This is a genomic window from Erysipelothrix sp. strain 2 (EsS2-6-Brazil) (genome assembly GCF_016617625.1).
GTDB lineage: Bacteria > Bacillota_I > Bacilli_A > Erysipelotrichales > Erysipelotrichaceae > Erysipelothrix > Erysipelothrix piscisicarius.
In genome coordinates, this window is sequence record NZ_SBAR01000005.1 from 1 (window position 1) to 57,671 (window position 57,671).

At 36.8% G+C, this 57,671-nt stretch carries 60 protein-coding genes (1 of these 60 running past the window's edge); 54 read left to right on the top strand and 6 right to left on the bottom strand.

Annotation, left to right across the window (positions count from 1 at the left end):
• The 3 genes from EPJ89_RS04300 to EPJ89_RS04310 form a co-directional block, all read left to right on the top strand.
• The coding region (locus EPJ89_RS04300) for an IS3 family transposase (protein ID WP_200542981.1) at nt 1-126 on the top strand (126 nt) is incomplete at its 5' end.
• A 241-nt stretch (nt 127-367) separates the two neighbouring features.
• Entirely contained in the window at nt 368-823 is a 456-nt protein-coding gene (locus tag EPJ89_RS04305) for a GNAT family N-acetyltransferase (RefSeq protein WP_200549073.1), read from the top strand.
• A gap of 230 nt (nt 824-1,053) precedes the next feature.
• The gene (locus EPJ89_RS04310) at nt 1,054-1,791 is read left to right on the top strand and encodes a TIGR02206 family membrane protein (protein ID WP_161636508.1); all 738 of its coding nucleotides are present in this window, start codon (nt 1,054-1,056) and stop codon (nt 1,789-1,791) included.
• Nucleotides 1,792-1,880: 89 nt separating this feature from the next.
• Here the strand turns inward: EPJ89_RS04310 and EPJ89_RS04315 are convergent, their stop codons facing one another.
• Nucleotides 1,881-3,014: an MFS transporter gene (locus EPJ89_RS04315; protein WP_161636507.1), complete on the bottom strand. Its 1,134-nt coding sequence runs from the start codon at nt 3,012-3,014 to the stop codon at nt 1,881-1,883.
• A 205-nt stretch (nt 3,015-3,219) separates the two neighbouring features.
• Here EPJ89_RS04315 and EPJ89_RS04320 point away from each other — a divergent pair, with 205 nt between their 5' ends.
• Complete coding sequence (locus EPJ89_RS04320) at nt 3,220-4,182, top strand: CobW family GTP-binding protein (RefSeq protein WP_161636506.1); 963 nt, start codon at nt 3,220-3,222, stop codon at nt 4,180-4,182.
• A 4-nt stretch (nt 4,183-4,186) separates the two neighbouring features.
• The gene (locus EPJ89_RS04325; protein ID WP_200549075.1) at nt 4,187-4,780 is read left to right on the top strand and encodes a hypothetical protein; all 594 of its coding nucleotides are present in this window, start codon (nt 4,187-4,189) and stop codon (nt 4,778-4,780) included.
• 68 nt (nt 4,781-4,848) lie between these two features.
• Here EPJ89_RS04325 and EPJ89_RS04330 read toward each other — a convergent pair whose 3' ends face one another.
• Nucleotides 4,849-5,112, bottom strand: coding sequence for a signal peptidase (locus tag EPJ89_RS04330; protein ID WP_125164559.1), 264 nt, complete (start codon nt 5,110-5,112; stop codon nt 4,849-4,851).
• 105 nt (nt 5,113-5,217) lie between these two features.
• Between EPJ89_RS04330 and EPJ89_RS04335 the strand changes: the two genes are divergently transcribed.
• Nucleotides 5,218-5,982 carry a lipoate--protein ligase family protein gene (locus EPJ89_RS04335; protein WP_161636504.1) on the top strand — a complete coding sequence of 255 codons (765 nt, stop codon included), beginning with the start codon at nt 5,218-5,220 and terminating at the stop codon, nt 5,980-5,982.
• 37 nt (nt 5,983-6,019) lie between these two features.
• The gene (locus EPJ89_RS04340; protein WP_161636503.1) at nt 6,020-6,853 is read left to right on the top strand and encodes a hypothetical protein; all 834 of its coding nucleotides are present in this window, start codon (nt 6,020-6,022) and stop codon (nt 6,851-6,853) included.
• A 58-nt stretch (nt 6,854-6,911) separates the two neighbouring features.
• Here the strand turns inward: EPJ89_RS04340 and EPJ89_RS04345 are convergent, their stop codons facing one another.
• A complete protein-coding gene (locus EPJ89_RS04345) occupies nt 6,912-7,811 on the bottom strand; it encodes an RluA family pseudouridine synthase (protein ID WP_161636502.1) in 900 nt (299 codons plus the stop codon).
• Nucleotides 7,812-8,043: 232 nt separating this feature from the next.
• Between EPJ89_RS04345 and EPJ89_RS04350 the strand changes: the two genes are divergently transcribed.
• From EPJ89_RS04350 to EPJ89_RS04440, 19 genes are all read left to right on the top strand, one after another.
• A complete protein-coding gene (locus EPJ89_RS04350; protein ID WP_200549077.1) occupies nt 8,044-8,478 on the top strand; it encodes a YbaN family protein in 435 nt (144 codons plus the stop codon).
• Nucleotides 8,447-10,138, top strand: coding sequence for an ABC transporter ATP-binding protein/permease (locus tag EPJ89_RS04355; RefSeq protein WP_161636501.1), 1,692 nt, complete (start codon nt 8,447-8,449; stop codon nt 10,136-10,138). Before EPJ89_RS04350 ends, EPJ89_RS04355 begins: the two co-directional genes overlap by 32 nt.
• A gap of 2 nt (nt 10,139-10,140) precedes the next feature.
• The gene (locus EPJ89_RS04360) at nt 10,141-11,781 is read left to right on the top strand and encodes an ABC transporter ATP-binding protein (protein WP_161636500.1); all 1,641 of its coding nucleotides are present in this window, start codon (nt 10,141-10,143) and stop codon (nt 11,779-11,781) included.
• Between the two features lie 18 nt (nt 11,782-11,799).
• Entirely contained in the window at nt 11,800-12,282 is a 483-nt protein-coding gene (locus EPJ89_RS04365) for a methylated-DNA--[protein]-cysteine S-methyltransferase (RefSeq protein ID WP_161636499.1), read from the top strand.
• Nucleotides 12,283-12,617: 335 nt separating this feature from the next.
• Entirely contained in the window at nt 12,618-13,838 is a 1,221-nt protein-coding gene (gene arcA / locus EPJ89_RS04370; RefSeq protein WP_125164553.1) for an arginine deiminase, read from the top strand.
• 31 nt (nt 13,839-13,869) lie between these two features.
• On the top strand, nt 13,870-14,862 hold the full coding sequence (argF, locus tag EPJ89_RS04375; RefSeq protein WP_125164552.1) for an ornithine carbamoyltransferase: 993 nt from the start codon (nt 13,870-13,872) through the stop codon (nt 14,860-14,862).
• A 9-nt stretch (nt 14,863-14,871) separates the two neighbouring features.
• Nucleotides 14,872-15,807 carry a carbamate kinase gene (gene arcC / locus EPJ89_RS04380; RefSeq protein WP_200542396.1) on the top strand — a complete coding sequence of 312 codons (936 nt, stop codon included), beginning with the start codon at nt 14,872-14,874 and terminating at the stop codon, nt 15,805-15,807.
• Nucleotides 15,808-15,842: 35 nt separating this feature from the next.
• Entirely contained in the window at nt 15,843-17,243 is a 1,401-nt protein-coding gene (locus tag EPJ89_RS04385; RefSeq protein WP_161636497.1) for a YfcC family protein, read from the top strand.
• Nucleotides 17,244-17,576: 333 nt separating this feature from the next.
• A complete protein-coding gene (locus EPJ89_RS04390; protein ID WP_125164549.1) occupies nt 17,577-18,869 on the top strand; it encodes an AraC family transcriptional regulator in 1,293 nt (430 codons plus the stop codon).
• A gap of 99 nt (nt 18,870-18,968) precedes the next feature.
• Complete coding sequence (locus EPJ89_RS04395) at nt 18,969-19,289, top strand: acriflavin resistance protein (protein WP_161636496.1); 321 nt, start codon at nt 18,969-18,971, stop codon at nt 19,287-19,289.
• Between the two features lie 88 nt (nt 19,290-19,377).
• Entirely contained in the window at nt 19,378-20,346 is a 969-nt protein-coding gene (locus EPJ89_RS04400) for a nucleoid-associated protein (protein WP_200542397.1), read from the top strand.
• Nucleotides 20,347-20,489: 143 nt separating this feature from the next.
• Nucleotides 20,490-21,344, top strand: coding sequence for a DegV family protein (locus EPJ89_RS04405; protein WP_125164547.1), 855 nt, complete (start codon nt 20,490-20,492; stop codon nt 21,342-21,344).
• A 119-nt stretch (nt 21,345-21,463) separates the two neighbouring features.
• Nucleotides 21,464-22,363: a diacylglycerol/lipid kinase family protein gene (locus tag EPJ89_RS04410; RefSeq protein WP_161636494.1), complete on the top strand. Its 900-nt coding sequence runs from the start codon at nt 21,464-21,466 to the stop codon at nt 22,361-22,363.
• Nucleotides 22,356-22,607: a penicillinase repressor gene (locus tag EPJ89_RS04415; RefSeq protein ID WP_161636493.1), complete on the top strand. Its 252-nt coding sequence runs from the start codon at nt 22,356-22,358 to the stop codon at nt 22,605-22,607. The genes EPJ89_RS04410 and EPJ89_RS04415 overlap by 8 nt, the downstream gene beginning before the upstream one ends.
• A 36-nt stretch (nt 22,608-22,643) precedes the next feature.
• The gene (locus EPJ89_RS04420; RefSeq protein WP_161636492.1) at nt 22,644-24,461 is read left to right on the top strand and encodes a GHKL domain-containing protein; all 1,818 of its coding nucleotides are present in this window, start codon (nt 22,644-22,646) and stop codon (nt 24,459-24,461) included.
• A gap of 1 nt (nt 24,462) precedes the next feature.
• A complete protein-coding gene (locus tag EPJ89_RS04425) occupies nt 24,463-25,191 on the top strand; it encodes a LytR/AlgR family response regulator transcription factor (RefSeq protein WP_161636491.1) in 729 nt (242 codons plus the stop codon).
• Between the two features lie 107 nt (nt 25,192-25,298).
• Nucleotides 25,299-25,994 (top strand): ABC transporter ATP-binding protein, encoded by a 696-nt coding sequence (locus EPJ89_RS04430; protein WP_161636490.1) that lies wholly within the window; start codon nt 25,299-25,301, stop codon nt 25,992-25,994.
• Between the two features lies 1 nt (nt 25,995).
• Nucleotides 25,996-27,534, top strand: coding sequence for a putative ABC exporter domain-containing protein (locus EPJ89_RS04435; RefSeq protein ID WP_161636489.1), 1,539 nt, complete (start codon nt 25,996-25,998; stop codon nt 27,532-27,534).
• A 10-nt stretch (nt 27,535-27,544) separates the two neighbouring features.
• Nucleotides 27,545-27,703: a hypothetical protein gene (locus EPJ89_RS04440; protein ID WP_200549079.1), complete on the top strand. Its 159-nt coding sequence runs from the start codon at nt 27,545-27,547 to the stop codon at nt 27,701-27,703.
• Between the two features lie 48 nt (nt 27,704-27,751).
• Here the strand turns inward: EPJ89_RS04440 and EPJ89_RS04445 are convergent, their stop codons facing one another.
• Nucleotides 27,752-27,943 (bottom strand): helix-turn-helix transcriptional regulator, encoded by a 192-nt coding sequence (locus EPJ89_RS04445; RefSeq protein ID WP_125164542.1) that lies wholly within the window; start codon nt 27,941-27,943, stop codon nt 27,752-27,754.
• Between the two features lie 183 nt (nt 27,944-28,126).
• Between EPJ89_RS04445 and EPJ89_RS04450 the strand changes: the two genes are divergently transcribed.
• From EPJ89_RS04450 to EPJ89_RS04485, 8 genes are all read left to right on the top strand, one after another.
• Entirely contained in the window at nt 28,127-28,456 is a 330-nt protein-coding gene (locus tag EPJ89_RS04450) for a hypothetical protein (RefSeq protein WP_161636488.1), read from the top strand.
• 103 nt (nt 28,457-28,559) lie between these two features.
• On the top strand, nt 28,560-30,032 hold the full coding sequence (locus tag EPJ89_RS04455) for a DUF1538 domain-containing protein (RefSeq protein ID WP_200549080.1): 1,473 nt from the start codon (nt 28,560-28,562) through the stop codon (nt 30,030-30,032).
• 3 nt (nt 30,033-30,035) lie between these two features.
• Nucleotides 30,036-30,704, top strand: a complete 669-nt coding sequence (locus tag EPJ89_RS04460) for a P-II family nitrogen regulator (protein ID WP_161636486.1) — start codon at nt 30,036-30,038, stop codon at nt 30,702-30,704.
• Nucleotides 30,705-30,885: 181 nt separating this feature from the next.
• Nucleotides 30,886-32,208, top strand: coding sequence for a PTS sugar transporter subunit IIC (locus tag EPJ89_RS04465; protein WP_200542401.1), 1,323 nt, complete (start codon nt 30,886-30,888; stop codon nt 32,206-32,208).
• Nucleotides 32,209-32,268: 60 nt separating this feature from the next.
• Nucleotides 32,269-32,418, top strand: a complete 150-nt coding sequence (locus EPJ89_RS04470) for a hypothetical protein (protein WP_200542402.1) — start codon at nt 32,269-32,271, stop codon at nt 32,416-32,418.
• Nucleotides 32,418-32,867, top strand: coding sequence for a DUF3284 domain-containing protein (locus EPJ89_RS04475; RefSeq protein ID WP_161636484.1), 450 nt, complete (start codon nt 32,418-32,420; stop codon nt 32,865-32,867). Before EPJ89_RS04470 ends, EPJ89_RS04475 begins: the two co-directional genes overlap by 1 nt.
• 14 nt (nt 32,868-32,881) lie before the next feature.
• Complete coding sequence (locus EPJ89_RS04480) at nt 32,882-33,931, top strand: DUF871 domain-containing protein (protein WP_200549082.1); 1,050 nt, start codon at nt 32,882-32,884, stop codon at nt 33,929-33,931.
• A 54-nt stretch (nt 33,932-33,985) separates the two neighbouring features.
• Nucleotides 33,986-34,645 (top strand): GntR family transcriptional regulator, encoded by a 660-nt coding sequence (locus EPJ89_RS04485; RefSeq protein ID WP_161636482.1) that lies wholly within the window; start codon nt 33,986-33,988, stop codon nt 34,643-34,645.
• Nucleotides 34,646-34,674: 29 nt separating this feature from the next.
• On the opposite strand, the gene EPJ89_RS04490 is transcribed toward EPJ89_RS04485, so the two are convergent.
• Nucleotides 34,675-36,198 (bottom strand): ABC-F family ATP-binding cassette domain-containing protein, encoded by a 1,524-nt coding sequence (locus tag EPJ89_RS04490; protein WP_200549084.1) that lies wholly within the window; start codon nt 36,196-36,198, stop codon nt 34,675-34,677.
• Nucleotides 36,199-36,376: 178 nt separating this feature from the next.
• Here EPJ89_RS04490 and EPJ89_RS04495 point away from each other — a divergent pair, with 178 nt between their 5' ends.
• The 16 genes from EPJ89_RS04495 (at nt 36,377) to EPJ89_RS04570 (ending at nt 51,146) form a co-directional block, all read left to right on the top strand.
• Nucleotides 36,377-36,922 (top strand): G5 domain-containing protein, encoded by a 546-nt coding sequence (locus EPJ89_RS04495; protein ID WP_200549086.1) that lies wholly within the window; start codon nt 36,377-36,379, stop codon nt 36,920-36,922.
• A gap of 39 nt (nt 36,923-36,961) precedes the next feature.
• The gene (locus EPJ89_RS04500; RefSeq protein ID WP_200542404.1) at nt 36,962-38,017 is read left to right on the top strand and encodes a VanZ family protein; all 1,056 of its coding nucleotides are present in this window, start codon (nt 36,962-36,964) and stop codon (nt 38,015-38,017) included.
• 284 nt (nt 38,018-38,301) lie between these two features.
• A complete protein-coding gene (locus tag EPJ89_RS04505) occupies nt 38,302-40,704 on the top strand; it encodes a helix-turn-helix domain-containing protein (protein WP_200549088.1) in 2,403 nt (800 codons plus the stop codon).
• A 199-nt stretch (nt 40,705-40,903) separates the two neighbouring features.
• Nucleotides 40,904-41,599 carry a prepilin peptidase gene (locus tag EPJ89_RS04510; protein WP_161636477.1) on the top strand — a complete coding sequence of 232 codons (696 nt, stop codon included), beginning with the start codon at nt 40,904-40,906 and terminating at the stop codon, nt 41,597-41,599.
• 9 nt (nt 41,600-41,608) lie between these two features.
• A complete protein-coding gene (locus tag EPJ89_RS04515; RefSeq protein ID WP_200549090.1) occupies nt 41,609-41,782 on the top strand; it encodes a Flp family type IVb pilin in 174 nt (57 codons plus the stop codon).
• Between the two features lie 23 nt (nt 41,783-41,805).
• A complete protein-coding gene (locus EPJ89_RS04520; RefSeq protein WP_200549092.1) occupies nt 41,806-41,976 on the top strand; it encodes a Flp family type IVb pilin in 171 nt (56 codons plus the stop codon).
• A gap of 140 nt (nt 41,977-42,116) precedes the next feature.
• Nucleotides 42,117-42,656, top strand: a complete 540-nt coding sequence (locus tag EPJ89_RS04525; RefSeq protein ID WP_200542405.1) for a TadE/TadG family type IV pilus assembly protein — start codon at nt 42,117-42,119, stop codon at nt 42,654-42,656.
• The gene (locus EPJ89_RS04530; RefSeq protein ID WP_200549094.1) at nt 42,631-43,206 is read left to right on the top strand and encodes a TadE family protein; all 576 of its coding nucleotides are present in this window, start codon (nt 42,631-42,633) and stop codon (nt 43,204-43,206) included. The genes EPJ89_RS04525 and EPJ89_RS04530 overlap by 26 nt, the downstream gene beginning before the upstream one ends.
• Nucleotides 43,200-43,688, top strand: a complete 489-nt coding sequence (locus EPJ89_RS04535; RefSeq protein WP_003773572.1) for a TadE/TadG family type IV pilus assembly protein — start codon at nt 43,200-43,202, stop codon at nt 43,686-43,688. Before EPJ89_RS04530 ends, EPJ89_RS04535 begins: the two co-directional genes overlap by 7 nt.
• 21 nt (nt 43,689-43,709) lie before the next feature.
• On the top strand, nt 43,710-44,519 hold the full coding sequence (gene cpaB, locus EPJ89_RS04540) for a Flp pilus assembly protein CpaB (protein ID WP_125164526.1): 810 nt from the start codon (nt 43,710-43,712) through the stop codon (nt 44,517-44,519).
• Between the two features lie 14 nt (nt 44,520-44,533).
• The gene (locus tag EPJ89_RS04545) at nt 44,534-45,772 is read left to right on the top strand and encodes an AAA family ATPase (RefSeq protein ID WP_161636474.1); all 1,239 of its coding nucleotides are present in this window, start codon (nt 44,534-44,536) and stop codon (nt 45,770-45,772) included.
• A complete protein-coding gene (locus EPJ89_RS04550; RefSeq protein WP_161636473.1) occupies nt 45,772-47,136 on the top strand; it encodes a CpaF family protein in 1,365 nt (454 codons plus the stop codon). Before EPJ89_RS04545 ends, EPJ89_RS04550 begins: the two co-directional genes overlap by 1 nt.
• Nucleotides 47,137-47,147: 11 nt before the next feature.
• Nucleotides 47,148-48,071, top strand: a complete 924-nt coding sequence (locus EPJ89_RS04555; RefSeq protein ID WP_125164915.1) for a type II secretion system F family protein — start codon at nt 47,148-47,150, stop codon at nt 48,069-48,071.
• Nucleotides 48,072-48,080: 9 nt separating this feature from the next.
• Nucleotides 48,081-49,001 (top strand): type II secretion system F family protein, encoded by a 921-nt coding sequence (locus tag EPJ89_RS04560; protein ID WP_161636472.1) that lies wholly within the window; start codon nt 48,081-48,083, stop codon nt 48,999-49,001.
• Nucleotides 49,001-49,312, top strand: coding sequence for a DUF192 domain-containing protein (locus tag EPJ89_RS04565; protein ID WP_125164523.1), 312 nt, complete (start codon nt 49,001-49,003; stop codon nt 49,310-49,312). The genes EPJ89_RS04560 and EPJ89_RS04565 overlap by 1 nt, the downstream gene beginning before the upstream one ends.
• 1 nt (nt 49,313) lies before the next feature.
• Entirely contained in the window at nt 49,314-51,146 is a 1,833-nt protein-coding gene (locus tag EPJ89_RS04570) for a hypothetical protein (RefSeq protein WP_161636471.1), read from the top strand.
• Nucleotides 51,147-51,182: 36 nt separating this feature from the next.
• Here the strand turns inward: EPJ89_RS04570 and EPJ89_RS04575 are convergent, their stop codons facing one another.
• The gene (locus EPJ89_RS04575) at nt 51,183-53,255 is read right to left on the bottom strand and encodes a glutamine synthetase III (RefSeq protein WP_200549096.1); all 2,073 of its coding nucleotides are present in this window, start codon (nt 53,253-53,255) and stop codon (nt 51,183-51,185) included.
• Between the two features lie 279 nt (nt 53,256-53,534).
• On the opposite strand from EPJ89_RS04575, the gene EPJ89_RS04580 reads away from it, so the two are divergent.
• From EPJ89_RS04580 to EPJ89_RS04595, 4 genes are all read left to right on the top strand, one after another.
• Complete coding sequence (locus tag EPJ89_RS04580; protein WP_200549098.1) at nt 53,535-53,912, top strand: cytidine deaminase; 378 nt, start codon at nt 53,535-53,537, stop codon at nt 53,910-53,912.
• A 167-nt stretch (nt 53,913-54,079) separates the two neighbouring features.
• Nucleotides 54,080-54,667, top strand: a complete 588-nt coding sequence (locus EPJ89_RS04585; RefSeq protein ID WP_161636469.1) for a TetR/AcrR family transcriptional regulator — start codon at nt 54,080-54,082, stop codon at nt 54,665-54,667.
• A gap of 4 nt (nt 54,668-54,671) precedes the next feature.
• Complete coding sequence (locus tag EPJ89_RS04590; RefSeq protein ID WP_161636468.1) at nt 54,672-56,780, top strand: MMPL family transporter; 2,109 nt, start codon at nt 54,672-54,674, stop codon at nt 56,778-56,780.
• Nucleotides 56,770-57,671 carry the 5' portion of a hypothetical protein gene (locus EPJ89_RS04595; protein WP_200549100.1) on the top strand. 1,243 nt of this gene lie beyond the right edge of the window, so 902 of the gene's 2,145 nt are visible here — the first part of the coding sequence; its start codon is at nt 56,770-56,772; its stop codon lies beyond the right edge, outside the window. The genes EPJ89_RS04590 and EPJ89_RS04595 overlap by 11 nt, the downstream gene beginning before the upstream one ends.

Consider the following 57,671-nt stretch of genomic DNA (forward strand, 5'->3'; position numbering starts at 1 on the left):
TACTGGTCCGTAGATAACTTTGAAAATTTTATCGAAGAATATGTACATTATTTCAATTTTGAAAGACCTGCTTACTGTTTAAATTACAAAACCCCTATCCAATATAAAATGGATAAGGGTTTCTAGTCTTTTATTAATGTCTACTTTTGTTTGACAACTCCATGATTATGAGTTCTTTTTTTGATAGGGTCTGTTAATGATAATAAACATCGATTATGAAATGTATTCTATGTTATACTTTTTTAGAGAAAGGAGGGATTAATGATGAAAAAATATGATGAGATCCCTCTAAATTTATTTTTTTAAAATACCTTTGGATATTTTTAGAGCAGACACGATTATAAAGGTTCAAAAGGAAGGTAATTAAATGAAAAAAGTATGTATTGATGACTTAACCTATGCACTCTTTAAAGATGCATTTATGGCGTATTTTCATGAATTTGGTTATGAAATAAGCAATCATCATGAATTTTTTGAAGCAATGAATCGTGAAGAAAACAATGAAGTTTTAGCGTATGAAGAAGCGGGTCAGATCATTGCGTTTATCATGTATCGATATGATCATCTTAGCCATTGGTTTTTTACGGAGCATGTGATGTTTGTTCGTGAACTTTGGGTCAAGCCATCCCATCGAACACATGGGTTGGCTTCAAAATTACTGATGGAAGTCGAAAGCGAAGCGCAGACAAATCAAGTCTTTAAACTCATCCTAACCACCGATTCCGCGCAGCATCTTTACTTAAAAAATGGATATATCCTTGACCGAAGTTATCGCGCGAAAAGCAATCATCCTGTCTATATTAAATCCTTAACGATAGATTAATTCGTGAATCGATTTGATCGATCCAAACACCAAATTCTTTTTGGTGTTTTTTATTCACAATGATTTATTAGAAAAGCTAGAACCAAAAGCCCTTCTGTTTTAGATTTGGAGGAATGCATTCTTTGTAATTATTAACGTCATTTCATTTTGATTCAGCCAAAATCAGTGTGATTTTATTGTGAAATAGGGTATAATGAATGTTACTTTAAAAATAGAAAAATGGAGTTTTTATGAGTCAATTAAGTGAAAAGTTATACTTTAGTCAAAACCCTTTTACACTCTATACGCCGATTCATTTCTTAATGTTAATATTGGCGGGGATTTGTATCGGAATAGTGATTAAAAAACGTGATGAAATTGCAATGGGGAAATATGCTTGGTTACGATGGGTTTTCCTTGGCGTCTATTTGATTCAACAGGGGTTACTTTATAGTTGGTATGCGATGAATCATCAACTGACCTTACATGACGCGTTACCGCTTTATCCATGTCGTATTTTGCAGATTATGACAATTATTCTACTTGTATCGAAACAGGAACGTATCTATGAAGTTTTGGGATTGCTTGGAATTCCTGCAGCCGTAACTGCCTTGATTTTAGCAGATACCAGTGGGTTTAGCTTCCCGAATGCGATGTTTATACAATTTTTTGTAGGACATTCATTAATGATTTTAGTGCCACTCTATATGAAGTATCGTTATCATTTCTCCATGCAGGAAAGTGCAACATTAGGTGTCATCAAGATGGTGGGTGGTTATTTTATCATCGTAAGTTTTATTAACCATCTAATCCAAACAAATTATGGGTATGTTTCAACACCACCGGTAGCATTAAGTTTTCTAAATGGCGTTCCAAGCATCATTTATACATGTGGCTACTTCATGATCTATGTCGGTGTGGTATTAGCAGGAAGTAAGATCGCAACACATCAGGATGCTGATGAAATCGTATTTACGATAGAGTCGTAGCATACATTACGCGTTTAAACCAATTCATGAAGAATTGGTTTTTTTTAACAAAAAAAACCACTTTATTTCGAAAGTGGTTTGAATTATTTCTATAATTTACGATCAGAGATAAATGCGAAGAATACCATTGCAATTGCATTGATTGCAAGAACATTAATCGCGAAAACCATACTTGTACGGTCTGCAATTGATCCAATAATTTGAGGGGTAATGATTCCACCTAATGCAGCACATGTAAGCAATAAGGCTAAACGTTTTTGGTTCCCAATAACATATTTTGATGTATTCGCAATACTTGTTGGATAGATTCCTGCAAGACATAATCCAAGTCCTAAAATCGAAATTGTAATAATGACTGGATTCATTGTTGATACAAGACCAAAGAATGCGATTGCGGCTCCAACGGTATAAACCAACACCAGTTTGGATCCTTTAACTTTTTGAGAAATAAATGCAGTCATTAAACGTCCAATCATTATCATAATCCATGTCAAGGAAACTAAGGTTGCAGCAAATGCGTCGGACAAAATGTTCATACTCTTTAAGTAGGTCATAAACCAACCGTTAATCGTATTCTCCAAACCTAGATAGAAGAACATAACAAATGCAACTGCAAAGAAAGCGAAGTCTAATTTTTGCGTTTCCACAACATTTGTAGATTTTTGTTGTCCATTTAAATCGAGATCCATGGTGAGATAATTAATCCATGAAATGGTTGTAATTGCAGTTAAAAATAGAATGAGTTGATTAAAGTCAAATCCAATTTTTTTCAAACCAATAATTACAAAGGATGCAAGACCGGCACCAATCGCAAAAATTGTATGAAGCATATTCATGTCTCGTGACTTATTATCACTAAGATCATTAACGATGGCATTACTTAAAATACTTACGGCACCACGTCCAATTCCCATTAAGATAAATCCAAGCCATAATATTTTACGAATGGATTCTGTAAATACTACAATCGATAAGAAACTTAAGGGTACAAGTGCAGCGAGAATACCAATCGCAATTTTGTTTCCGAAGCGTTCAGATACAAAGGGACTGATAAAGTTAGAAAGTAGGTTACCTACCGCAAACATTGAGAGTAAGGTTCCTGCATCGCTATAAGAGAGATTCAGGTTTGTAATAAGGTCTGGCATAATTGCGCCAATACCTAGGATAAAGATCCCACTTAAGAAGAAACTAAAGTAGGTTCTTAAGATTGTTTTGTTTTTCATATTGTTATTCTTTCCTCCACAAATCATCACATATCGGTGACGACAACACTAACCATTCTAATTAAGTAAACCGGTTTTGTCAAACAAACCTCTCTACTTTGATTGAATTGGCATCAATGGATCTTTTTATTTTGAATTAAGACACTTTTTACTTGCGTGAATTCTGTCGTTCACGCATAATAGAATTATTAATAAGGAGGGCGCTATGATCCCAATTACAATTATTTCTGGGTTTTTAGGATCTGGAAAAACAACATTCATCAATCAAATTCTACGTGAGTCTCAAGACGATACAATTGGTTTAATTATCAATGAAATTGGATCTGTAAACCTGGATAAAGCATTTATTAAATATGATCAAGATCGTATTTTTGAAATTAACAGTGCGTGTTTATGTTGTGTCGATGATCGTGAATTTGAACGTGCGATTCTAGACTTAAAGCAACAGTTTGAGGCCCAAAAGATGCACTTGAAGTCAATCATCATTGAAACAAGCGGACTTGCGGAAGTAAATCCCTTAATTCAAACGATTTTAAAGTCACAACCAATCCAAAACCATTTCTTTTTAAACGAAATTATTACCCTTGTGGATGCACTCAATGGGGATCAAGCATTGGAACACTACCGTGAATCGTTGGAGCAAATCGCTTTTGCTGATCGGATTTACATCACGAAAGCCTTATCAACACCGTATTCCCTTTTAGGTAAGTTAAAAGCTATTAATCCATTAGCTCCAGTTTCTCTTTTAAAACAGGATCAAACTTATCTTCATCTTTTAAATGAAGACCGTTTTGATGCATCACATACCAAGTATGCCTCGTTAAATCAAACGGTTTTAAATCAATCGCATGAAACCAAACATCATCGTCATTCACACGTGGATACCTTGACACTTTACGCTGAAAATCCACTCTCTTTTTCTGATTTTAAAGAGTGGCTTGTGGAACTGGTAGAATCAATGGGACATGATCTTCTTCGTTATAAAGGGCTTTTGTCGGTAGAGGGAATCGATGCATCCATTGTCGTTCAGGGGGTTGCGAGCACCTTTATGATTGATTATGGTGATGAAAACCAAGAAACGCAAAGTCATTTCGTAGTTATCGGTCGAAATATAAATGTTGAGCAAATAACGTTATCGTTTAAAGCGCTGGAGCGTCGGAAGGAGTAAGACAATGTTTATTGTTAAAATAATGCAGTATGAGCGTCATCATACATTAGGGATCTTTGATACAGAAGCAAATGCGCTTAACTTTATCAAACAAATTCCTCATATTGAAATTGAACAGTACCAAATTGAAGGGGTCGAAGAACCGTTTACGGATTACTCGATCAATCGAGAAAACTTGCCTGATTATGAGGAAATTCACTACCGTGGTAAGCGTGTCCCAATCACAAAACACATGTTTGTTCCTAATGAACGAATTTCGGTCTTTGTGATTCCAGTAGTATACATGGATAGTTCAGAGACAGGGATGGTTGATGATGCAACCCAAGTGGATGCATATCTTGTCACCAATGAAGAAGTAGAGTCTTATATTGATAAACGTGAATTTCTTGCACGAAAAATAATGGAAGAAGCAGATGCTCGTGGTTTTAGAAATATCGAACGTGCGTATGCGGGATCTGAAGATGGAGAAGCAATTATCGCCATGGATTCAATGGGAAACAGTCGTTTTTTAACGCATCTCGATTCAAGTCTTGTTGACCAATTTGAATTTAATGATGATGAGACGTTAAAACGGATTTTGAAACATACATTTGAATAAGTTATGACCGCTTTTAAAGGGTATCAAAAAAAACGCTCGCAGGTTTTGTTGAGCGTTTTTTTTAGATTTTATTGAAATAATCGTTGCGCTTCTCGAATGCCACGTCGCGTGAGCTCAAAACCACCAACAACCCATAGTTTCGTATAACCCGCTTCTTGGAGTAACGTGATGCTCTCTTTAACCTGTTCTTCATCCAGGTCGAGGTTTGAAGCAATTTCTTGTATGAATGAACTGTTGAAATTAGAAACCGTTCGCGAACAATCTTTTCGATCACAACGGGTTTGGTACAAAAGATAAAGCTGTTGCAACACATCGTATTGTTGTTTTTCCATAAAATGCCTCCTTTGTCTCGATTATATCATGTGTTTGTGAAAGGTCATGGTTGTTGACTTGGAGGATTGATGAATCTAAGATTGAATTAGAAGGTAGGGGATTGTATGAAGGGAATTGTTATTGATGAAATTATGCAAACGGAGGATGCTTTTATATCGACTTCAATAGATGCATATTCGTTAAAAAATGTTGCAGAATATGAGTTGATTCTACATCTTTTTCAACATAAAGGCATCAATATGGGTGTTGATGATGTAAGAATGGATGATTTTGATAAAGGGCTTGCGTTCTACCAAAAACAAGGCCAACCGGTTATGATTCGTAACTCTGGGGGTCGTTCAATCGTGGCGGATGAAGGGGTTTTGAATATGTCACTTACATTTCATTCTTCTGCGTCGATGAACGATAACTACCTTATATATGGTGATTTTATTCGTGAAGCACTTCAACCCATTTCAAATAAAATTGAGATATATAAAGTAGCGGGTGCATATTGTCCTGGTGATACGGATATGAGTATACATGGGAAAAAGTTCTGTGGTACTGCGCAACGTCGTTCAGGGTCAAAAACATCAATGGTATGTTACATTAGTGTCTGCGGTGACCAAATAAAACGAGGTGAACTGGTGCGAGATTTTTATGCTCACTGCCGGGGCGATGTCGTCGATGTTAATCCCCATTCCATGGAATCATTGGACATGCTTACAGGGTATGAATTGACACCACGATACATCGGTGATCTTCTGATTCATGAACTATCTAAGCGTTGTGATTTTATTGAGTTTCGAAAACGGGATGATTTAGATCAAAATCAATTTCAAGAGGCAATGCAACGTACACAAGATCATAACCAAAGGCTGTTACCGTAATGATTCGAATCATGTATAATGGACTTTGAGGTGGATTATGAAAAAAATTGTTAATGGACTTTTGAGTTTGCTTGTAATTGTTGCTATGTTCGTATTGGTTGGCACATTGATGGTACAATCCCAATTGGGACAGATCTCTTCATTTATTGAACCAACATTTATGGATGTTGAAACACAGGTAGCGCACTACTTTGAGCCGATTCGCGCCATGATTCCAGAACCAAAGCAAAATGAGTTTGATGCATTGCAAAAAGAGGTCGTTCAAGATCCAAAATTTCAAGAAATTTCTGAAACACTGGTAACGAATGCTTTAAGTGATGTCGTGTCGGGTGACATCAGTATGAATGAGCTTGCATTAAAGGGAGAGGTTCAATCCTATATTGAATCCTATGCCCCTGAAATTGAGTCATTGAGCGAGGGCAATGTTTCGGTTGAAGAAGTCAGTGCAGTTGTGGAGGAGGCTTTAAATCATCCCGATGTGCAGCGTACGTATGAAACCATCATTACTCGTGTTCAACAAGAACTTTCTCCCAACCAACAACGCGTGTTAACTGGGGTTCATTGGTTTATGAACGAACGCAGTAAGATTATCATAGGGACCCTTGTCAGTATAGCACTCATTCTTTTAACGCTCATGCTTATGAATACGGGCTGGCATTGGACGAAACTTTTTGGGAAGCTTGCATTCATTACAGCCGCTTTAATGCTTGCACTCTATCTTATTTCGCCTGTAATCCTGGATGCTCTCCAACAGCGCTTCGGTACGGAAATTTCATTGAAACAGAATCCCTTTAGGACATGTCTATGGATGGCTTTGGGGAATTTTGGAATGAGTCTGTTTTTTAAAATTATGAGTCGATTGGAAGCATAAAAAAAACAAACATCGCTAAATACTTCAGTGATGTTTGTTTTTCTTTTGGGAAAAAGACTTACTTTGCATGTGTGATTGTTTTAATTTTCTCGATAAAATATTCAGGAAGTGGCACTTCAAATTGCATGAGTTTTAAACTTTTAGGGTGAATAAATTCAAGTTTTGAAGCACAAAGGTATTGGCCACTTTGATCTGCATCAAGCGGGTGCCCGTATTGGGGGTCACCATGAAGCGGAATCTTAGCGTAAAGCGCATGAACACGTATTTGATGTGTTCTTCCAGTTTCAAGTTTACAACGAATCAAACTTGAGTTTATATAAGTTTCAACTTTCTCGAAATGGGTTCGGGCTGGTTTGCTCCGTGCTTGATTCACAGTCATAATCTTGGTGTTTGATTTATCAGGGCCGATGGGCGCATCAACCAGAACATGGGCCTGTGGCAATACGCCGTGAACTAAGGCGTAATACGTTCGATTCATTGTTTTATCAAGCAACTGCTCAGCGAGAAATTGATGTGTTTTATCATCTTTGGCAACGACAAGAAGTCCAGATGTATTTCGGTCAATGCGATGAACAAGACCGGGGCGAATATAGTGATCTTTGTTGTGATTTAAATAATAGATCAATCCATGAAGTAACGTATCGGATTTAACACCATGACCCGGATGTACGACAAGGCCTCTGGGTTTATTCACGACAAGAAGGTATTCGTCTTCGTAAACGACATCAATGTTCATTTTAACAGGTTCTATATCCAATGTTTTTACTTGATAGGTTGAAGCGGTAATACAATCATTGAGTTTCGTTTTGTAATTTGCTTTCGTGGGCATATCGTTACATAAGATGGTTCCATCTTTGATCATACTCGCAATTTTACTTCGTGATAGGTCTAGGTGTTCATTTAAAAAATGGTCAATGCGTTGCCCAATTGTCTTCGACGTAATAATCCATGATTCCATATTCATACCTCTATTTTTTACTTGGAAATTATATCATGTGGTGAATCCAGATAAAAGCCTAAAAAGAGAAGAATAGCATCGTGCAAAACAATTGTTAATTTGAGGTGAAATTACACAAGTGCGTGCATTTCGGACACTATTTAGATTTCACTTCTTAAAAATATATGAATTCAAATGATTTCACATGATTAATGCGTTGTTTATCGTTTATAATTTCTTGACGAGGTGGATTATGAGACGAACAGTTATGATGATTTTAGCAATTCTATTTTTAGGATTAGCCCTGTTGGGTGTATTGCTCCCAGTGCTACCCACAACGCCCTTTTTGTTATGTGCATCCATATGTGGTGCAAAGAGTTCTGACCGATTTCATCACTGGTTAACGCATACGTCGGTATATCAAAATCATTTGGATGATTTTGTCACGAAACATACGATGAAGCGAAAAACTAAAAAGAAAATTTTATGCTTGGCTACGATCATGATGGCGTGTGCTTTTTATTTTTCAAAGAATTTTTATGCACGCATCATAATCGGTTTGCTTATTCTGTTTAAATATTATTATTTTATCTTTAAAATTGCAGATGAAGATGACGTAACGATGCTGGAGGATTCGATGCTGGAGGATTCAAAGTATGATCAATATTCAACTCATAAAGACTGTTGAGGAAGCAAAAAAACCAATTTTGGAAACAGTTTTTTATAAATGGGTCGCACTCATTACAAATATCGTATTAACGTATGTTTTTGTTAAGGTTTTAGGCGACCATTATATAGGCATGTCATTCCATGTTCCATTTTATTTTTGGATTGCCCTTGTTTTAAAGGGGATTGCAATTTTTAAAAGCTCGCGTGCAATGCAAAAGACAAGTTCATGTGTAAAAATTAAAATGCGATCGTTAATTTTTGGGAAGCTCTTTGAGCTTGGATCAGATTATCAATCGGTTTTAACGAGCAGTGAAATTACGCAAGTTTCGACAGAAGGGGTTGAACAACTCGAAAATTATTTTGCCCTTTATACACCCCAATTTATTTATAGTCTTCTTGCACCTTTAACACTCTTTGTGTTTTTGCTTCAGTATTCTTTTCGTGTAGCGTTTGTTCTTTTTATTTGTGTTCCGTTGATTCCTTTATCAATCATTGTAATTCAGAAGCTTGCCAAAAAATTATTAAATAAGTATTGGTCGAAATACACACGTTTAGGCGATCATTTTCTTGAGAACCTTCAAGGTCTGACAACCTTAAAAGTCTTTGATGCAGATCGTTTGCGTCAAGAACAAATGGATGAGGATGCCGAATCTTTTCGGAAAGTGACCATGCGGGTTTTGATTATGCAATTGAATTCTATATCCGTGATGGATTTGGTCGCCTATGGGGGAGCCATGTTGGCACTTGTCATTTCAGTTTTTGCTTATAAATCAGGGACTCTCTCCCTAACAGGAATGTTACTCTTTATTTTACTTTCATCGGAGTTTTTTATTCCAATGCGCCAGCTGGGTTCCTATTTCCATATCGCAATGAATGGAATGGCTGCAAGCGAGAAAATATTTAAATTACTTGCAACGGAGGCAGATTGTAAAAAGATCTTATCGGACTCATTCAGTGATCAAGGGTATGTTGTCGAAGACGTATCGTTTTCATATACAGATTCGCCCGTTTTATCAAAAATAAACTTTTATGCAGAGTCCCATGAATTTATTGGTATTGTTGGTGAAAGTGGCTCGGGGAAGAGCACGTTGGTCGCCTTGCTTATGGGACGCATTCTTCCGCAATCCGGACACCTCTATTTTGGTGGTCAAGAGATTAACTGCAGTCAACTTTATAAACATGTAACATATGTAAGTCATGACAGTATTATCTTTAAGGGGAGTGTCCGCGAAAATCTGATGATGGGCGGTTCTTATTCCGATGAGAGTCTTAAAGCATGTTTAAATCGTGTAAATCTTGAGTTATGTCTTGATCATGAAATTAAGGAACGCGGCTCTAATCTTTCTGGAGGACAAAAACAACGTTTGGCTCTTGCACGTGCTTTAGTTCACGATACCCCATTCTATATTTTTGATGAAGTAACGTCCAATATTGATGTTGAGAGTGAAATGATTATTCTTAATACCATTCAACAACTTCGTCATGACGGAAAAGGGATTATTATGATTTCTCACCGTTTGGCAAACTGTTTTGAATGTGATCGCATTTACGTACTTGATCAAGGTGAGATTGTTCAATGTGGTGATCACCATACCCTTATGGAAACGCCTGGGGTTTATCAAGAACTTGTTAAAGCACAACAAGATCTTGAAAACTATATTTTCTTGGAGGCATGTTAACGATGAAAAAGCGAACTGGATTAGGTATTATGAAAAGTCTTGTAGGGTTTGTAAAGCCACTCTATCTTCCGATGTTGGGCGCAATTACCCTTGGCGTACTAGGGCATTTCGCGGCCATCGGAATTCCTTATTTATCAGCACGTATTGTAGTCGAAATTATTGAAAGCAATTCATTTACTTTTTTACTCATCATTCTTATTTGCTGTGGCTTATTAAGAGGGGTGTTTCGATATGGTGAACAAGCTTTAAATCACTTTATAGCTTTTAAACTGTTAGCCCATATCCGTCATCAAGTTTTTGAGAAATTAAGAGCCCTGGCCCCCGCAAAATTAGAGACAAAAGATCGCGGAAATTTAATTGCAATGATTACCAATGATGTAGAGTTATTAGAAGTGTTCTATGCCCATACGATTTCGCCCATTATTATTGCAGTGATAATTTCCGTTACAGTGGTTCTCACAATTGCTTTCCGAGCTGGAACCATAGCATTGATTTCTTTAAGTGCACTGCTTCTTGTAGGTGTTGTGATCCCAATTATGAGCAGTAAATTAGGAAATGAACTGGGACTTGAGATACGAAATGACTTAGGAGATTTAAACACACGGGTTTTGGATTCAATTCGTGGTATTGAAGAACTGGAACAATATCAAAATTCACAACGAACCATGGATTTACTCAAACAACGAACATATGATCTTAATGAAAAGCAAAATTCACTCAATCGATATCAAAGTCTGATGCGCGTGGTAGTTGATTTCATCATCATGCTGTCAGGATTTGCGATTCTTTATTATGGAAGACATCTGGATTTCAAAATTCTATTACTGATATTTACGTTGCATATGAGTTCGTTTGGCCCAGTCATTGCATTGTCAAATTTGAGTGGTGATTTGTATCATACATTAGCGAGCGGACAACGAATTCTTGACTTATTGGATGAAAAGCCCCAGGTTGACGCGGTTTCAGTTGGTGAAAAAGAACCCTTTAACGAAGCATCCATGCGGGATGTAACCTTTAAATATGACCAAGAAGTGATTTTGGATGGGATTTCGATGAACATCGGTAAAAATAAAATTATTGCACTTACTGGTGAAAGCGGTGCGGGTAAATCCACCATTTTGAAACTGTTTATGCGTTTTTGGGATGTGAACGAGGGCAGTGTTCACATTAATGATCTTAATATTAAGGAAATTGAAACCCAACATCTAAGAAGTATTGAAAGTATGATGAGCCAAGATACGGATATCTTTAAAGATACAATTAAGAATAATATTGCTTTGGTTAGACCGAATGCAACCGAGGATGAAATTTATAAGGCAGCAAAACAAGCCTCAGTTCATGATTTTATCATGACCCTTCCTTCAGGGTATGATACGATGATGGAAGAACTGGGAAGTAACTTATCATCTGGAGAACGTCAACGTATTGGATTAGCACGCGTCTTTTTACATGGAGGCGATTTTATCCTTTTAGATGAACCCACAAGCAATTTAGATAGCCTTAATGAGGCTGTAATCTTAAAATCGATTGTAGCTTACAAACAAGACAAAACCATTCTCATTGTATCCCATCGAGCTTCAACTCTTAGAATTGCGGATGAGGTATGGAAACTTGAAAATGGAACATTAAGCCAGGTATCATAAACCGACGGAGGGATAACTATGATTGGTCGAATCTGTAATATTCAAGGACATGATTATCTTATTGTTGAACACCAAGACAACATCGTTTTTCTTAGTACTGCAGAGGATCTTGATTTTTTTAAACGAAAATTTAAAGTGGATTATTTAGAATTGGACATGCAGGCCTGTGAGGAAGTCGTAGAACAATTAAACGAATATCTATCAGGTGAGCGTACATGCTTTGATTTTCGCTACCAGTTGATTGGCACATCCTTCCAGTGTCAAGTGTGGGAAGGGCTTCAATCCATACCTTATGGATCCACGATCAGTTACGAGGCTCTGTCAGACATGTTGTTTACAACACGGAAGACGCGTGCTGTTGCTCGCGCGGTCTCTCAAAATCCACTACTTCTTTGTGTACCTTGTCATCGGGTTATTGGGAAAAATGGGGCACTAACAGGATTTCGAGGCGGACTCACTTTAAAACAGACCCTTCTAAAACTTGAAAAGGACATCGATTAAGAAATAATCGGAAATTTACGCCTTTGAATGTGTTCTTTGCATGATTATAAAAAAGGCGAGAAGATTTCATTTATGATAAAAACCCACTTTTAAGTGGGTTTTTATATGTTTAAATGGAACTAATCAAAAAAATCACATGAAATTCCGCAAATGCTAAGAATACAATTTGAAATGGGTTAATTGTCCTACACGCAATCAAAAAAGCGCTTACAATGTAAATGTAAACATAGAAGGTCGCACAACCCATGGGAATTAGACACTCTATGTTCGGTTGATGAAAGTGTTCCTGATCAGTTCACTTTCAAAACCTAGAAAAAAAGAAAAGAGGAAACGTAATGAGCGCAATTAGAGTTACAAGCGAAATTGGAACGCTTAAAAAAGTTTTATTACATAGACCTGGTAGGGAGCTTTTAAACCTTACTCCCGATACACTAGAACGTCTTCTATTCGATGACATTCCTTACCTCAAGGATGCACAAGATGAGCATGACAAGTTTGCTCAAGCACTTCGTGATAACGATATTGAAGTTGTTTACCTTGAAGATTTAATGGCAGAAGTAATTAAAGATTCAAATCTACGTAAACAATTCTTAGATCAATTCATTGAAGAAGGCGGCATCAAAACCAAACGTGAACACGACATGGTTTACAATTTCTTAGATTCAATTAAAGATGAAAAAGAACTTGTATTAAAAACAATGGAAGGTGTTCGCACACATGAACTTGATCATTCAGGTAAAAAGTCATTAGTTGAAATGGCTGGAGAGGTTCAAGATTTAATCTTAGATCCACTTCCAAACCTTTACTTTACACGTGACCCATTTGCATCAATTGGTGATGGTGTAAGCTTGAATCGTATGTATTCTGTAACACGTAATCGTGAAACAATCTATGCAGACTACATCTTCAAATATCATCCAGAATACAAAGGAAATGTTCCTTACTATTATGATCGTACAGCAGATTTCCACATTGAGGGTGGCGATATCCTAAACATCAACGCTAAAACATTAGCGATTGGGATTTCACAACGTACACAAGCTCAAGCAATTGAAGACATCGCACATAATATCTTCAATGTTGAGGGCACAGAAATTGAAACAATTCTTGCAATTGATATTCCAAGCAGTCGTGCATTTATGCACTTGGATACAGTGTTTACACAAGTTGACTATGATAAATTTACAATTCACCCAGGTATCCTTGGACCACTTCAAGTATTTGAGATTACTAAAGGTACAAATGGTGATGTGAATATTGTTAAGATTGATACCGATCTGGAATCCATCTTATCAAAACATGTTGGACGTCCTGTAACATTAATTAAATGTGGTGGGGAAGACATGATGGCTTCAGAACGTGAACAATGGAATGATGGTTCCAATACATTAACAATCGCACCAGGTGTTGTTGTTGTGTATGACCGTAACGAAATTAGTAACGAGTTATTAAAATCACATGGACTCAAATTAATCGAGTTGCGTGGTGCCGAACTTGTTCGTGGTCGTGGAGGCCCTCGTTGCATGAGTATGCCATTAGTTCGTGAAGATATTTAATAAAAAATAATATAAAGGAGATTAAGATCACATGGGAGTAAATTTAAGCGGAAGAAGCTTCTTAAAGCTTTTGGATTTCACATCAGAAGAAATTAGATATTTAGTAGACTTATCAAAAGAGTTTAAAAATTTAAAACTTACAGGAACACCACACCGTTACCTCGAAGGAAAAAACATCGTATTACTTTTTGAAAAAACGTCAACACGTACACGTTGTTCATTTGAAGTAGCAGGTATGGACTTGGGTATGGGTGTTACATACTTAGATCCAGGTAGTTCCCAAATGGGTAAAAAAGAAAGCATTCCTGATACAGCACGCGTACTTGGTCGCATGTATGATGGAATCGAATATCGTGGTTATGCACAAGAAATTGTTCAAGCATTAGCAGATGATGCAGGCGTTCCAGTATGGAATGGTTTAACTACAGAATTCCACCCAACGCAAATGATCGCAGACTTACTTACAATTGAAGAAAACTTCGGTTATCTCAAAGGTCTAAACTTTGTATTTATGGGGGATGCTCAAAATAACGTTGCAAACTCACTTATGGTAGCATGTGCAAAAATGGGTCTTAACTTTACAGCTTGTGGACCAAAAGCACAAATGCCACACGCAGAATTAGTTAAAGAATGCCGTGCAATCGCAAAAGAAAACGGATGTACTGTAACATTAACTGAAGATGTTAAAAAAGCAACAACAGGTGCTCATGTCATTTACACTGATATTTGGGTATCAATGGGTGAACCTGATAGTGTTTGGGAAGAACGTATTAAACTCTTAAGTCCATATCAAGTAAATAGTGATGTTATGGCAAATGCAGTTGATGATGCAATCTTCTTACACTGCTTACCTTCATTCCACGATCTTAAGACTACAATTGGACAAGAAATCCATGAAAAATATGGTTTAAAAGAAATGGAAGTAACAAACGAAGTATTTGAATCAAAACAATCAAAAGTCTTCAATGAAGCAGAAAACAGAATGCATACGATCAAAGCTGTGATGTATGCAACACTTAAGTAGGCGATTTCTATGGGAAAACGTATTGTAATCGCTCTTGGTGGTAATGCACTCGGTAATAATGCTGAAGAGCAAATCGAGCTCGTTAAACAAACAGCACAAACAATCGTTGATATGGCTGAAGAAGGCTATGAAGTGATCGTGGGTCACGGTAATGGTCCTCAAGTAGGTATGATTAATTTGGCAATGGAGTTCGCTGCAAATAATGGCGGTGGAACTCCAGCCATGCCTTTTCCAGAATGTGGGGCGATGAGTCAAGGCTACATTGGATATCATCTACAACAAGCTATTCAAAACGAATTGCGTAAACGTAAAATAGATAAACACTGTGCAAGTGTTGTGACTCAAATGATTGTGGACGAAAACGACCCAGCGTTTGAAAAACCAACGAAACCTGTAGGACTCTTCTATACTGAAGAAGAATCTGTGAAACTTGCAGCAGAAAAGGGATACAGTTTTATGGAGGATGCAGGACGTGGGTATCGTCGTGTCGTCGCTTCACCATTACCAAAAGAAATCGTTGAAATTGATCTTATTAAGCAATTAACAGGTCAAGGCGATATTGTCATTACAGTCGGTGGTGGCGGTATTCCTGTTATAGAAACAGCTGAAGGTTATAAAGGGGTTGCAGCTGTTATTGATAAAGATCGTTCTTGCTCAAAGCTTGCTCTTGACCTAAATGCCGATATGCTTATTATTTTAACGGCAGTGGATCGTGTTTGCATTCACTACAACACACCACAACAAGAAGAACTTGCAACGATGAATGTTGCAGAAGCAAAACAATACATCAAGGAAGGCCATTTTGCTCCTGGAAGTATGTTGCCTAAGATTGAAGCGTGTTTGGATTTTGTTGAACATGCATCAGAGGGTCAAGCTCTTGTTACATCACTTGTGAGAGCAAAAGATGCACTTGCAGGCGTTACCGGAACGATCATCGAAAAATAGTCAATCTATATAGATGACATACGGAGGAGAAAAATATGGCAAAAGAAAAGAAATCTAGAAAAATGCTTTCATCGTTTTCAATTCTTTTCATCATTCTGTTTGTTTTAGCTCTTGTAACAGTCTTAATTCCTGATGTAACAAGTGCTACATTATCAACAGTCATGATGGCTCCAGTTAAAGGTTTTGCAGATGCGATTGATGTCTGTGTGTTTGTTATGATTCTAGGGGGATTTTTGGGACTTGTAACAAAAACTGGTGCATTGGATGCGGGGATTGCTGCTTTAGTTAAAAAACTTAAAGGTAATGAACTTGTAATTATTCCAGTATTAATGACACTCTTCTCAATCTGTGGCTCTACCTACGGAATGCTTGAAGAAACTGTGCCATTCTATGCACTGCTTACTGCAACCATGGTTGCAGCAGGGTTTGACGCTGTTGTTGGTTCTGCAGTTGTCTTGCTTGGTGCGGGTGCTGGGGTACTTGGATCGACAATTAACCCATTTGCAGTTGGTGCAGCTCTGGATGCCATTCCTAAAGACATTCCAGTAAATAATGGACTTGTTATGTTAATTGGTCTTGTATTATGGATTTCCGCACTCTTAATCTCAATTTACTTTGTAATGAGTTATGCGAAAAAAGTTAAACAAGATAAAGGATCTACCATCCTTTCACTTCAAGAACAACAAGAAATTGATAAACATTATGGACATGCAGAAGGTGCAACCGCTGTTGAATTAACCGGAACACACAAAACAGTTCTTATTTTGTTTGGTATTACATTCTTAGTAATGATTCTTTCCTTTATTCCATGGGGATCCTTTGGAATTACATTCTTTGATAGCTGGACTGCTTGGTTAACAGGAATTCCATTTGGAGAATGGTATTTCCAAGAAGCAACAACATGGTTCCTGCTCATGGGTATCATTATTGGTATTGTTGGTAAACTTAACGAGAAAGAAATCGTCGATACATTCATGGATGGCGCTGCCGATATGATGAGTGTTGTTCTCGTTATTGCATTAGCACGTGGTGCTTCAGTTCTTATGACTGAAACAGGACTAGATGTTTACATCTTAACCAATGCTGCAAACGCACTAAAAGGGGTGTCTGGAATCATCTTTGCACCGCTTGCATACTTACTCTATCTCGTACTAACCTTCCTTATTCCTTCCTCATCAGGACTTGCAACTGTGTCGATGCCAATTATGGCTCCACTTGCATCTGAATTAGGCTTTAGTCCTGAAGTTATGGTAATGATCTTTGTAGCGGGTAGTGGTCTTGTCAACCTCTTTACTCCAACATGTGGAGCTATCATGGGTGGTCTTGCAATCGCCAAAGTTGAATACTCTACATGGATTAAATTCTCGAAGAAAATTATCCTAATAATTGCGATCGTAAGTGTTATTATCCTAACCGGAGCGATGCTTATAATTTAAACTATAATAAAAAAATGAATCAAGGAATGGATGTTGCCTTCCATTCCTTTTTCTTTTAGCAAGATATTAACAATCTTCCAGAACATGACAATGCTTATTTACGATTATCGATATGTATCTTGGTGAGATTGATTTCGATATATTGGTGTTTCAAGGGGTTTTAAGTTTATTTAACGTGTAAGATGCCAATCCTTGCACGTTTTATTTTCGTCGTAAAACATGATTAAGATTAAATAATTTATGCTGTAAGAGGGCAATCTAGGTACTGTAAAAAAGTGTTTTTTTAGTGTACAATAAGAGTGTAATCAAGAAGTGTGAAAGGGGGTATATTTCATGGACTTTGTAACTGAAATACAAGGTAAAAACTGCTCTCGATATGATAAGCGAAAGCTATGTAGTTTTGACATGGAATTTATTGACTTACCAACCTATCCGATCATTCATCAGGCGTCACGCTTTCTCTTTATCAAAAAAGGTGAGGGAACGATTTTGATTGACGGTATAAGTTATCCTATTAGAGAAAATTCTCTTATCGCAATTCTTCCTTGGGAAATTACAGAAATTGAGAGCGTGGCCAGGCCCCTCCAATTTGTGCGCATAATCTATAATATCGATTACATTTCTCAAGCGATGAAGTGTGGAGCGAATCCAAGTAATGATATGATTGCTGTGACAGGACCCTTAGAAAAAAATCACGTGATTCAATGTACTGCCAAAGAGGCAGACGTTATTTTAAAGGTTTTAGATGAAATTCGTGATGAAGTCGGCGTTGAATCAAACCTCGACATTCCTGAAGAACAAAGTTTATCGAAACTTTACGTCACTAATAAATTGATCGAACTTGTCATTCATTTCCAACGATTTGCGAATAAGAAGGAATGTAAGATGAAGTCAAATCAAGAAATTGAACTTGATCATCGTTATAAAATTTTCAAATATTTATACTCGCATTTGAGTGAAAAATTAACACTTTCGAAACTATCAGGCTTTTTCTATATGAGTGAGTCTGCCATCAGTAAGTACATTTATGATGTAACAGGGTTGTCTTTTACTGCGTTACTTAATGAGATGCGTATTGTGAAATCCTTAGACTTACTTATTTATACAGGGATGTCACTGAGTGAGATTGCGGAATTGACGGGATTTGCAGATGCATCACATTTATCAAAAGTATATAATGAACGTATTGGAACCACACCGAATGAATATCGTAAGATTTATCGAAATATTCATCAAGTGATTAATGATAAGGAATTAAGTCTTTCTTATCAAGTTTTAAATTACATGTATAACAACTACAAAGAAAACTTAAAAATTCAAGAAGTAGCGGATAAGTTCAACATACCACTTGTTGAGTTAAATTTGATTCTGCTTTTCCAAGTTGAAATGAACTTTGAAGACTTCTTGAATTATCTTAGGATCAATAAGTCGTGTGAGCTCCTCTTATCAACCGATTTGGCGATTGTCGACATCGGCATCGCTGTAGGTTATAACAACAGTAAAACATTTCATCGAAACTTTGTAAAACAAAAAAACATGACACCAGGCATCTTCCGTAAGTCGGTAACCATGCCAAGTGGTAATGTAGAAGATCCGGTAGAATTAATTCGTGCAACCATTTCCTAAAAAGACGATCCAAGAATCGTCTTTTTTTCTTTTCTGCAAATATCATTGAACAATGTGAACTTATTGTGATAAATTATAAGGGAAGAAATGAGGCATTGGATGTTTAAACCAACAATAATAGCAGTATCGTTATCCGTGTCAATTCTAGCTTTTGGTTCAATTCCCGCTAAAGAAGATGAAAAGCGGCCTCAAATTCGGGTGAATTCAATTGAACGTCCTGCAATCAATGTAGATGGGTCCCATCAAGATAAATATGTTGAATTGCTGCAAAGTTCTGAGCATAAGGCACCCATTTTGAGTGAGGAATTTATCCAAGCGCGCGTTGAACCTTGGACGTACATTGTTCTATATACAAGTGTTCTTGTGGTTGTGGCTATTGGATCAATTTGTTATATTAAGCAAAAACAAGAACGTATCTAAGTTAGGGATGACACATTATTTACTTAAAACAACATGATTTCCATGTTGTTTTTTGTTATATTAGTTAGGTATCATCGTGGAGGTAATTATGAATATTGATAAAGGTGTAATTCATTCATTAGATCGAGATTTACAATCAATGATTCTATCAGAAAAACCCTTAAATTTTAATACATCAAAAGATGTGGAGCCTTTTATTGCGAAACTCGCGAAAGCATTTCAAACAAGCCCAACAGCTTCAAAAGCAAAACTAAACCCAGGAAGTCCTTTTTTAAGTCTTATTGGTACGCCAATTAATTTTATGGAAGAAACTCAAAAACTTGCAAAACGTTGGTTTGACCATCATATTGCAGCGATGACGGTTGAGAGTACAAATCTCTTGTTTGCTATGGTTGATATGGGTGATTTTGTTTCACTTGCAATGTTTGAAGTGTTAAGCAAAAACGGTTATATCAAAATTACGCAAAATGAGCACGGATTAGAAAATGCTTTAGTGCATAATCAAGCGATTCTTCCGGAAACGTTTGCGAGTGTCAAAAATGCATTTATGGTTAACCTCACAACTGGGGAAACTTTGGTTAAATTTCAAGATATTCGTTATCGAGAACTTCTGGAATCACTTTTAGATTGTGAGATTATTGCGAATTCTAAGACGAGTTTTCAAGTTGTGGATACACTTGTAAGTACCATCTCAGAAGTTCGAGACGATTCTCATTTTGAAAATATCGTTAAAGCGAAGCAAGTGATTACCGATAATGTTGATTTTTTTGATGAAATAGAGCCTAAACAAATTTTAAAAGAAGTATTTGACACCTTTTCAGAGGAAGAGGAACGTTTAATCGATGAGACGTTTGAGCACGAACATGTTCACGATATGATCAATTTAAAAATGGTTAATCGTACACAGGCAGCAAAGAAACATCGTATTGTTACGGAGTCGGGGATTGAGATTATTTTACCCCTCGATATTTTAGATATCAGTGACATTGTTAATATCTCTACAGATATTAACGGGAAGGTGTCGATTGAGCTTAAAGATATTGGGAAAATTCTGTAGAACAATTTATCCTCTATAGCCTATTTTAAAAAGGTATTTGACGAGGGAATTGAGTGAAATTTCAGATAATTTCGTTTTCTCTTAAATATACTTTGACACGGTGCATGCACTTCGATATACTCTATCTATAACGGAGGGGCATTATGAAAAAAATAGCCATAATATGTGATTCATCAGTGTCATTTACGCAAGCTGAAATTGAAGCATTTGACGTATATATTGCACCATTGACCATTATCCATAATAACACTGTATACATTGATCAAGTTACTATCACGGAACAAGAAGTAAATGATTTATTACGAAATCATGAAGTCGTAAAAACGTCTCAACCCAACCTTGGGACGATTTATGAACTGTTTGAAAACGTAATGGGCAAAGATTATGATCATATTTTTGCTTTAAGCATTGGAACGGCTTTATCCGGGACCTATAGTTCGATGGAAATGGTGAAACAAGATTTAAAGATTACAAATATGACTGTTATCAATACGTATTCCATCACGGGTCCGGTTCAACAAGCGGTGCGTGCGATTCGTAAGATGAATGAAGAAAATTACACGGTTGAACAAATTGAAGTTTACCTGGATCATTTCTTCTCAAACCAAGTGTCCTACATCTATCCTCAGTCGCTTGATCAAGTGATTGCAAGCGGTCGGGTTTCCAAAACGGCTGCGAAAGTTGCGAGTTTACTCAAAATTAAGCCGGTTTTGTATTTGGAAAATAAAGGTCAATCCATTGAAAAACTGGGTGTTGCCCGCTCGGAACGTAGAATTTTTTCCTTATTGGTCAATGATTTGATTCACCATGAAGTGAAACCGGATACGCATGATATCTATCTGCTCCACAGTGAAGGGTTAGATACTTTAAAACGGTTCCAAGATTTCCTCACAGAATCACTAGGTCCGTTCACAGTTAGAATTGTGAATCTACCCGCCGCAGTCGCAACCCATGCGGGTATTGGTACTTTAGCGCTTCAATGGTGCTATAAAATATAACAAACAATCTAAAAACCATTCGCGAAAACGCCAATGGTTTTTTTATCCTAAGGATTGTAGTTTGAATATGCGAAGCGATGACATCCTGTGGTATAATATTTACAAATCGAGGTGATGGTATGTATTTGTTTATTTATAATCCAAAAGCGGGCGTCTCGCAACGTAATGAACTGAATGAGTTCATCCACTGTCTAAATCAAAGTAAAATTCGGTTTGATTTATTTCTGACGGATCTTAATTATGGTCCAGTAGAGATTATGGATGAAGTGGAGCACACGTATGAAGGTTATATTATTGCGGGTGGTGATGGAACGGTTAGTCAGATGGTTCAGGGATTATATAATCACAAGATCCAAAAACCTCTCATTATTTTACCTATTGGAACGGCAAATGAGATTTCCAAGAATTTAGGGAATGTTGCACATATTACAGATATACTCAGTAACCTTGAAAATTTAACGGAACGTCCAGTTGATTTGGGTGTGTTAAATGAAACGGATTGTTTTACGTTTGCCCTCACATTTGGGAATTTTACGGAGGTTACTTATAAAACACCTCAAAACCTTAAAAATTGGCTAGGTTACCGTGCATATTTGATTTATGGTTTTCTCACGTTTCGTCGCATTCATGCATATGGTTTAAAGGTTCGAATTGATGATACCTTGTTTTCGGGGAGTTTTGTTTTTGGCGGGATTACAAATTCCAAGTCGGTTGGCGGCATTTTCCACTATGATGAAAATGATATTGAACTTTCAGATGGTTTGTTTGAGGTAATGTTAATTCGTAAACCCAAAAATGTTTCGCAAATTCGACAAATACTTAAAGGCATGATGAGTCGTGAATACGATAATGAAATGTTCATTATTCGTCAGTGTCGTGAAGTTGAAATTGAATCGGATACCATGATGTCGATGAATATCGATGGTGAGTTCGCGGGTGATATGTCATCGTTTAAGGCAACCAACCATAAGGAAATCTTAACGTTAATGGATTATAAAGGGGTGAAATCTGATGATTAGTCAATTAGAACAATTTCGCTTGGATAAGCTTGCGGAAGCCATTGAAATTCAATCAGTTTTAAGTCCTAAACAAGCAAAGGTTTTGGCTTTAGAATTGTATCAAGAAATCGATTGGGATGATGTGCATGTCCGTTCCAAGAGTTTTCAACGCCTTGTAACACCGTTACTTCATGAACGAAATGTTATGCGCTCACAGCATGAGCGTACGTGTTCAATCAAGCGTGGTTTTAAATTTAAGCGCTAATCGCATATTCATTCAGATCACTTACCAGGAGGAATCATGACATATTTTTTAATGATTACAGTCATTGCGATTTTAATATCGTTTTTTTATGGAATTTCTTGGTTTTTTTTGAATCGTGAAATGATTGCACTACATCATCGTAAACAAACATTTTTCAAATTCATAACATTATTTATTCTAATCCAAGTACTTAATAATTACATTTTAGAATTTACACCGGGGTTGGTAGCCAATCTCTTGAATCGTAATCTCATGTATTTAGTTGAAGGTCCTGTTTTTGCCATTCAAGCCCTTGTTTTATCTATAATTCTAACTCGAGATGCCCATATCACATACCTCCATGCTTTGTCTTCCAGTTTATTCAGTTACTTTATTACGGGGAGTCTTTTTACGGTTGTGACTACGATGTTGTATCAAATTCTATCACCTTATCCTCAATTCATTTCGTGGACAATCTTGGGGGGATACATTCTCACTGCCTGTGTTGCATATTTAGTTTCAATACTTTTTCGAATTTCAAATTTTAGTGATTATTTTTCAAAACTGTTTACCTCACGGCGAAAGGCGCTTTTGGTGACATTTATCTTTTGGTGCATTAAAGATATTTTCCGGATCATTTATGTCTACGGTAGCAAGAGTTACAGTAATACGTCCTTTATTCTTGGAGTGATCGTGGTGTTTGAAGTCATCTTGATTATTTTGGTGATTTCAGTATTAGAACATCAACGATTGATTCTCCATACACAGCGGGTTCACTACCTCCAACAAGTTCAACAGGCACAATCTTTGGAACGATTAACTCAGGAAGTACGTATGTTGAGACATGATTTTAAAAATTTGTTTTCAAGTATTTATCTGGCTTTTGATGAAGGGGATGAATCGGTACAACGCATTCTTGATCAAACAGAACGTTACATGGACCATATTGATCATCCTGAACCCATTCAAATTACTCAGACGCCAAACGATACTGGTTTTGTTGAGGTAATTTTGAATACGTTGTATGAACTTCGTTATGGGTTTGGAATTTCAATGATTTTGGTGCTTGGTGGGATTGTCTTGCTTGAAGTGAATGGCAAAAACTTAGAAATTTATCAGTATCTTGAAAGTAATCGTGTTCATCTCATCTTAATCCTGTCTTGTCTTGCGATTGGAAGTGTGGTCTTTCTCTCGTTTGAATCTGTATCCAAGCGTATTGATGCGACCAATGCTTATATTGCGGAGCAAAATTACTATCTTCATTCACTTTTTAAGCTTCAAGAAGGGGTCCGACAGAGTCAAAAAATCTATCGTGATACCTTTAATCAACTTGCCCATCAAATTGAAGCCAGTGGGCTTAATGGAGGCCGTGAGTATTTAAGAACCAATACATTAGCCCTCGATCATCAGCTTGAGAAGGAAGTTAAACAAACGGCACAACTTGCCAACATCGAAATCATGGAAATAAAAAGTTTGCTTTTGGGTAAGTTTATTGAAATGCAAGCGAAGGGGATTGACTATGTGTTTGAATGCATGAATCCCATTAAAACCATTTCAATGCATTCCAACGATTTTATTCGTGCGCTTGGCATTCTCATCGATAATGCAATTGAGGCTGTAGAAGGGTATCCGACTGGATATATTAACGTGCTCCTCTACCAAGAAGATACTTACCTTAAAGTCATCATTGAAAATACGATTCATGAACCCATTGCAATTAATAAAATCTTTAATTCTGACTACAGTTCGAAAGGCAGCGGACGCGGTCTGGGGCTACAAAGTTACCGTAGTATTTTAAATAAATATCGAAATGCAGTGGGACATACATCCTGCACACATCAAAAATTTAAACAAGAACTAAGAGTGGAGGCTTAACATGATACCTGTATATATCGTAGAAGATGAGACAAGGATTCGAAATCATATCAAAGATGTTATTGAGAAACATATTCTTATTGAGAATTATGACATGAAAGTACTTTGCGCAACTGACAATCCCGAAACCATTTTGGAAATAGGTGCAGCTGAGAATGTACGCGGTCTCTATTTTCTTGATGTTGATTTAGGACCGGATGCAATGAATGGGTTCGAGCTCGCAAAAGTGATTCGAGAGCGTGATCCGCGTGGGTATCTCGTTTTTATCACAACACATGATGAATTGTTATTAGAAACCTTTAAGATGCGTTTGGAAGCTATGGATTATATTCTTAAAGATGATATGAGTCAAGTGGATATTCGCATTCGCCATTGTATCGATGAAACCATTAACCGTGTCATTAAAGAGCAAATGGAAATAGGGGAGTATTATACGATCAAAATTTTTGATGATCTTTATCATATTCCAGTAAGTGAGATTCTCTATTTTGAAACATCACAAGAAAAACACCGCATTATTATTCATGCGGATCGCGATTTATTGGATTTTGTTGGGAATTTATCAAAAATTGATCTTGATTTGGGGAAGACGTTTGTACGTGTACATCGATCCTATGTTGTGAATGAAAAACGCATAAAACGGGTTGATCGCGGTAATTCTGAAATTGAATTGGACAACGGAGAAATCATTCCGATGTCACGAAAAGGACGGAAAACACTTGAAGGCTAAGGCCTTCTTTTTTGTCGTTTAGCCAAGAAATAGGGTCATTTAGGTCGTTTAAAACGTAAATTCAATTGTACATGATACCATTTAATTACCATTAAAGGAGATTGAGTATGATTCATGTAAAGAATATGACAAAGAAATACGGTACCAAAGTAGCGGCCAATAATGTTTCATTAATTGCGAATCCAGGGGAGATTACCGTATTACTTGGGGAAAATGGAGCCGGAAAATCCACTACAATTAAGTCCATCATTGGATTATTAGACTATGATGGCGAAATTTCAATTTGCGGTTATGATAATCGCAGTGTCGAAGCTAAAAAGCGTTTTGGGTACATTCCTGAAGTTCCTGTTTTGTATGATTTGCTTACAGTTCAAGAACACATTGATTTTATCGGTCATGCTTATGATGTCAAAGATTATGAACATAATGCGACGGAATATTTGAATTTATTTAGACTTGATGATAAGCGCGATACCATTGCGAAAGAATTATCAAAGGGGATGCGTCAAAAACTTTCAATGATTCTTGCTTTAATTACAGAACCTAAAGCAATTCTCGTTGATGAGCCTATGATGGGACTCGATCCGCAAAGTATTGAGGATACCCTTAAACTCCTTACAAGTCTTAAAAATAAAGGGACAAGTGTCCTTCTAAGCACACATGTTATCGATATTGTAAGTGATGTATGGGACCGTGCTTATATTATGAAAAACGGTCATGTTATTTGTGAAGTATTACGTAAAGATATTCAAGATAGAAGTCTAAAAGAAATATACTTTGAAGTCGGCAAGGATGGTCAATAATATGGTCATCTTGCTTAAATTATCTATACTCAAACGCTTTGCGAAAATAAGAAATATATTTAAGAAACCAACCTCGGCGCTGGTTACTTTAGGGGCAATTGTACTTTATGGTTCGATGCTGATTCCCATGTTTCGACATGAAGGGAAAATGATCATGCCGCCAGAGTTGATGCAAGCCTATATAATGATTGTCTTAGGCATTAGTGCATTTTTTATGTTGTCGATGGTTTTATCCAAACATCAAAGTCTCTTCTTTTTAGAAGACTCCTATTTCATGTTTATTGGACCTTTTAATCGAAAGCAAATTTTAAGTCTACTACCCTTTGAAAATGTCTGGGGAAGTATGCTCTTAGCGATATTGGCATCATTTCTCTGTGCATTTCAGTTTAGTCTTCATTTTGTAATGCCGTTCAAACTTGTCCTCATTACTTTTTTCATGACGACACTGTTAATTAGTGCCTTTTCACTCATCATGGAATGGTTTTACTTAAAAGGAATTATCAATAAAACAAAGAGCAAAGGACCACGAATTCTTTTTGCAGGGTTCATTCTGAGTGCTTTGGTTATCTTTGGTTTGCAGTTTTACAAAAACGGTTTTGATTTCATGGGATCTCTAATGGCATTTGTAACCCAAGATGCATTCTTTTGGATTCCTTTATTCGGATGGGCAAAACTCGGACTTGTTGGATTTGTATCATCAAATCTAGGGCAATTAACCCTGGGATTTGGCCTTATGATTCTATTCCACATTCTGGCCGTCTATGTTTTTGCGAACACAAAGGGTGATTTTTTTGAACAGGCGATGCTCGATGCCGAGGATTTTTCAGAATTTTATGCCCGTGCAAAAGCAGGCAAACAAGAAATCGATACCGATAAAATAAAACATGTTGAGATTAAGTATGGTGCTGGTGCACGCGCAATCCATGACAAAAACGTCTTGTTATTAAAAAAACAACGACGGATGATTGGGCTGAAGGATGTTTTGCTCTATCTCATATATAGTGTTATGGGATTTGTGATGAAACTCCCGCTTCAAGGGTATGTTATGTTTATTATTATTGCACTCTTCAATCAGGCAAATGTAGATACGTTAAAGGATGATTTGAGTCAATACCATTTATATCTGATTCCGGATGCACCGTTGCGTAAGCTTTTTAATACCGTTAAACTTCCATTCCTTAAATCGTTAGCCATCACGTTCTGCTTTACGCTGGTATCCGGTGTGCTTACACAGGCAGGTGTTGTGGATATTGTGGTTGCGTGTGTTTTTGTATCGAGTTATGTTGCCTTGATCAATGTTTCGTCAATTCTTACAATTCGTATTATGAAATCACGAAACAATCAAATTGTCGATATGTTGATTCGTATGATTCTTTGTTTGTTGCCTATTGGAGTCGTATTGACGATGTCAGGGCTTCTAGGCATTGATATTGAAGCCAATATCCTATCTCTAGGAATAACAGCCAGTCTAGTTGCTTATGCACTTGCAGGGGCTGGATTTGTGTGGGTGGCACCCATACTTAAAGGAACCGAATTTTAAGGAGGGTTTTATGAAACAGGAAAAAAATGCACTTGCAACCTGGATTCCGATTGGAGTCGGTGTCGGCTTGGTTGTCGGACTTATCCTTGATAAATTAGTATTGGGCTTGGGTCTTGGATGCAGCGTTGGAGTTTGTGTTGGAAGCTACTTGGATTCGATCGACGATTAATCATAAAAAAACAGGCATAAGCCTGTAAACTAATTTGTGATTTGGGGACTACTCATCAATAAAAACATCTTGTAAGTCAGTCTTAAGTGCTTTCGCAATATTGAAAGCAAGTTGTAATGATGGCACATACTTGTTGTGCTCAACGGCTAAAATCGTTTGCCGGGTAACCCCGGTTTGATCTGCGAGTTCTTGTTGTGTCAATTTTAATGCTTTACGCTTTTCTTTAATTTTATTTTTCATTTCATCGTACCTTTCCGATATGATGAGTTAATCTTAGTATCCCCTTAACCTATGATTAGTTGGTTATAGTATAGCAAAAAGTTCTTTAAATGTGATTAAAAGCTTAAAAAAACATTGTATTTACTACTAATTGTTTTAATTAATGAGCAGATAAGATATGATAAGAGAAAGAAGGTGATTATTATGGAACAAGTACTTGTAGGTTTAATTATTATTCTTGTTGTGCTGATTATCGGTTTAAGCATTGCTCGAATTCAAGAACGAACAACAGAATACGATGTATTTGAAGCGGAACGAAAATCAAGACCCTATACGGAAGCAGAAGTTCATCACCATAAACTAGAATTTGGGAGTAAAACAACACCCAATACGTCTACACGTGTCAGTGAGTATTCTGAAACGGAAATTCGGAATCTCGTACAATCTGGCAAAAAGATTCTAGCTACCAAAATGTTGATTGAGAAAACAGGAATGTCGCTTTCAGAGGCGAAACGTCATATTGATAAGTACTAAAAAAATCTAACTTCGGTTAGATTTTTTTATGTGATGTTCCACATAAATAGATTATGAACGTTGATTCATGTTATATTAAAAACAGTGAGTTAGGAGGGGTTATTTGAATATCTTATTGAGTAAATTTAAAGAAGTATCTTTCTCTGTGTTACCCATTACAGTTTTAGTGCTTTTAATGCATCTGCTGATTGTGCCTTTAGAAACGGAAGTTTTGGTACGTTTTTTAATGGGTGCGTTGTTTGTGATTGTTGGTCTGGGGATTTTTCTCTTTGGAGCAGAACTTGGAATTGTTCCAATTGGAACGCTCATGGGAAAATCCATTGCAAGAACGAATAAAGTAAGCATTGTTGCACTTTTAGGGGTTATCCTTGGGTTCTTAATTACCTTTGCAGAGCCGGATCTGCAAATTCTTGCGAATGAAGTGAATATGGCTTCGGGTGGAACGTTATCCGCAACATTAATTGTAAGTGTTGTGTCGATGGGTGTTGGTCTTATGGTTGCCATCGGTCTTTTAAGGATTTTATTTAATAAACCTCTCAATAAACTTTTTGCGGTAACGTATTTTGGGATTATGGTTTTAGGGATCTTCGTTTCGGAAGAGTTTCTTGCAATCTCCGTTGATGCCTCAGGAGCTACAACGGGTGCGATGACCACACCGTTTATTCTTGCTTTAGGTTATGGTGTTTCTCAGTTAAAAGGTGGGAAACATGCGGAAGAGGACAGCTTTGGTATGGTTGGCTTAGCGTCTGCGGGTCCCATTTTTATGGTTATGATCTTAAGTTTGATTAGAGGTTTGGGTGGGATTGAAGGTGAAAGTGCCGTGATTCTTGAATCACAGGGGATTCTCTTGCCTTTTATTCAGATATTGCCTACAATGTTCAAAGAGTCATTGCTTTCACTTTTACCACTTACCATCCTCTTTATCGTGTTTGACGTCTGGAAATTTAAACTTACTCGAATTCGTCGAGACAAAATTTTTAAAGGGCTTTTCTATACATTCTTCGGTCTTTCAATCTTTATGACGGGCGTACAAGCGGGTTTTATGGATGCAGGTCGAATTTTAGGACATGGTGTGGCGTTGGTACCAAATCGGGCCCTTTTAATAGTCGTAGGATTTCTAATGGGGATGGTTGTTGTTTTGGCAGAGCCAGCAGTCTATGTTCTAACAGAACAAGTTGAGGAAGTTACTTCTGGTCATATTAAGAAAAAGTCAATTTTAGTTACACTCTCAATTGGTATTGCCTTTGCGGTTATGTTGTCGATGCTTCGCATTACTTCAGAGCACCTTAAACTTTGGCATATGCTCTTACCTGGTTTTATGCTCGCATCGATGCTGTCGTTTAAGGTACCCAACATTTTTGTAGGGATTGCTTATGATTCCGGGGGCGTTGCTTCTGGACCCATGACTGCAACCTTTGTCTTAGCGTTTGCACAAGGTGCGGCAACTGCAATTCCAACAGCAAATGTTATGACCGATGGATTTGGTGTCATCGCGATGATTGCAATGATGCCAATTATCGCAATTCAAATTTTAGGTGTCTTATATGGACTAAAAACAAAAAAAAGAGGGGGGTAGTTTATGCCTTTTCAAATTTCAAATCTTATCATGGTTTGCTCAATTGTGGAACGTGAACGCGGTTCGCATATTCTATCAATTTCGCGCGAAGTCGGTGCTACCGGTGGAACTGTGTTTCAAGGACGTGGATGTGTCAGAGACCGTCTGCTCAATCTTCTTGGGATTGAAGAACGTCGTAAAGAGGTATGTCTTACAATTATGCCGGAATTGCTTGAGAAAGATTTCTATGATCACATTCAAAAGCACACGAATTTTAAAAAAGCCGATTCAGGCGTGATTTTTTCAGTCCCGCTTAAAAGTGTTCTTGGGATTCAAAAATTACCAAGTCATATTAAAACGTTAAAGGAAGGTGAGCGAAACGTGGGTATCGATGCTATTTTTATTATTGTCGATGATGGATTTGCCCAAGATGTAATGCATGTTGCAAAAGAACATGGTGCAACAGGGGGAACCATTATTCATGCACGAGGGTCTGGAACTCATGAGCATGAAAAATTGTTTAATATGGATATTGAGCCTGAGAAAGAAGTAATCCTCATCCTATCGCAAATGGATATGACGGATGCCATCGTTCATGCGCTCAATACATCGTTTGAAATTGATAAACCAGGACATGGCGTAATCTTTGTTGTCGAGACATCGCGCACACTTGGACTTTTAAATCAAGAATAAAAAACAGGTTTCATAAACCTGTTTTTTTGTGGAATCAAGTTCGTCTTGAGTTCGTGTTATTTTTGTGAAAGTCTGATGATAACGCTTGCATCTCGATATGAGTGTGTTATATTAAGATTAACTACATGGTATATACCACTTAAAATAACCGGTATGAGCCGTAGTAAAGGAGAAGATATATATGGAGAAATTAACTTCATGGATGGAAGAGCATTTCGTCCCAATTGCAATTAAAATTGGTTCACAAAAGCATTTAGTGGCAATTCGTGATGCATTTATAAGCATCATGCCAATCACGATGGCTGGGTCTGTCGCGGTATTATTAAATGCACTTGTACGTGATTTACCCGCTAAATTTGGTGCAGATGGCATTACCGATGCATTTAGTTGGCTTATTGGTATCAACGGAAACATTTGGTTTGGAACACTGGCAATTTTAGCGTTAGTGTTTGCATTTGCAATCGGTTATCAATTATCGAAAGCCTATGATGTGGATCCACTTGCGGGTGGTCTTATTTCACTCGCTTCATTTATTGTTGTGACACCACAAGTTGCATCCATCGATGTGGCTGGGTTAGCAGAACCTGTAGTGGGCTGGGGATTCATTGGCATTGGCTATATGGATGCTAAGGGTCTTTTTACGGCTTTAATTGTAGGGTTTATTGCAACAATAATCTATGCAAAACTTATGAATAAGAACATTACAATTAAGTTACCGGATCAAGTCCCACCGGCAGTTTCCCGCGCATTTGCTTCAATTATTCCAGGTTGTGTGGCTTTATATGCTGTTGGAACCCTTGCATACCTTACATCAACATTCTTTGATGCTTCGGTTGGGGATTTAATTCTTAAATATGTCCAAATGCCTTTCTTAAATGTTTCGCAAGGTCTTGGGTCAGTTATTTTTGTAACTATGTCAGTCTCGGTATTCTGGTTCTTTGGACTTCACGGTACCAATGTATTAGCACCAGCCCTTGATGGTGTGTATAAAGTAGCTTTAACTGCAAATACAAACGCATATAATGCAGCCTTATCTGCAGAAAATTTACCCTATTTATGGACGCGTGGATCATTTGATGCCTTTGCGTGGATGGGTGGCGCTGGTTGTACGTTAGGACTCATTATTGCGCTTCTTATTTTCTCGAAACGTGAAGAAAATCGTGCAGTGGCGAAGTTAAGTGCGCCAATGGGATTGTTTAATATTAACGAACCAGTGATTTTTGGATTACCAATTGTTTTAAATCCAATTTACTTAATCCCTTGGATTTTAGTACCAACAATTCTTGTTACGATTGCATATCTTGCAACATCAGCTGGAATCGTTCCACCTGTATTCTTAGAAGTTCCATGGGTTATGCCACCAATTCTTTATGCATGGATGGCAACGGGATTCTCATTTACAGCAGCTATGCTAGCATTGATTAATTTGGTTATTGGTACAGCAATTTGGGCCGTATTTGTAATGGTAGCAAATAAGATTGATTATACTGAAACACAAGAATAATATTTATTGAGATATTAGGGGCTTAACTGCTCCTAATATTTGTTTTAGTGGAGGTTAATTATGAAACAGTGGATTGTTTTTATATTCGCAATCGGAACGCTTTTGGTCTTACTATCCAGTACGGTAGATCAAGGGTTTGGTATCTTGATTTCGGGTATCATGCTCATTGTCATTGCGATGATACTCTTTTATCGAAAGGGTCGAAATTAATGGAAGTATATAGAACGATGCAAGGCACACCGGAACAGTGTTATGATTTGTTAATCGAATCACTGCTTATGGATCTTGCGACAAGTACAGGTCATAACCTTACGGAAGATGAAATTCACGAAGGATATCAATATCAAAAACAACTAAGAGGTCGCATGGGTAATTCTGGAAATGTTACGGTAACCCTTTTAGAACTTAAACGACCGAATACATACTCGGTACGCTTTGAGAGTGCTCAAGGGATTAACACCCTTGAATATCATCTAGAACCTCTTGATGATTCTCAATTTAAACTAACATACGCCGAGTCATATCATTCGATTAAGAAGCGAAAGATGTTGAATTTCAAATTAATGGAACGCTTTTATCGTAAAGGCAGTCAAAAACGAATTAATCTCCTGTTAGATCAAATTCAAACAATCTTGAATGAACGCAGCGTCAAGGCGTAGAAAAGGAGCATATTATGGCACGATTAGGAATATCAATTTATCCAGAAAATTCGACGATGGAACAGGATATCACATACATAAATAAAGCGGCAGACTGTGGGTTTAAGCGTATTTTTATGAGTTTACTTCAAACTGATTCAAGCAATCAAAAGAAACTCATTCAGGATTATCGCTCCATTACGGATGCAGCGCATCAGCGTGGGATGGAAGTTATTGTAGATGTGGCACCTGCAGTATTTAAGGCATTTGAAATCAAGCATTCTAATTTAGTGTTTTTTAAGGAAATTGGGGTCGATGGTATCCGTTTGGATGAAGGGTTTAACGGAGCATTTGAAAGTGAAATGACGTTTAACCAATACGACTTAAAAATTGAATTAAACTCAAGTCAAGGAAATGACTATATTGAGAATGTCATGACTTTTTATCCACAACGATTTACGGGTCTAAGTAAAGCGCATTTTGATTTTTGTAATCAAAAGATTCGTAAACTTGGCCTGCAAAGCGCTGCATTTGTATCCAGTCAGAATAGTGGAACGTTTGGACCCTGGCCTGTTTATGAAGGATTGTGTACCCTTGAACATCATCGTGATTTACCGATTGATGTGCAAATTCGTGAATTAATCGCGACTGAGATGATTGATGATATTCTTATTGGTAATGCATACGCGTCAGATGAAGAGTTGGAGGCGTGTACCAAGATAGCATTAGGGAAGTTACAATTTAAAGTAGACTTGGATGTTGAACTCTCTGAGGTTGAAGCGCAAATTATTTATGATCATTATCATTTTGTACGTGGGGATATGAGTTCGTATATGGCGCGTTCAACGATGCCGCGTCTTACCTATGCAAATGAAGTGATTTCACCCAAGAATACCGTAGATTTAGAGCGTGGTGATGTTGTTATATTAAATGACGCATACGGTCGATATAAAGGGGAATTACATATTGTTCTTGAACCCATGCCAAATGAGGGAAACAAGAATAAAATCGGTCACATCCCAAACTCAGAAATGATGCTTCTTGATTACATCAAACCTTGGCGTCCTTTCGCATTCATCAAATAATCGTTGAATGTTTTATAGATTATTTTATAATAGGTATATATTGGAGGTGTATGGATGAAAATTCCACTTTATCAGCAAATTAAAGATAAGATCATTAAGATGATCGATATGATGGAGCCCAATGCCTCAATTCCTAGTGAACGTGATTTCACTGATCATTTTCAGGCAAGTCGGATGACGGTTCGTAAAGCGATTAATGAATTGGTTGATGAAGGTTATCTATACCGTGATGCAAATCGCGGAACCTTTGTCTCTGATAAGCGATTGATTAAAAAGAATTCGTTATTAACCCCTGAATTTGATAAGCATACGATCTTATATTTTGATGTGAAGGCGTCATGTGGTGCGGATGTAAGTTCAAAGTTAAACATTACGCAAGACACTTCAGTTGTTCGTTTTATTCGTATTTTATCCATGAATAATGTTAATATTGCGATTGAAGAAGTTTATATTGCTCGAAATCAGTTATCCGATGACGCGTTCAATGATCTCCCAAAACTCGAAAATTTTAATGCGTTTTTCAATCGAGGAAGTGCATCGTTTACGGTGATCCCTATGCATGTTCCCATTAAGTACGCGAATTTACTGGGTGTTAAACTTGAAAGTCCTATTTTAGTTATTGAATCCATAATTTATAAAAATGACGGGAGTCCACTTGTTTTTATTAAAAGTTTTAATCATCCTGAGCACCGTTCCATAGAAATTACAGACTAAAAAAACTTAGGCTCATAGAGTCTAAGTTTTTATTTTTCGATACTGATGATTTGATCAACCCAATCATCATAAAAACTGCCTTCATGAGATACAAGAATGATGGTTCCTGTATAAGCCTGTAAAGCGTATTTTAAGGCATTTTTATTCTCAATATCGAGATGGTTGGTTGGTTCGTCAAGTACGAGCATGTTGGTATATCGGTTCATCAGAAGGCAAAGTTTTACTTTAGTTTGTTCGCCACCACTTAATGTTTTAATGCTGCGACTCCAGTGTTCTTCTTTCATTCCTACGGAAGCAAGGGTTTTACGTACTTCCCCTTGAGAAAACTTTGAATATGTTTGACTAACAATTTGAAGTGGTGTCAACGTATCATCTTCCCAATTGAGGCTTTGTTCAAAGTATCCGATTTGGAGGTCATCATTAAGGTAGATGCTCCCCTCTAAAGGGTGAAGCTGACCCATGATGGTTTTAATTAGTGTGGATTTACCAATACCATTAAATCCTGTAATCGCAAAGCGTTCACCACCGTAAATTTTCATATTAAATCCGTCAATTAATACAGAATCATAACCAATTGCAAGTTCAAGGGTTTCAAGAACCCGAACATTAGCTTGAGAAAGTGTTTTAAAGGCGTAGTTTTGTTTTGCATGAGCAAGGGGTGCATGGACACGGTCGAGTCGGTTTAATTGTTTTTGACGTCCACGTGCCATTTTCGCATTACCACCTGCTTTGTTTTTACGAATAAATGCTTCCGTTTTGTCAATATAAGCTTGTTGTTTGGTATAAAGGCTGAGCTGTTCCATTCGATTATGTTCTTTCTGTTTTAAGAAAGCATCGTAGTTTCCGTTGTAGCGTGTTATCTTTTGAAAATCAATATCAACAATCACATTCGCAACACGGTTTATAAATGAATCATCATGTGAAACAACAATAAAACTTTTAGGGTATGCGTTAAGGTAGTTCGCAAGCCATTCAATATGGTCAACGTCTAAGAAGTTGGTCGGCTCATCCAGTAACAATACATCTGCTTCAGAAAGCAACAATTTTCCTAATATGACTTTAGCGCGCTGTCCACCGGAAAGATGTTCAATTTTTGTATCCGCGCCCAAAAGGTGTAATCCAAGCCCTTGAATTACCTTTTGAATTTCAGTTTCGATTGTATAAAAATCGGCTTGTAATAAACGTTCTTGAATGTTTGAAGCTTTACGAAGTGCATCATCATCTTCCATCGATTCGAGGTAATATGCATTCATACGAGCCTCAAGCTCAAATAAATCTTTATAGGTTGTTGATAGGTAACCATGGATGGTTAAATTCGGGTCAACACGAACATATTGATCCATAAAGGCAAGTTCAATTTTATCTTGCCAGACAACGGTTCCAAAATCTGGCGATAAGTCACCAGTCATAAATCGAATTAAAGTACTTTTACCAGCGCCATTTAATCCTACAAGACCAATATGATCTCCCTTATGGAGGAGAAACTCGGCATTACTATACAACTGACGCTCCACAAAAGTGTGCGTTAGGTTTTTAATTTCTAGATAGGGCATCATTAACCTTCTTTCATCATGAAGGTTAAACTTTACAATCCTTCACTAAAATATCTTGAAACATTATAACATAAATCTTTTTAAGCGTTCATTTTAGTACTAAATAGGAATGGTTTTGTCTTAAATAACGATTTTCGTAAATAAACTTAGTTTTATGATACGTTATAGAGGGGCATTTATGAATCAAAATAAACGAATAAGGTATGTTTTTCTAGTTTCAGTTTGTATCTGTGTAATGTCATTTATTGTATTTAAAAATAATTATGCGTTTGTAGTTTTAAAATCAGAATCCATGCCATTTCAAGCGTTTACCAAAACAATCCATGTTGTTCGTAAAAATACTGTTTTTGAATTGCCGAAGAAACATTTATTTGATGCGGAACAAGCGGTTCTTTTCAAAGGGTGGTCCTTTGATAATCATGCAATATCCGAAAATAGAATCAGGGTTAATAAAGACATGACGGTTTATGCAGTGTGTAAAAAAGTAACATACGATGAGGTTGTTGAGTATGTCGAAATTCCGTTTAAAACAATTTATATTGATCCAAATAAAATCGACATGATGCATCCAGTATCTGGAGAAAATGGGATTATGGAAATTCGGACACGGATTATTTATCACGATGATGTCATCGTTAAAACAGAAAAACCACGTAAATTTGTTAAAGAATCGCCAATCGATGAAATTAAACATATTAATCTCCAGAATTCTCGACAACAATAAGGGAATCATGTAAAATTTGGGTATAGAATGGAGTTTTACATGTTTGAACGTTATTTAGGTCCAATAATTAAGAATACACAAGGGGTATCGATCAATTCTGGGATCATCGTATATATTCTCATTGCGATGTTTTTTTTAGTGAAATATCGTAAAACCACAATTAAAAATAAAATACTCGGTCTTTTATTCATTTTATATCTCGGTAAGGTTCTTGATCTTACGTTATTTCCACTACCATTAAATCAAAAAGAAATTCAAAATGCGGCCATTCATTTTTCGCTTGAGAATGCGTCTATCGATTATTATAATTTAATGCCGTTTCGGAGTGGGTTGAGTCTCAAAAATTTAAAAGAACCGTTGTTGAATGTTTTGATGATGGTTCCGATGGGGGTATTTTTACCCGTATTCTTTAAACGGCTTCGGAATATTAAATATACGGTATTTGTTACATTTTTTATATCGTTGTTAATTGAATGTCTTGAATTACTGTTGACGCTTGCGTTCGGTGTGATTCTTTGGCATTTTGATGTGACAGATTTAATTACCAATACACTTGGTGGACTTCTCGGTTTTTGTTTGTATTATGGCGTTATTCGTCATTTACTCAACTATGTCGATCAAAAAGAGGGACATTGGTTACAGCGTAAAGGGTTTAATGTGTTGTCGGTCGTCTTACTTGTTCTCTTTATGATGTCCAGTATTTATTTGGAAGTATCTGCGAATGATGTAATTACATATCGCTTGAATATGCGGAATATGATTTCAAATGGCAAGGCAAATCGAAAGTACTATACTTTTGAACACAATACAGTTTCGATGGAAGGGTATATGAAATTAAAACGCGATGATTTTGAAGGGTTTCACTCTGATAACCCAACAATCGAGTTAAAACAAAAAGTGCTTTTCTTAGATTATTCATACGGTAAATATGAGGTTGGTCCCATGCATTTAAATGCCCATCAAGATGAAGGCGATGACCGTTTCTTTACAATGGGATGGACAGTTGACCATCCTGGGAATCATTTTTATTTTATTACTGAGTCAAAAATTGCCACGGCACGAAAAGTTGGAGAAGCACACATCACAAATCCATAAAGAAGGGAAACCTTCTTTTTATTTTGCGAAATAGTACGGAAAAGTGCACAAAAAAGACATATTTTGCGTAGAAACATACCAAATATGCAAATTCTATGTGAAATTTTGTTGAAATGTGTTAAAATCTTACATGTTGTATTCGATCAAGAAAAGATATAAACAAAAATACGATCTTTGAGTTGAATAAGTATGGGTAATGCTTATCAAAGAAAGAGGTAATCACAAGCATTCTAGGGATGTATTGTGATTCTTTTTGATGACAATGTGCAAGGGAGAACCATACCATGAATACTATACATATCAAAAAATCAGAATCCTGCTCACTCGCAGGTATTGCTATGAATAATGGAGTAGTTGTTGTTAGAAGAAATTTACCGTACCGTACGTTTTTGAAACAAATCGATGGTAAGGAATTTGAGGCGAACAAGGCGTTTGAGGTCATTTATGTTGTTAAGGGCATGATTGGGCTTCGCGTTAAGGGTTCGTATTTAAATCTAAATGAGGGTGATGTTTATATTCTTGAGCCGAATCGAGCGCATTGCTTTTATGCAAACAGTCGCGATAATCTAATTCTTGTAACACAAATTGATGCGTCGTTTGCAGAAGAACACTTTAACTTATCGCAAAAGGTAAGTATTGATAGTACCCTTAAAGACCAAAGAAATAAAGTGCGTCTTATCGAATCCATTCGTCACTTATACGGTCAAAAAGATGGCGGTGAAGTAACGTTTGAAAATAGCTATCATGCCGTTAAAGAAGTCGTTGATTCCATCAAACTGTTTGTAATGAATCAAAAGCGAACCATTCAGACAACAGATTCAATTGAATCAATCGTTATTGATATTACTGAAAAATATGCAGATGCGAAGAATGAAAAAATTACGTTAGAAGGACTTGCGGATGAATATAATGTCAGCGGTGCTTATCTATCAAGAATGTTTAAGAAGATTACAGGTGTTAATGTTAGTGAGTACTTTAGAGTAAATCGTATCAATTACGCTGTTGACTGTCTTATCAATACAGATTTAACAATGACAGAGATTTCAAATCATTGTGGGTTTTTAGACATCAAAGCATTAGGTCGAGATTTCCAAAAAGTTTTCGGCTTATCACCAACTCAATTTAGAAAACAGTATACAACGGATTATATTACATCTTTAGAGTATCCATATGCAGCAGATTCGAAGGTGCGTTATTTCTTAGAGGTGGGGACGAAAGGACCCAGTCAATTGGAAAACGAACCGATTAAGGCGTTAGAAGCGCGAATTAATCCAAATTTTATTAAAGGTCATTTCCGGAATGCATGGGGAGTCGTTGTGGATTTGGATTGTGTTGTTGATCGTGATTTCTTGAGTATTGCAGAATTGCGTGAAACGTTGGGACATTTTAAATTTAAAACAGTCAAGATTAAACTTGCATTCTTAGATGGTGTATTTAAGTTGCAAACGAAATCTGGCGCACTTCGTGACTTTTCCTCGTTTGAAATCTACAATATCTTTACTGTTTTTTCGGAATTTGATATTGTTCCCGTTTTAAGACTTGATTTCGTAACCTTTAATGCTTTGTTGCAAGAAGGAGCGAGTTTAAACGAAATGAGTCACGCAGTCGTTGGAATGCAAAAGGCATTGGATGAAGCATCATTAATTATTAGTAATTCAAAACTTCGTGAATGGGGTTATGAATTGTACTTTCCTACAATCAATGATGCTGTAAGTGATCATGCACGAAGACCAATGTTTAAAGAATGCATCCATTCTTTTGTAAATGTACTTCAAGAAAAGTTTGACCAAGAAAAAGTCCGTTGGGGTTTGTATCTGGGGAGCTTCGATAATGATACGCGAGAAATTCATCATGAGTATCTTGAAATGATTGCAGGTATGAATATTGATCCAGCATTTTACACGTGCGATTTAAATTTTACGAATAATGATTTTGGCAGTGATCAATTACTACCGAAAATTCTTAATGACATTCGTGAGATTAATCAAGCGATTCGAAGTAATTTACCAGCAGACCGATTAGGACGTCATATTGTTGCAGCGTCATTTAATTATGCGGTAGACGATGATTACCGATGGAACGATTCTTTTGATAACCCGTTCTATAATCTTTTGTTCCTGCCTATTTTACTTCAGCTAAGTTTAGGGGATTTTTACTTTTCATCTTGGAATATCCTTGGGAGAACGCAGCAAGAAATGCTTCCGATGTCCTACTCAAGTTTCTACAACCATCTCGGTGTTGAGCGGATGCCATTTTACGTGCTTAAATTCCTTCAAGAATTATTTGGTACGGTGGTTGATTATGGAGAGGGGTATATCGTCACTCGAAATCATCACGATTACGCCATTATTATATATTCAAATTATTATGAGTCTTATCGACGTGTTGACGCAAAGGATCGAAACAGTGGTTCTGATTATGAGCGCAAGGTTAATTTTAAAATTGAAAGCATAAACGGTCGTTACAAGATGACGGAACGTTATTTAGATTATAAGAATGCTTATTTCTGTCAGAACTGGATTGAGGATACAGGGATTTCAAATCTCACGCCAGAAGAACGTGATTACATACGTCAACAGTCAAATCCAAGAATGAAGGTTAAATATTTGGAACTTGACGGTGAATTAGATTACACATTCAATCAGAGCTTGTTGAATATAAGTCTCATTAAGTTAAATAAGATATAAAAAGATACCAAATTACGGTATCTTTTTTACTTTTTTCACATTTAATACAATTATTTACAAATGGCATGACAAATAATGCGTACTCTACAGCAAAGATGGGTAAATGGTTAAAATTTTGTGAAATTCACGTCAAAATATTGGTAGATAGCGTGCGCGTATCGTCATATACTATCTATGTCGGTGATGAGGAGATTCTATAGTGAATATTATTGTTTATATTGTTCTAACAGCTTTATTTTTTACACTAGGATACAACATTTCAAGATTTGTTAAAGATACAGTTGCTTGGAAACAAAATCGTAACAATAAGATCTATAAGGTCTTTCGTCCAGAAGATGCGCATGACGCATTGATGAATGGCATTTATGTCGGTGCAGCTACTTTAGTTGCATATACATCATTCGGATTCTTTGAAGCAACTGTTATTTCCATAATTGCTTTCTTAGCAGTTTATGGTATTCGAATCGATCAACGTATTCGAATAATTCCAAATGAGATGGTCCTTAGTGTCCTTGTCATTGGAGTTGTTTATCAGTTTGCATCAAATGGATTTCATGGATTGTCAACTGGACTTATAGCAATGCTATTAACAGGTATTCTGTTCTTTGCTACAGCCTTCTTGACAAAAGCATTCTCTGGAAGTCTCGGTGTGGGAGCAGGCGATATAAAGCTTGCAATTGCATTATCATTTATGTTGGGATTACCTAATATTCTAACATTTCTAATAGGTATCGTACTTTGCTTGTTAATTTACATTGTTATTGGTTTTTATACTAAAACGATGTACATCGGTAGTACATTCCCCATGTGTACACAATTAATGGGCGGTGCTTTATTCGCGCTGTATTACCCAGTCATCAGTATGTTGATTTGCAGTGTTCTGTTAGGATGTTAGGAGATAGTTATGATAACCGTAAATGAATTTATGGACGAGGAGTCTGGACAAGGCATGGTTGAATACGGACTTATTCTTGTATTGGTTTCGGTAGTTACTGTAGTGGTACTCCAATCCATTGGGAGTGGTTATGTAAAAACGATGTTTGAAACAGTCGCTGATCTAGTCCCTAAAATAAAATAGGGAAGAAAAATGAGGAGAAAATTATGAAAAACTGGTTATTAAATGAAGAATCAGGACAAGGTATGGTTGAATACGGACTTATCTTAGTTCTTGTTTCAGTAGTAGTTATCGTTGTTATGAAAGCTTTAGGTACAAACCTAAAAGGAATCTTCGAAAACGTAGGTAAAGAATTACAAGCAGGTAAAGGCGTTTAGTCTTTACACGCATTTATAAATTGTTAAAGTATCGCGCAAGTGATACTTTAACTTTAAATAGTTTATAATCTCTATCCGGCTTGGATAGTTCCGAGGGGATGATTTTTCATCCCCTTTATTTGTCGCTTTAAGGAGTGAATATGATAAAAAAACTTAAAGGTGAAAGTGGTCAAAGTGTTACGGAATTTGCTTTAATCCTTCCTATTCTTATAATTATGCTTGCTTTGATCATGGACGTTGGTAAAGCGGTGCATGCAAAGGTCAATTTACAATATCTAACCAGTGAAATTCAAAAGGTTGCGGTATTATACGACGAAGGTGGTGCAACGGGTGGTGTAAAAGATCAATCCCGATTTAGCAGTAAAGAAAAGACGATTGAAACACTTATTAACAATAACGGTACACTTGACCCTAAACGCTTAAAATATGAAATTGATTTATCGGATATTGAACATCGTGATTTTACACGGAAAATTTGGAGTGTAAATGATGGTGGCTTTATCGGACATAAAAACAGAACTGATATACGTTATGTAACCGTAACAACTACTTATGATGTTCCTTTCTCAATGTATATTACAAAACAGGTAATGGGTGAGACACTTCGTCTAACTGAAACGTACAGTGGTTTAATGTACTTAGGAGGCGATGGTGATGCTAATGTCAAAGTTGGTCAATAAATCAAAAAAAGAAAAAGGTCAGGCAATGGTAGAATTTGCGATTGTGCTGCCACTTTTTCTATTGATTGTTTGTTTTTTAATTGATGTGAGCTGGGTTGTTTACAATAAAGTTCAATTTGACTATTCGTTACGTAAAATGGCGATTCAATTGGATCTCGGTCCTCAACAAAAACATGCATTACATACTAACCAAAGTTATATTGTTGACGGGGGTTGGGCAAACACCCATATTCGTGATATGTATGAAAAAAATATTGAAGAAATGGGTGCACCGATTGATGTAAGTCGTGTAACGATTGAAAACAGTCGGATTGCCGTTCTTGCTGGAAAACGTGAATTTAATTATGGTGTCCCAGATGGAACGGATAAAGACCGTGCGAACAGTAAATTTAAAACAACGACAATGGAAATAGCGTCGGATGTAAAATACAAAGTCTACCCGATTACTCCTTTCTCAAAGCCATTTCTCAAAGATGGTGTTGAATTAAAAAATAATCTTTATAAAATTAGAAGAATTGAGTTAGTAGGGGGTAAGAATCAGCAATGGTAAATTTTAAAAATGAAGAAGATGGAAATATTCTTATAATGTTTGCATTTATTTTAATGTTTCTATTGGGATTTGTTGCACTTTCAACAGATGTTGTTTTAGCAATGAATAAGAAAGATAAATTAACAGAAGTAGCATATTTAGTGCGTGAAGCGCGACTGGATATTACTGAAGAAATGTTACACTCACAACAAGGACAACAAATTGCATTGGATAATGCACATGAAATCTTAAAGAGAAATGGTATTGATCCAAGTCAATTTGAGTTGGTTTGGAATGAACAGCGTGGTATGTCACCCAATGGTAACTATATGATTAGTCTTACAGGGACAATTATATTGCGTGATGTTTATAAAACGACAACTTTAAAAGCCCTTGGAATTGATGAGTTCCCAATCAAAGTTGAATTACCTGTATGGCAAAACTTTACAGATCAACAACCGATTTGGGATGGTCGTACTCCAACCATTAATGGTGTTTATTAATATTAAGAAAGAGGAATTACTTTGGATAAGAATAAATTAATTTCTGTGGTTGTAGCTGCAGGTGTATTTCTTTTAGCGTTAATGAACCCAATCCAAGGTTTAAAAAAGGAAATACCGAAGAAAGATTTAACGCAAGTTGTTGTAGCGCTTAAACCCCTTACAGCACAAACTCGTATTACTCAAGATATGGTAGAAGTTAAAAATGTTCATAAAGACGCTGCACCTGAAGGTGCTTTTGCGGATGCGGAACGTGTTGTAGGAAAAGTTACAACGACGAAGATGTCTGTTGGCGATATGTTTACCGGAGAAAAGGTTGAAGTTGTAGGTCAAGGATCAAGTGGGTTAAGTACTGTTCTTACGGACAATATGCGTGCTTATACTGTTAAACTTGAGGGTCAATATGGGATGCAAGGATTAATCCGTGTCGGAAATAAAATTGATATTATCACTGTATTAGATAGTGACTTGCCAGAAGATACACTTCAAAAATATGATTATTTGAAGAAAAACTATCCTCAGTTGTATGCTGGATCAGTTGAGACTGCAGTTGATGGTAAAGAACGCATTCCTGTACTTGGTTTAAAAGAGAAAAAAGCAGTGCTCCTTTTACAAAATAAGGAAGTTCTTGCGATTGATCAAGAAACCTTACCTGATGATAAAAAAGTAGCGGATAAAATGTATACGACGGTAACACTTGCTGTTTCAGCAGAAGATGCGTTGAAATTGGCGGTTTCGGAATCCGTAGGTACAAACCGTGCAATCTTAAGAAGTCATGATCATGACAAGGTTGATAAAGTTCCTGGTGTTATTACAGGCGATTTATTGAAATAGAGAAGGAGAATTAGATGGAGTTAAAAGTTTTAGTATTTGCTGAAGATAGTGTCGCTCAACGACTCTTTCCAATGCTACAAGATGACGAAATCCGCATCGTAGGTAAATCAAACGATGAGAACAAAGTCTTAGATGATATCTCAAAAACAAAACCAGATATTGTTCTAATTTATTCTTCTCATGAAAGTATTCTGCAACGTGTTTGTCAACAAATATATTTATTACGTCCTAAATCTGTACCTGTAGTTCTTACTCAAGAATATACAAGTGAAACGATGCAAAAGGTAATGCAAACAGGTGTTCATTATATCCTGCCAATGCAAATTGATCGTTCAACGTTAATACAGCAATTAAAAGGAATTCACAGTAATGAGTCATCTCGACTGATTGCGCTTGAGAACAGTTCAACTAATAACTGGAAATCAAAAGTTATTACAGTATTCAGTTCAAAGGGTGGTGTTGGTCGTACAACCGTTGCCATGAACTTAGCGGTTAAACTTGCGCAAAAGAAATTAAAAGTAGCGATTTTAGACTTTGATCTAGAATTTGGTGAAGTCGCTACAGCAATGCGTATCGAGACCAAAGACACCCTTGCAGAATTGTTACAAGAACAGGCGAGTCCAAACGTTGATACCATCCGAAAATATATGGCTGTTCACCCTTCCGGTGTGAATGTGCTTGCGGCACCGAACAGTCCTGAATTTGCGGATAACATTTCAGTTTCTCAAATTGAAAAAATCGTATCTTCACTTCGTTCCTATTATGATTACTTGATTATTGATACAAGTATGGGATTTAACAACATTAACTTGTCATGTTTTGATCTCTCATCAACAATTATTTATGTAACCGGAATGGATATTCCAACATTACGACGAACGAAAAAAGGCTTGTCGATTGTAACCTCACTAGCAGGTAATGAAAAAATTAAATTGGTAGTCGCAAAAGAAGAACCGGGTCGTGTAAAACCTAAAGATGTTTCACGCGTCTTGGAGTTCCCATTATGGCACACCGTTCCTTATGATTTAAAATCATCCATCGATGCACTGAATCAAGGGAAACCGATCGCGATTGATTCTCCATTATCGGGTGTCGCAAAGGCATATCAAGTTATGGCGGATGAAATTGATCAATCTGATTCACCTGATGAACAAGAAGCGGGACCTGCTGGACTGCTTGCGAAATTCTTACCAAAACCTAAAGAAAAACCTGCTAAAGCAAAAAAAGGTAAACGAAAAAAAGGTGGTAAATAATGAAGTTATCAGAACGCTTAGAACGTGCTAAAGCAACTGAAGGTGGCGGCTCCGGTGATGGACTAGCGTTTATGCCTGGTGTATTTGAAGTTGATGCCGAACCTCAAGTTGACCAATTTAAAGATTTAAAAGCTATTATTCACCGTGAAACTATTGATGCGTATAATGCACGCATTCAAGATAATCACGGTGATAAAGAAGGCATTGATGTTCGTGAAATTATTACAGAATGTTTAACCCAACGTGCAGAAGCCATGACTAAAGCAAAACGCGAACAGCTTATTCAAGAAATATTTGATGATGTTACTGGGTTAGGACCTTTAGAAGTTTTGATTCGGGATGAAGATATTTCTGAAATTATGGTTAACGGTCCAAATACCGTTTATATTGAACGTAAGGGTCGTCTTGAGTTATCCAACGTCTTCTTTAGAGATGATGCTCACGTAGCTCAAATTATTAACCGGATTGTTTCACCCTTGGGTCGACGTTGTGATGAAGCAAACCCAATGGTAGATGCGCGGTTACCGGATGGTTCCCGTGTTAATGCCATTGTACCTCCGGTAGCGCTAAGTGGCCCTACAATTACGATTCGTAAGTTTAATTCGACACCACTTCAAATTAGTGACTTAATTGGTTTTAATTCAATATCATTTGGGATGGCTGCATTTCTAGAAGCCTGTGTTAAGGGACGTTGTAATGTTGTGGTTTCTGGAGGTACTGGTTCTGGGAAAACCACATTATTGAACGTTTTATCCAGTTTTATTCCTGAAACGGAACGTATCGTAACCATTGAAGATGCGGCTGAAATTCAGTTGATGCAAAATCATGTTATTACCCTTGAAGCACGCCCTGCTAACGTTGAAGGTAAAGGTGCGGTAACGATTCGTGACATGGTAAAGAACTCCTTACGGATGCGTCCTGACCGTATTATTATCGGTGAGGTTCGTTCGGGAGAAGCCTTGGACATGTTACAAGCGATGAATACTGGTCATGATGGTTCTTTAGCGACAGGTCACGCCAATACACCTCGTGATATGGTTTCACGTCTTGAAACCATGGTTATGATGTCGGGAATGGACTTGCCGATTAAAGCGATTCGTGAACAAATTGCTTCTGCGATTAATATTATTGTTCAACAAACGCGTCTTCGTGATGGATCACGTAAAGTTGTATCGATCACCGAAGTTACAGGGATGGAGGGAGAAATTGTAACCCTTCAAGACATCTTTGTTTTCAAACAAGAGGGCTATGATGCTGCTGGTAAAGTTAAAGGTAAATTTATGCCAACAGGAATTCGTCCATACATCATTGATACATTAGAAGCGAATGGTATCCTTGTGAAAGATGAGTGGTTCCAAAAATAATGTGGATCATTATGGCAGCATGCCTTAGTTATATTACGCTTGTTGTCTTGCAGTTTGTATTAAATTTGATTTATCATCGCTTCATTATGTTGAAAGACCGTCTTGACTTAATTGAAAAACAAAGTTTATACGGATATTCAAAAAAATCAAAAAAAGATCAAAAGAAAGAGAAACAATCCATCAGTATTGAAGTTCCTGAAAAGTTAAAAGATAATCTTTTAATGGCTGGAATTAACTTACGACCTGATGAATTTCTAAAGATGTGGTTGGGTCTCGCTGCGTTTTCAGTTGTTATATGTGTTGCATTAGATAAAGGAATGATTGTGACGCTCTTTGCATTTGTAGCTGCTCTTGTAGGTCCGCCAATGTATATCAAGGTGAAACGTAAACAACGTATCGGTAAATTTAGCCAACAGTTAGGGGATGCCTTATTGATTCTCTCAAACAGTTTGCGTGCCGGATTTACCTTTGAACAAGCTCTTGCAAGTATAGCAAAAGATTTACCAGATCCAATTGGACCTGAATTTCTAAAAGTTTGCCGTGAAGTTGAATTGGGCGAGAACATTGAAAAATCACTTGCCGCAGTTTCGACACGCATGGAATCTGAAGAAATGAAATTGATGAACACCGCCGTTAGCATTCAGCGTCAAGTAGGGGGAAACCTTGCGGATGTTTTGGATAATATCGGTGAAGCAATTCGAGAACGTATTACCATTCAAAAAAATATTAAGGCGCTTACTGCACAAGGGGATGCATCTGCAAAAGTTATTGCGGGACTTCCGATTGTTGTTTTAGTCTTAATTTCGATGGTTAATAAAGAATATATGGAGCCTGTGTTTACCACGCCGTTTGGTTATGCACTGCTCGGTGTTAGTGCAACCCTTGAAATTATGGGTTATGCTATGATCAAAAAAATAACAAATATTGAGATGTAGGAGGAATTCATGATAAAAGCTATTACGGGAGCAATCTTTGCGTATGTCTTCGTAGATTTCGTAATGAGTGTATTAACAGGTAAAGCACTTGTGATTAAAAAGCGACTCGACGAAACAAAGAATTCAAGTACACAAAAACATGGTTCTGATGACATTTTAGATAAAACGTTCCAAGAACGTTTCTTACAACCTATTGTTGATAAATTGGTTCATGCCGTATCAACAATGTTACCGGTTAAAGCAGAATCGCAGCTAAAACTCGCAGATCGTTTGCTTAAAGCGGGAATTACCACCAACCCAAAAGATTATCGGGCAATGAACGTAATCATTATTGTCGGTTTTGGGGTGGTAGGACTTTATTTCGCAATTACATCCCATCAACGCGGATTTTCTCGAATTATGTATATGTTGATGGGAATGGCTGGTGGATACGTATATCGTCGTTATTCACTAGAGGGAAAGATAACAAAACGTAAAAAAGTTATCAAAGGACAATTGCCTGAAGTTATGGATATTTTAAGTGTTTCGGTTGTTGCTGGTTTGAGTTTTGACCAAGCACTCGGACATGTTACAACCAAAGCTGAAGGACCGTTGATTGATGAGTTTCGTATATGTCAGCGTGAAATTATGTTGGGGAAACCTCGTAAAGAGGCACTAAACCGATTATCCGAACGAACTGAAATTGAAGAGGTAAAAGCCTTTACCAACGCAATCATTCAAGCGGACGAACTTGGGATCTCACTTCAAAATGTATTGATGAGTCAATCGCAAATGATTCGTACTTCACATCGTCAAGATGTTGAAGAGCGTGCTGCGAAAATTCCAGTTAAGATTTTGATTCCAATGGTGCTCTTTATTTTCCCTGTTATCTTTATTATTCTACTCGGTCCTGCTGTGCCGACGATTATTGAAGCATTGGGAGGCCGCTAATGATAAAAAACCTCGAGATTGCATCAAACTTTGGAACACGTTTTAAAGGTTTGATGTTAAGAAAAGAAATCAATGAAGATCAAGGGATGTTATTTCTTCATTGTGCTCGTGTTCACACTTGTTTTATGAAGTTTGACATTTGCGTAATCTACTTAGATAAAGACTTTAATATTATTGACCATGAAATAATAAAACCTTGGCGTCTGGGTAGAAAAGTAAAGGGTGCACGTCATCTAATTGAAGCGTCACCTGAAATTGTAACGTCACTAAGTGATATTACATTCCATGAATTAATTATGAAGGAGGGATAAGATGAACGATTTTTTTGATATGAGTTTTGGTGATGATTCAAAATCAAACGACTTTGCCATGCCGACATTTGATGCGTCAAATGACATCGAGGATGATGAAGATGATGAGCTCGAAGAATCATCAAATAAATTCAAAAAGACACTTTTCGGAGGCTATACACGCGGTAGTGTAGAAGCATATGTAGAACAAATTGAACAGAATGTTTCACAAATGCAAGGAAACCTCGAATTTCAAATTAAAGAAATGTTGCTTGAAAAAGCGTCACTTTCACAAGAAAACGCATTACTTAAATCACAATTTACCGATGCGGAATCGAAAATGATTGAAATTGAAGAAGAGTACAAACGCATTAAAGGTTTAAATGAAGAATTAGCTGAGAATATTAAACATCAAGAACAACAATTCTCAACTGAATTAAATCAATATAAAGCCGTTAGTGGAGAATTACAAGAAGAGTTAGATAAAATATCTTCTCACTATCAATCACTCCAGGAACAGTTAGAACGTGCACATGGTGAAGTATCCGTTTTAACCCAACAAGTGAAAGAAAATGAAGAAGAGAATATCAAAGTTGAACAATATCTTGATCAACTTGAAGCAAGTCTTCAAGAAAAGAACCGTGCACTTGAAGAAAGTGTTCGTCTTTTAAAACAAAAAGAAATTGAACTTGAGACAAGCAATGCGGAAGTCCATGAATTACGTGAGCAAATGTTAGTTATGGAAACAAAACTGGCTGAAAAAGATTCAGAAATTGCGCGTACCATGAAAATTTTAGAAGAGTATCAAGCTCAAGAAGAAAACTTTATGGCTTTAATCGATCAAAAAGAAGATATGATTCTTGAACGCAATAATGCACTACAAGAAGCTGCTCGTATGGTCGAATCACTTGAAACGCAACGCGAAGCATTTGAAGCCCGACTCATGGATCAACAAGGTACTATTGATGAGCAACAGGAATCAATTGAACATACACAATATGTCCTTGATGAGAAAGAAGAGGAAATTAAGACTCTTGAAGCCAAAATCCAAGAACTTAATGATGCTGTCGAAGCGATGAACAATCAAGATGATTTGGCAGTTGAAACATTAACCAATGAAGTTGAATTTTTAACTAAAAAACTTGAACTGATGACATCTGAAAAAGATGAGACCGTAATGTTGTTGCAAGAAAAAATTCAAAATTTAACACAACAACTTGAACAAGTTCAATTACAACCAAATATTATGCAACGTGTAGAAGATATCCGTACACAATATGATCAATTACTGCAAAAGAAAGATATGATCATTAATCGTTTGGAAGCAGAAGTAAACAATGCTCCATCTTTTACATTCGATCAAGAACGTGCACTTTTAAAACAAGAAATTGCACAATTGCAAGAAGAACTTAAGCAAGAAATGATTGACAAATATCAGGTTCGTAAAGGATTGAACGATGAGGTGCGTCGTCTTAAAGAACGATTAGATACACAAACGTTTCAAGGGCAACCCAGACAAGACTTTGAACGGATTATCGATGAAAAAGACACCCAAATCAATCAACTCTTTCAGAAACTACAGAATATGCAAAAAGAAATGGAAGCATTAATGGGACGTGTTAATTTTACAAACCCATCTCATGATGCCTTGCAAGAACGGACTCGTATTCAACATATGAATATTCAAGATCCTGTTGTTGATCCGATCGCAAACTTTGCACCAACTCCAAAGGTTACTGAAACTACTGCAACTAAGAATGACTTTGAAGAAGAGATTGCTCGAATTTATAAGCAAATTGAAGCTCAAAGAGAAACGTTAGATGCATTTATGGATCATTATAAGTACAATTCATAATAAGAAAAAGGTATTCAAATTGAATACCTTTTTTTGTTAAAGTTCAAACAGTAATTGAGTGTAGGTAGGGAAGGGATAATGCGATTTCGCGATGACACGTTCCATTTGATCAACAAGGGTTCGTATCGTCTCAAATTCTGGTCGAATTTGATGATGCATTGCGTATGCCTTTTCTTCTAAATCTGTGATTTCATGAACAAATAGCATTTTGTCTTCAAGCGTTATTATGGCCGCATCCAGAGCGTCAAGATTTGATTCAAGGTTTGTGATTTGACGTTTGATATAACTGCTTTGACTGTCTGAGGTTGATAGGTGATTAATAGCGGTGACAATTGCAGGCATAATATCTTGTTTTACCATCTTAAGTAATGTGTTTGCTTCGGTGTTGATGGTTTTGATAAAGCGTGTCTGCACGATGATGGTACGCGCTTCTAATTCACGCTCACTCAGAACATCCGTATTTTTAAATAGCGCAATTGTATTGGGATAGAGCATTGAAGCGATAGAATCTACATAGTGCTCAAGATTTGGTAAACCACGTTGTAATGCCTCTTCTTTCCAATTATCGTGATAAGCATCGCCATCAAAAATAACTCGATGGTGAGCCTTAATGATCCGCTGACAGTGTCCAAGGGCATGTTCACGAATATCTTGAATATACTTGAATTGTTCTAAGTCATTCGCAATACGTTCAAGCGATTCAGCCATAATTGAACACAATACAGTATTCACAAAAGCACTACAAATCGAGGAACCAGGCATTCTAAACTCAAACTTATTTCCAGTAAATGCGAAAGGTGACGTACGGTTACGATCAGAGTAATCTTTCGTTACAGCGCTCAGTGTTGTAAGAGGAGTAAAATATTGAACTTCTTTTTCAATATTAATTTTCTTTGAGGTGGCCAATTGCTTAAATATTTCCTCAAGAACAGAACCTACAAAGAGTGAAATTATTGCGGGTGGTGCTTCGGATGCGCCGAGACGATGATCATTACCTGCAGAGGAGGCTGCAAAGCGTAGTAATTCTGCGTGCGAGTCAACTGCCTCCACAAGCGCACATACGAATACAAGGAAACGAATATTTTCATGAGGACGCTCTCCAGGTTCAAAGAGATTATGCCCGGTATTGGTTACCAACGACCAGTTATTATGTTTACCTGAACCATTGATATTTTTGAATGGTTTTTCATGTAAAAGTGCAGATAAATGATGCTTTTTGGCAACACGTTGCAATGTTTCCATAACAATCATGTTTTGATCGAGCGCAATGTTTGCTTTATCAAAGTGGGTTACAATTTCAAATTGAGCTGGAGCAACTTCATTATGTTCTACTTTACTATAGACACCTAATTTCCAAAGTTCATCATTCACATCTTCCATATAATGAACTACATTTGAAGGAATATTCCCATAGTAGTGTCCCACTAAATCCTGACCTTTCGGAGCATTTTCGCCTAAAAGTGTACGTCCAGTAAATATTAAGTCTTCGCGTTTTTCAAAATGCTTCGCATTGACCAAAAAATATTCTTGTTCAAGTCCAATCATGGCATCAACACTTGTAACACTTTTATCACCTAAGAGATTGACGATACGTGTGGCTTGCTTACTTAAGGCCTCCATGGATTTTAAAAGAGGGGCTTTCTCATCTAAAGATTCACCGTGATAGGAAATAAAAATTGAAGGGATAAACAGGACATGACCTCGGATAAATGCGGGTGAGGTTACATCCCAATAGGTATAGCCACGTGCTTCAAATGTTTGTCTTAAACCGCCATTTGGAAACGATGATCCATCCGTTTCGCCTTTAATTAATGTTTTGCCAGAGAATCGCGTAATTGGCTTACCATTTCGATCCGGTTCGATGAAGGCATCATGTTTCTCAGCGCTCGATCCGGTCATGGGATGAAACCAATGCGAATAATGAGTTGCCCCATGCTCCAATGCCCAGACTTTCATCGCATGAGCAATGGCCTCGGCATTTGCCATATCCATTTTCTCTTTATATTGGATTGCACTCAGCCAACGTTCAAAAACAGGACGTGGTAAATATTCACTCATCACATCTTTTGTGAAGAGTTTACATCCAAAATCTTCGTAAGGTTTCTTCATTGTATTTCTCCTTTTTTCTTGTCAAATATAAAATATTTTGGGGTGAATGTAAAGATTTTTTTTAGTTTGTTGGGTTATTTTAAAAAAAAATGGAAAATTCATAAAATTTTTGGAGTTTTTAGTAAGGAATTGAAAACGAATTATTTTAATGTATATTTAATAAAACGTTTAAAATAATTGACAAACTCATGGATTTTAAAATGTATATTTATTTTAACAAAAACACTTTTAATTGTGTAATTGTTGTGATAGAATTACGAAGAAATAGGAGAGATAAGTATGAAATATAGTGAATTAATTGAAATCGCACTACAAAATTCAAGATGTGTAGCGCTATCCGACAACGCATCATTAGATGGTGAGTCTACAGCAATGCTATCAAAAGATGGAACCGTATTTACCGGAATATCAGTACAAAGTGTAACTCAGGCAGGTTGCAATTCAGGCGTGAGTGCCATTGCTGAAGCTTTAAAGTCCGGTCAATCACATTTTATTAAGATGGTGACCGTAAACAGCAAGGGCGATATTATTGCACCTTCAGGTCAGACACGTGACTTGCTTGCACAAATCAATTCTGAAAATAAACAATGCGAGATCATGGTTTCTAAAGATCACTTAGTTATTCTTGATCAACTTTTGCCTTACACAGCACGTTAACACGGGAAACCGTGTTTTTTTATTGCGCGAATAATGCGATAATAGTTTGAGAGAAAATAAAAACGATACAATCAAATTAAATAAGTTGACCGATGGTCAGTTTGGTGTTAAACTAGAAAACGGCTGACATAATGACCAATGGTCAGTTTGTATCGGAGGAGGGAAATATGGTATCTAAACTTGAGAAAAACAAGTTACTTAAAGAAAACAAGTTGTATAACGCAGCGTATGATTTATTTACAAGTCATGGTATTAATGAAACATCAATCAGCGATATTGCAAAGCATGCAGGTGTTGGCAAAGGAACGTTTTATCTTTATTTCAAAGATAAGTATGATATTTTAGATCGCATTATCTTTAAAAAAAGCTCAGATGTCTTAGTCTATGCAGTGAATGAAACACACTTAAATGTATTTGAACATTTTGAAGATGAAGTAATCTTCTTTATAAACGTGATTCTTGATTTTTTAGAAAAAGATCGTTTACTGCTTAAGCTTATTCATAAGAATTTATCATGGGGGGTTCTTAAAAGAGCAAAAGAAGACTATGAAGAGATTAACCTAATCTATCATATGTTTACGAAAGGCCTAAAAGATGTAGGGATATCCGATGCGGAAATCGATCATACGATTTACATCGTAATCGAACTTACCGGTTCGATTGCGTATAATACAATCATTCTTGAGGAACCTTCAAGTTTAGAAACCATGAAACCTTTCCTGTTTGATACCATAAAACGTATTATTAGGAGATGATTTCGTGAAGAAAGGTTTTACCCAAGCGTTTGGAGATGCAATTGCAAAACATCGCAAAATAATTTTAATCATTGCGACCTTGTTATTGATCCCATCGCTTTACGGCACAGTTTCTACGAAGATAAATTATGATATTTTAACTTATCTTCCCAAAGATTCTGAATCGGTTAAAGGTCAAGAAATATTAGACCGAGAATTTGGTGGTGCTTCTACAGGAATGTTAGTCATAGAAAATATGACAAACAAAGATGTCGTAAAGACCAAAGAAAAAATTAAAATGGTTAAGGGTGTTGAAGATGTTATTTGGGTTGACGATCTCGTAGATACATCAGTTCCCTCAACAATGCTACCGGAAGATGTTCAATCCTTGTTATTCCGTGAAAACTCAACATTACTGATCGTTAAGTTTGAAGAAGGAAACGCAGCACCGCTTACCCATGAAGCAATTGGTGAGATACGATCAATGCTTGATGACCATTCATTTCTGAGTGGGATGTCGGCATTACTTAAAGACACGAAGGAGCTTGCTGATGCTCAAACACCCATTTATGTGGGACTTGCAGTTCTACTTGCTACTTTAGTGCTTGCAATGACGTTAGAGTCAACAATTATACCCTTTATTATTCTATTAAGTATAGGCTATGCAATCGCATATAACTTTGGAACAAACGTGATATTTGGTCAAATATCATATATAACCAAATCCTTAGCCGCAGTACTTCAATTGGGCGTTACTTTGGATTATTCAATTTTCTTATTGCATCGTTATGAAGAAGAATTACGTAAAAATCCAAATAAAGAACACGCAATGGGTTCTGCAATCGCTTCAACCGCATCGTCAATTGTAGGGAGTTCGTTAACAACCGTTGCAGGATTTTTAGCTATCGGTGCTATGAATCTAACCATTGGTAAAGATATTGGATTTGTAATGGCTAAAGGTGTTGTCTTAGGTGTTTTATCTGTATTGACAGTCTTACCTTCATTAATTCTTATCTTCGATGGTCCGATTCATAAATGGCGCCATCGCACCATATTACCAGAATTTGATCATTTGTCTAAATTGGTAACACGTCATGCGAAAACATTTGTATTAATTGGTGCAATCCTTTTTGTACCGGCATACATTGGCCAAAGTAATAATGATGTTTACTATAACCTTGATGAATCTTTACCTAAAGATATGACATCCATGGTTGCACTTACAAAACTTAAAGATGATTATAATATGCAAACAACACATTTCGCTGTTATTCCGAATACGGTTCCTGATTTCGAAATCACCCGAATGATTAAAGAAATCGAAGCGTTAGATGGCATTGAAAATGTTATTTCATATCAAAAATATGTAGGACCAACAATCCCAGAATCATTCTTACCAGAAAAAGTTGTTTCAATCTTTGAAAAAGGTGATTACAAACGTTTAATTATTAATTCTTCATTTAAATCCGCTACGGATGAAGAAAATCAACAAATTGAAGCAATTTCTTCAATTATGAAACGTTACGATGACAACGCATTATTAACTGGAGAAGGGGTATTAACGAAAGACCTCATTGATATTGCGGACGAAGACTTTGCTCGTGTTAATACGCTAAGCTTTGCGGCAGTATTTATCATTATTGCCCTTGTCTTTATGTCCGTATCGATTCCGGTTCTTCTAATCGCCGCAATTATGCTTGCCATCTTTATAAACATGAGTGTTCCATTCTATATGGGATCATCAATACCTTTTATCGCCGGTATTGTAATTGGTTCTATCCAATTAGGTGCTACAGTCGATTACGCCATACTGCTTACTACGCGATTTAAAGAAGAGTGTGGAAATGGTTTAGAAAAACATGATGCGATGGAAATCGCTGTTAAAGAGTCTGCTAAGTCAATCACAACAAGCGGATTAGCGTTTTTCGGTTCAACAGTTGGCGTCGCTATGATTTCGGAGATGGAACTGGTATCAAGTTTAAGTGGCATGATTGCACGCGGTGCGATCATTTCTACGCTGGTTATTTTATTTATCCTTCCGGGTATTTTACTTGGCTGTGAAGGCATTATTAGTAAAACAACACGCGGATGGATCAAACGTAATAAAGGAGATGTAAGAACGAATGAAGACTAAAAATTCAATACGTGCACTCAGTGGAGCAATTGCGATAAGTATGGTTGCAGTTATACCAGTTAGTGCAGATGAACCCATAAAAAAGGATGAAACTGTATTTGTAAATTTAGATAGTGATGGTCGGGTCATCCATAAAGTATCGAGTGTACACTTGCATTCAGATAAAGCACTAAAAACAGTAACGGATCAATCCAATCTAAAAAATATTGTAAATGTTAAAACAGATGATCAACCGGGAATTGCTGGAAATACAGTACTTTGGAATACCGATCAAAAAGATGTGTATTATCAAGGTGATCTTGAACAAGCTCTACCAATTGAGACAACCATTCACTATACCTTGGATGGTAAAACGGTTCGTCCTGAAGAAATTCTAGGACAAAGTGGTCGATTGAAAATTTCAATTGACATTAAAAATAACGATCCACGCACTATTAAATTAAAAAATGGAGGTACTAAGAACGGTTATGCACCCTATTTGGTTGCAACGGTCATGAACTTATCATCAGACGTCTTTAAAGATGTTACTGTGAATACGGGTAAGTTAATTCAAGATGGAAACAATCAAATCGCAACCTTTGCAGTGCTTCCAGGGATGAAAGAGAATTTAGGTATTACTAAAGACTTATTTGGTCTTGATAACCATATTGAAGTCCAAGCGAATGTTGTAGATTTCGAAATGAGTCCAATTGTTTTTACCGCAACTTCAAACATTCCTGATTTAGATGCATTAGAGCATTTCGATCGTGTTGACGATATCGCAAGAAGCATCGATACATTAAAAGATGCTGCCAACCAACTTGCTGATGGAACACAACAATTATCGGAGGGTTCAAATCAATTAAATAGTGGTATTACTGACTATGTAAATGCAGTTGGTAAGATTAACGA

Coding starts and splice junctions, on each gene's coding strand:
- EPJ89_RS04430 (WP_161636490.1), top strand. CDS start 25,299: ATGATTCATGTAAAGAATATGACAAAGAAATACGGTACCAAAGTAGCG.
- EPJ89_RS04570 (WP_161636471.1), top strand. CDS start 49,314: ATGAACGATTTTTTTGATATGAGTTTTGGTGATGATTCAAAATCAAAC.
- EPJ89_RS04355 (WP_161636501.1), top strand. CDS start 8,447: ATGATCAATATTCAACTCATAAAGACTGTTGAGGAAGCAAAAAAACCA.
- EPJ89_RS04315 (WP_161636507.1), bottom strand. CDS start 3,014: ATGAAAAACAAAACAATCTTAAGAACCTACTTTAGTTTCTTCTTAAGT.
- EPJ89_RS04480 (WP_200549082.1), top strand. CDS start 32,882: ATGGCACGATTAGGAATATCAATTTATCCAGAAAATTCGACGATGGAA.
- EPJ89_RS04530 (WP_200549094.1), top strand. CDS start 42,631: ATGCTAATGTCAAAGTTGGTCAATAAATCAAAAAAAGAAAAAGGTCAG.
- EPJ89_RS04410 (WP_161636494.1), top strand. CDS start 21,464: ATGTATTTGTTTATTTATAATCCAAAAGCGGGCGTCTCGCAACGTAAT.
- EPJ89_RS04385 (WP_161636497.1), top strand. CDS start 15,843: ATGGCAAAAGAAAAGAAATCTAGAAAAATGCTTTCATCGTTTTCAATT.
- EPJ89_RS04325 (WP_200549075.1), top strand. CDS start 4,187: ATGTTTATTGTTAAAATAATGCAGTATGAGCGTCATCATACATTAGGG.
- EPJ89_RS04435 (WP_161636489.1), top strand. CDS start 25,996: ATGGTCATCTTGCTTAAATTATCTATACTCAAACGCTTTGCGAAAATA.
- EPJ89_RS04365 (WP_161636499.1), top strand. CDS start 11,800: ATGATTGGTCGAATCTGTAATATTCAAGGACATGATTATCTTATTGTT.
- EPJ89_RS04585 (WP_161636469.1), top strand. CDS start 54,080: ATGGTATCTAAACTTGAGAAAAACAAGTTACTTAAAGAAAACAAGTTG.
- EPJ89_RS04465 (WP_200542401.1), top strand. CDS start 30,886: ATGGAGAAATTAACTTCATGGATGGAAGAGCATTTCGTCCCAATTGCA.
- EPJ89_RS04565 (WP_125164523.1), top strand. CDS start 49,001: ATGATAAAAAACCTCGAGATTGCATCAAACTTTGGAACACGTTTTAAA.
- EPJ89_RS04400 (WP_200542397.1), top strand. CDS start 19,378: ATGAATATTGATAAAGGTGTAATTCATTCATTAGATCGAGATTTACAA.
- EPJ89_RS04580 (WP_200549098.1), top strand. CDS start 53,535: ATGAAATATAGTGAATTAATTGAAATCGCACTACAAAATTCAAGATGT.
- EPJ89_RS04560 (WP_161636472.1), top strand. CDS start 48,081: ATGATAAAAGCTATTACGGGAGCAATCTTTGCGTATGTCTTCGTAGAT.
- EPJ89_RS04405 (WP_125164547.1), top strand. CDS start 20,490: ATGAAAAAAATAGCCATAATATGTGATTCATCAGTGTCATTTACGCAA.
- EPJ89_RS04335 (WP_161636504.1), top strand. CDS start 5,218: ATGAAGGGAATTGTTATTGATGAAATTATGCAAACGGAGGATGCTTTT.
- EPJ89_RS04505 (WP_200549088.1), top strand. CDS start 38,302: ATGAATACTATACATATCAAAAAATCAGAATCCTGCTCACTCGCAGGT.
- argF (WP_125164552.1), top strand. CDS start 13,870: ATGGGAGTAAATTTAAGCGGAAGAAGCTTCTTAAAGCTTTTGGATTTC.
- EPJ89_RS04330 (WP_125164559.1), bottom strand. CDS start 5,112: ATGGAAAAACAACAATACGATGTGTTGCAACAGCTTTATCTTTTGTAC.
- EPJ89_RS04345 (WP_161636502.1), bottom strand. CDS start 7,811: ATGGAATCATGGATTATTACGTCGAAGACAATTGGGCAACGCATTGAC.
- EPJ89_RS04340 (WP_161636503.1), top strand. CDS start 6,020: ATGAAAAAAATTGTTAATGGACTTTTGAGTTTGCTTGTAATTGTTGCT.
- EPJ89_RS04495 (WP_200549086.1), top strand. CDS start 36,377: ATGAATCAAAATAAACGAATAAGGTATGTTTTTCTAGTTTCAGTTTGT.
- EPJ89_RS04555 (WP_125164915.1), top strand. CDS start 47,148: ATGGCAGCATGCCTTAGTTATATTACGCTTGTTGTCTTGCAGTTTGTA.
- EPJ89_RS04420 (WP_161636492.1), top strand. CDS start 22,644: ATGACATATTTTTTAATGATTACAGTCATTGCGATTTTAATATCGTTT.
- EPJ89_RS04535 (WP_003773572.1), top strand. CDS start 43,200: ATGGTAAATTTTAAAAATGAAGAAGATGGAAATATTCTTATAATGTTT.
- EPJ89_RS04425 (WP_161636491.1), top strand. CDS start 24,463: ATGATACCTGTATATATCGTAGAAGATGAGACAAGGATTCGAAATCAT.
- EPJ89_RS04445 (WP_125164542.1), bottom strand. CDS start 27,943: ATGAAAAATAAAATTAAAGAAAAGCGTAAAGCATTAAAATTGACACAA.
- arcC (WP_200542396.1), top strand. CDS start 14,872: ATGGGAAAACGTATTGTAATCGCTCTTGGTGGTAATGCACTCGGTAAT.
- EPJ89_RS04490 (WP_200549084.1), bottom strand. CDS start 36,198: ATGCCCTATCTAGAAATTAAAAACCTAACGCACACTTTTGTGGAGCGT.
- arcA (WP_125164553.1), top strand. CDS start 12,618: ATGAGCGCAATTAGAGTTACAAGCGAAATTGGAACGCTTAAAAAAGTT.
- EPJ89_RS04395 (WP_161636496.1), top strand. CDS start 18,969: ATGTTTAAACCAACAATAATAGCAGTATCGTTATCCGTGTCAATTCTA.
- EPJ89_RS04500 (WP_200542404.1), top strand. CDS start 36,962: ATGTTTGAACGTTATTTAGGTCCAATAATTAAGAATACACAAGGGGTA.
- EPJ89_RS04305 (WP_200549073.1), top strand. CDS start 368: ATGAAAAAAGTATGTATTGATGACTTAACCTATGCACTCTTTAAAGAT.
- EPJ89_RS04360 (WP_161636500.1), top strand. CDS start 10,141: ATGAAAAAGCGAACTGGATTAGGTATTATGAAAAGTCTTGTAGGGTTT.
- EPJ89_RS04575 (WP_200549096.1), bottom strand. CDS start 53,255: ATGAAGAAACCTTACGAAGATTTTGGATGTAAACTCTTCACAAAAGAT.
- EPJ89_RS04515 (WP_200549090.1), top strand. CDS start 41,609: ATGATAACCGTAAATGAATTTATGGACGAGGAGTCTGGACAAGGCATG.
- EPJ89_RS04485 (WP_161636482.1), top strand. CDS start 33,986: ATGAAAATTCCACTTTATCAGCAAATTAAAGATAAGATCATTAAGATG.
- EPJ89_RS04440 (WP_200549079.1), top strand. CDS start 27,545: ATGAAACAGGAAAAAAATGCACTTGCAACCTGGATTCCGATTGGAGTC.
- EPJ89_RS04545 (WP_161636474.1), top strand. CDS start 44,534: ATGGAGTTAAAAGTTTTAGTATTTGCTGAAGATAGTGTCGCTCAACGA.
- EPJ89_RS04525 (WP_200542405.1), top strand. CDS start 42,117: ATGATAAAAAAACTTAAAGGTGAAAGTGGTCAAAGTGTTACGGAATTT.
- EPJ89_RS04350 (WP_200549077.1), top strand. CDS start 8,044: ATGAGACGAACAGTTATGATGATTTTAGCAATTCTATTTTTAGGATTA.
- EPJ89_RS04460 (WP_161636486.1), top strand. CDS start 30,036: ATGCCTTTTCAAATTTCAAATCTTATCATGGTTTGCTCAATTGTGGAA.
- EPJ89_RS04310 (WP_161636508.1), top strand. CDS start 1,054: ATGAGTCAATTAAGTGAAAAGTTATACTTTAGTCAAAACCCTTTTACA.
- EPJ89_RS04390 (WP_125164549.1), top strand. CDS start 17,577: ATGGACTTTGTAACTGAAATACAAGGTAAAAACTGCTCTCGATATGAT.
- EPJ89_RS04320 (WP_161636506.1), top strand. CDS start 3,220: ATGATCCCAATTACAATTATTTCTGGGTTTTTAGGATCTGGAAAAACA.
- EPJ89_RS04450 (WP_161636488.1), top strand. CDS start 28,127: ATGGAACAAGTACTTGTAGGTTTAATTATTATTCTTGTTGTGCTGATT.
- EPJ89_RS04470 (WP_200542402.1), top strand. CDS start 32,269: ATGAAACAGTGGATTGTTTTTATATTCGCAATCGGAACGCTTTTGGTC.
- EPJ89_RS04415 (WP_161636493.1), top strand. CDS start 22,356: ATGATTAGTCAATTAGAACAATTTCGCTTGGATAAGCTTGCGGAAGCC.
- EPJ89_RS04520 (WP_200549092.1), top strand. CDS start 41,806: ATGAAAAACTGGTTATTAAATGAAGAATCAGGACAAGGTATGGTTGAA.
- EPJ89_RS04475 (WP_161636484.1), top strand. CDS start 32,418: ATGGAAGTATATAGAACGATGCAAGGCACACCGGAACAGTGTTATGAT.
- EPJ89_RS04550 (WP_161636473.1), top strand. CDS start 45,772: ATGAAGTTATCAGAACGCTTAGAACGTGCTAAAGCAACTGAAGGTGGC.